The 51,004-nt window shown below is 42.6% G+C and carries 40 protein-coding genes and 1 pseudogene (1 of these 41 running past the window's edge); 25 read left to right on the forward strand and 16 right to left on the reverse strand.

What is annotated here, in order from left to right; translation table 11 throughout:
- The 6 genes from L4D78_RS17125 to L4D78_RS17150 all read left to right on the forward strand — a co-directional run.
- Nucleotides 1-243, forward strand: partial view of a beta strand repeat-containing protein gene (locus L4D78_RS17125; protein WP_428468064.1) — the final stretch only. It extends 5,628 nt beyond the left edge of the window; only the last 243 of its 5,871 coding nucleotides appear in the window; the start codon falls outside the window, past its left edge; the stop codon is at nucleotides 241-243.
- Between the two features lie 79 nt (nucleotides 244-322).
- Entirely contained in the window at nucleotides 323-2,047 is a 1,725-nt protein-coding gene (locus L4D78_RS17130; RefSeq protein ID WP_428468065.1) for a type I secretion system permease/ATPase, read from the forward strand.
- A complete protein-coding gene (locus L4D78_RS17135) occupies nucleotides 2,044-3,348 on the forward strand; it encodes an HlyD family type I secretion periplasmic adaptor subunit (protein WP_428468066.1) in 1,305 nt (434 codons plus the stop codon). Before L4D78_RS17130 ends, L4D78_RS17135 begins: the two co-directional genes overlap by 4 nt.
- Before the next feature lie 187 nt (nucleotides 3,349-3,535).
- Entirely contained in the window at nucleotides 3,536-4,918 is a 1,383-nt protein-coding gene (locus tag L4D78_RS17140) for an alanine/glycine:cation symporter family protein (RefSeq protein ID WP_428468067.1), read from the forward strand.
- A 303-nt stretch (nucleotides 4,919-5,221) separates the two neighbouring features.
- Entirely contained in the window at nucleotides 5,222-6,862 is a 1,641-nt protein-coding gene (locus tag L4D78_RS17145; protein ID WP_428468068.1) for an acetolactate synthase large subunit, read from the forward strand.
- Nucleotides 6,859-8,256: an aldehyde dehydrogenase family protein gene (locus L4D78_RS17150; RefSeq protein ID WP_428468069.1), complete on the forward strand. Its 1,398-nt coding sequence runs from the start codon at nucleotides 6,859-6,861 to the stop codon at nucleotides 8,254-8,256. The genes L4D78_RS17145 and L4D78_RS17150 overlap by 4 nt, the downstream gene beginning before the upstream one ends.
- A gap of 116 nt (nucleotides 8,257-8,372) precedes the next feature.
- Here L4D78_RS17150 and L4D78_RS17155 read toward each other — a convergent pair whose 3' ends face one another.
- Complete coding sequence (locus tag L4D78_RS17155) at nucleotides 8,373-9,212, reverse strand: pirin family protein (RefSeq protein WP_428468070.1); 840 nt, start codon at nucleotides 9,210-9,212, stop codon at nucleotides 8,373-8,375.
- A 107-nt stretch (nucleotides 9,213-9,319) separates the two neighbouring features.
- Here L4D78_RS17155 and L4D78_RS17160 point away from each other — a divergent pair.
- A pseudogene (locus L4D78_RS17160) lies at nucleotides 9,320-9,640 on the forward strand (IS6 family transposase); the annotation flags it as partial.
- Between the two features lie 4 nt (nucleotides 9,641-9,644).
- Here L4D78_RS17160 and L4D78_RS17165 read toward each other — a convergent pair.
- Nucleotides 9,645-10,091 (reverse strand): hypothetical protein, encoded by a 447-nt coding sequence (locus L4D78_RS17165; RefSeq protein ID WP_428468071.1) that lies wholly within the window; start codon nucleotides 10,089-10,091, stop codon nucleotides 9,645-9,647.
- A 428-nt stretch (nucleotides 10,092-10,519) separates the two neighbouring features.
- Here L4D78_RS17165 and L4D78_RS17170 point away from each other — a divergent pair, with 428 nt between their 5' ends.
- Nucleotides 10,520-10,849, forward strand: a complete 330-nt coding sequence (locus L4D78_RS17170) for a hypothetical protein (protein WP_428468072.1) — start codon at nucleotides 10,520-10,522, stop codon at nucleotides 10,847-10,849.
- A 361-nt stretch (nucleotides 10,850-11,210) separates the two neighbouring features.
- Nucleotides 11,211-13,871: an ExeM/NucH family extracellular endonuclease gene (locus tag L4D78_RS17175; RefSeq protein WP_428468073.1), complete on the forward strand. Its 2,661-nt coding sequence runs from the start codon at nucleotides 11,211-11,213 to the stop codon at nucleotides 13,869-13,871.
- 135 nt (nucleotides 13,872-14,006) lie between these two features.
- Here the strand turns inward: L4D78_RS17175 and L4D78_RS17180 are convergent, their stop codons facing one another.
- The 3 genes from L4D78_RS17180 to L4D78_RS17190 form a co-directional block, all read right to left on the reverse strand.
- The gene (locus L4D78_RS17180; protein WP_428468074.1) at nucleotides 14,007-15,299 is read right to left on the reverse strand and encodes an HAAAP family serine/threonine permease; all 1,293 of its coding nucleotides are present in this window, start codon (nucleotides 15,297-15,299) and stop codon (nucleotides 14,007-14,009) included.
- Between the two features lie 728 nt (nucleotides 15,300-16,027).
- Nucleotides 16,028-16,510 (reverse strand): YajQ family cyclic di-GMP-binding protein, encoded by a 483-nt coding sequence (locus L4D78_RS17185; protein WP_428468075.1) that lies wholly within the window; start codon nucleotides 16,508-16,510, stop codon nucleotides 16,028-16,030.
- A 97-nt stretch (nucleotides 16,511-16,607) separates the two neighbouring features.
- Complete coding sequence (locus L4D78_RS17190; RefSeq protein ID WP_428468076.1) at nucleotides 16,608-17,663, reverse strand: 3-deoxy-7-phosphoheptulonate synthase; 1,056 nt, start codon at nucleotides 17,661-17,663, stop codon at nucleotides 16,608-16,610.
- Between the two features lie 363 nt (nucleotides 17,664-18,026).
- On the opposite strand from L4D78_RS17190, the gene L4D78_RS17195 reads away from it, so the two are divergent.
- Both L4D78_RS17195 and cspE read left to right on the forward strand, forming a co-directional pair.
- A complete protein-coding gene (locus L4D78_RS17195) occupies nucleotides 18,027-18,908 on the forward strand; it encodes a putative PEP-binding protein (protein ID WP_428468077.1) in 882 nt (293 codons plus the stop codon).
- 460 nt (nucleotides 18,909-19,368) lie between these two features.
- Entirely contained in the window at nucleotides 19,369-19,581 is a 213-nt protein-coding gene (gene cspE, locus L4D78_RS17200; protein WP_299017417.1) for a transcription antiterminator/RNA stability regulator CspE, read from the forward strand.
- A gap of 159 nt (nucleotides 19,582-19,740) precedes the next feature.
- On the opposite strand, the gene L4D78_RS17205 is transcribed toward cspE, so the two are convergent.
- Nucleotides 19,741-20,001 carry a DNA polymerase III subunit epsilon gene (locus tag L4D78_RS17205; protein WP_428468078.1) on the reverse strand — a complete coding sequence of 87 codons (261 nt, stop codon included), beginning with the start codon at nucleotides 19,999-20,001 and terminating at the stop codon, nucleotides 19,741-19,743.
- Between the two features lie 172 nt (nucleotides 20,002-20,173).
- Nucleotides 20,174-21,127: a nucleoside recognition domain-containing protein gene (locus L4D78_RS17210; RefSeq protein WP_428468079.1), complete on the reverse strand. Its 954-nt coding sequence runs from the start codon at nucleotides 21,125-21,127 to the stop codon at nucleotides 20,174-20,176.
- Nucleotides 21,128-21,492: 365 nt separating this feature from the next.
- Here L4D78_RS17210 and L4D78_RS17215 point away from each other — a divergent pair, with 365 nt between their 5' ends.
- From L4D78_RS17215 to L4D78_RS17240, 6 genes are all read left to right on the forward strand, one after another.
- Nucleotides 21,493-22,050, forward strand: coding sequence for a hypothetical protein (locus L4D78_RS17215; RefSeq protein WP_428468080.1), 558 nt, complete (start codon nucleotides 21,493-21,495; stop codon nucleotides 22,048-22,050).
- A gap of 21 nt (nucleotides 22,051-22,071) precedes the next feature.
- Complete coding sequence (locus L4D78_RS17220; protein ID WP_428468081.1) at nucleotides 22,072-22,962, forward strand: sterol desaturase family protein; 891 nt, start codon at nucleotides 22,072-22,074, stop codon at nucleotides 22,960-22,962.
- A gap of 5 nt (nucleotides 22,963-22,967) precedes the next feature.
- Nucleotides 22,968-23,645 carry a response regulator transcription factor gene (locus L4D78_RS17225; RefSeq protein WP_428468082.1) on the forward strand — a complete coding sequence of 226 codons (678 nt, stop codon included), beginning with the start codon at nucleotides 22,968-22,970 and terminating at the stop codon, nucleotides 23,643-23,645.
- Nucleotides 23,642-24,961 carry a sensor histidine kinase gene (locus L4D78_RS17230; protein WP_428468083.1) on the forward strand — a complete coding sequence of 440 codons (1,320 nt, stop codon included), beginning with the start codon at nucleotides 23,642-23,644 and terminating at the stop codon, nucleotides 24,959-24,961. The genes L4D78_RS17225 and L4D78_RS17230 overlap by 4 nt, the downstream gene beginning before the upstream one ends.
- Before the next feature lie 50 nt (nucleotides 24,962-25,011).
- Nucleotides 25,012-25,164 (forward strand): hypothetical protein, encoded by a 153-nt coding sequence (locus L4D78_RS17235; protein ID WP_428468084.1) that lies wholly within the window; start codon nucleotides 25,012-25,014, stop codon nucleotides 25,162-25,164.
- A gap of 124 nt (nucleotides 25,165-25,288) precedes the next feature.
- On the forward strand, nucleotides 25,289-26,446 hold the full coding sequence (locus tag L4D78_RS17240; RefSeq protein WP_428468085.1) for a B12-binding domain-containing radical SAM protein: 1,158 nt from the start codon (nucleotides 25,289-25,291) through the stop codon (nucleotides 26,444-26,446).
- Nucleotides 26,447-26,617: 171 nt separating this feature from the next.
- On the opposite strand, the gene L4D78_RS17245 is transcribed toward L4D78_RS17240, so the two are convergent.
- From L4D78_RS17245 to L4D78_RS17260, 4 genes are all read right to left on the reverse strand, one after another.
- Nucleotides 26,618-27,643, reverse strand: a complete 1,026-nt coding sequence (locus L4D78_RS17245) for an acyltransferase (protein WP_428468105.1) — start codon at nucleotides 27,641-27,643, stop codon at nucleotides 26,618-26,620.
- A 334-nt stretch (nucleotides 27,644-27,977) separates the two neighbouring features.
- Nucleotides 27,978-30,824 carry an AMP-binding protein gene (locus tag L4D78_RS17250; protein ID WP_428468086.1) on the reverse strand — a complete coding sequence of 949 codons (2,847 nt, stop codon included), beginning with the start codon at nucleotides 30,822-30,824 and terminating at the stop codon, nucleotides 27,978-27,980.
- Between the two features lie 236 nt (nucleotides 30,825-31,060).
- On the reverse strand, nucleotides 31,061-32,539 hold the full coding sequence (locus L4D78_RS17255; protein ID WP_428468087.1) for a protein adenylyltransferase SelO: 1,479 nt from the start codon (nucleotides 32,537-32,539) through the stop codon (nucleotides 31,061-31,063).
- Between the two features lie 98 nt (nucleotides 32,540-32,637).
- On the reverse strand, nucleotides 32,638-33,984 hold the full coding sequence (locus tag L4D78_RS17260) for a hypothetical protein (RefSeq protein ID WP_428468088.1): 1,347 nt from the start codon (nucleotides 33,982-33,984) through the stop codon (nucleotides 32,638-32,640).
- A gap of 294 nt (nucleotides 33,985-34,278) precedes the next feature.
- On the opposite strand from L4D78_RS17260, the gene L4D78_RS17265 reads away from it, so the two are divergent.
- The gene (locus L4D78_RS17265) at nucleotides 34,279-35,118 is read left to right on the forward strand and encodes a CvfB family protein (RefSeq protein ID WP_428468089.1); all 840 of its coding nucleotides are present in this window, start codon (nucleotides 34,279-34,281) and stop codon (nucleotides 35,116-35,118) included.
- A gap of 242 nt (nucleotides 35,119-35,360) precedes the next feature.
- On the opposite strand, the gene L4D78_RS17270 is transcribed toward L4D78_RS17265, so the two are convergent.
- The 3 genes from L4D78_RS17270 to L4D78_RS17280 all read right to left on the reverse strand — a co-directional run bounded on the left by L4D78_RS17270 (nucleotide 35,361) and on the right by L4D78_RS17280 (nucleotide 39,400).
- The gene (locus L4D78_RS17270) at nucleotides 35,361-36,668 is read right to left on the reverse strand and encodes a DUF1501 domain-containing protein (protein ID WP_428468090.1); all 1,308 of its coding nucleotides are present in this window, start codon (nucleotides 36,666-36,668) and stop codon (nucleotides 35,361-35,363) included.
- 5 nt (nucleotides 36,669-36,673) lie between these two features.
- Nucleotides 36,674-38,623, reverse strand: a complete 1,950-nt coding sequence (locus L4D78_RS17275) for a DUF1800 family protein (RefSeq protein WP_428468091.1) — start codon at nucleotides 38,621-38,623, stop codon at nucleotides 36,674-36,676.
- A gap of 126 nt (nucleotides 38,624-38,749) precedes the next feature.
- The gene (locus L4D78_RS17280; protein WP_428468092.1) at nucleotides 38,750-39,400 is read right to left on the reverse strand and encodes a MarC family protein; all 651 of its coding nucleotides are present in this window, start codon (nucleotides 39,398-39,400) and stop codon (nucleotides 38,750-38,752) included.
- A gap of 283 nt (nucleotides 39,401-39,683) precedes the next feature.
- Here L4D78_RS17280 and L4D78_RS17285 point away from each other — a divergent pair, with 283 nt between their 5' ends.
- Nucleotides 39,684-40,229 (forward strand): OmpA family protein, encoded by a 546-nt coding sequence (locus tag L4D78_RS17285; RefSeq protein WP_428468093.1) that lies wholly within the window; start codon nucleotides 39,684-39,686, stop codon nucleotides 40,227-40,229.
- Nucleotides 40,230-40,292: 63 nt separating this feature from the next.
- Here the strand turns inward: L4D78_RS17285 and moeB are convergent, their stop codons facing one another.
- Together moeB and moeA are read right to left on the reverse strand one after the other, a co-directional pair.
- Nucleotides 40,293-41,045 carry a molybdopterin-synthase adenylyltransferase MoeB gene (gene moeB, locus L4D78_RS17290; protein ID WP_428468094.1) on the reverse strand — a complete coding sequence of 251 codons (753 nt, stop codon included), beginning with the start codon at nucleotides 41,043-41,045 and terminating at the stop codon, nucleotides 40,293-40,295.
- Nucleotides 41,046-41,096: 51 nt separating this feature from the next.
- Nucleotides 41,097-42,329 (reverse strand): molybdopterin molybdotransferase MoeA, encoded by a 1,233-nt coding sequence (gene moeA, locus L4D78_RS17295; RefSeq protein WP_428468095.1) that lies wholly within the window; start codon nucleotides 42,327-42,329, stop codon nucleotides 41,097-41,099.
- A gap of 225 nt (nucleotides 42,330-42,554) precedes the next feature.
- Between moeA and folE the strand changes: the two genes are divergently transcribed.
- The 6 genes from folE to L4D78_RS17325 form a co-directional block, all read left to right on the forward strand.
- Nucleotides 42,555-43,208: a GTP cyclohydrolase I FolE gene (folE, locus tag L4D78_RS17300; RefSeq protein WP_428468096.1), complete on the forward strand. Its 654-nt coding sequence runs from the start codon at nucleotides 42,555-42,557 to the stop codon at nucleotides 43,206-43,208.
- A 112-nt stretch (nucleotides 43,209-43,320) separates the two neighbouring features.
- Nucleotides 43,321-44,244, forward strand: a complete 924-nt coding sequence (locus L4D78_RS17305; protein ID WP_428468097.1) for a LysR family transcriptional regulator — start codon at nucleotides 43,321-43,323, stop codon at nucleotides 44,242-44,244.
- Between the two features lie 272 nt (nucleotides 44,245-44,516).
- The gene (locus L4D78_RS17310) at nucleotides 44,517-48,614 is read left to right on the forward strand and encodes a TOMM system kinase/cyclase fusion protein (RefSeq protein ID WP_428468098.1); all 4,098 of its coding nucleotides are present in this window, start codon (nucleotides 44,517-44,519) and stop codon (nucleotides 48,612-48,614) included.
- 19 nt (nucleotides 48,615-48,633) lie between these two features.
- Nucleotides 48,634-49,422: a BMA_0021/BMA_0022 family TOMM bacteriocin gene (locus tag L4D78_RS17315; RefSeq protein ID WP_428468099.1), complete on the forward strand. Its 789-nt coding sequence runs from the start codon at nucleotides 48,634-48,636 to the stop codon at nucleotides 49,420-49,422.
- Nucleotides 49,423-49,455: 33 nt separating this feature from the next.
- Nucleotides 49,456-50,655, forward strand: coding sequence for an amidohydrolase family protein (locus L4D78_RS17320; RefSeq protein WP_428468100.1), 1,200 nt, complete (start codon nucleotides 49,456-49,458; stop codon nucleotides 50,653-50,655).
- 35 nt (nucleotides 50,656-50,690) lie between these two features.
- A partial coding sequence (locus L4D78_RS17325) for a hypothetical protein (protein WP_428468101.1) occupies nucleotides 50,691-51,004 on the forward strand: 314 nt, incomplete at its 3' end.

Here is a 51,004-nt window from a genome sequence, read left to right on the forward strand (position 1 = left end):
GGTGATGTAAGTGGTAACTTTGTACTTCAGGGTGCTGAAGGGGTGGAGTTGGAAGGCGATGGTTGGTCACTAACAGGTACTACCAATGATATGTCTGCGGAACTACTTGAGTCGCTAGAAGGCAGTGACATTGATGCTGAAGCACTCAATGGCTACACCTTTAGCAATGAAGAGGGACAAGAAGTCACGATTTGGAGCGACAGTGATGCTGATAGCATCAGCTTCAATGGTTCAGATTTGTAACGTGATAAAGCCCAGAGCTTAGCTCTGGGCTTTTCTTTACTTCGACATGCTCACAGGATGTGAGTAACGGAGGTATACCTTGCTTCGAAATGAATTGAAAAAAGCATTCGGCTTTTGCCGTCGAGATCTACGTTATGTTGGCTTATTCAGTCTTGCCATTAACTTTCTAGTCTTAACGCTACCTATGTACAGCTTGCAGTTGTTTGACCGAGTTATGGGAAGCAGCAGTATTGACACATTAGTTGCGTTAGTCGTTATTGCCGTTGGCTTGTTAACTGTTCAAGCAGCGCTCGAGCATACTCGAACCGTATTGCTACAAAAATCAGGCCTAAAGCTAGATGAACGTCTTAGTCCATTTATGCTTTCAGAGAGCATTCGGCGCTCATCCACATCCAATCGTATTCAAAAACAGGGATTACAAGATTTAACCGAAGTGAAAAACTTATTGGTTAATCCATCACTAGCCGCGGTTTTTGATATTCCTTGGGTTCCTATCTTTTTGCTCATTTTATTTATGCTTCATCCTGTTATTGGCATGATTGCGCTAATGGGCATGGTGGTGTTTATTGGGTTATCTACTGTTGTGATGCTAGCAGCAAAGAAACCGAACGAGGAATCCCAAAGCCTCACCAATCGAACCAATATGGAGCTAAATGATTACCTACGTAATGCACCTATGTTGCGCGCGATGGGCATGGCAAATGATATTGGCCGAGTCTGGCAGGACAAAAACTCAGAGTTGCTTCAGTTACAGTGGTCGCTGAACTCAAAAATCGGCAAAGTACTCACTTTTAGTCGTTATGCTCGTACCATTTTGCAAATAGCAGTGCTCACGGCTGGGGTGTACTTGGCGATAAACCAAGAGTTGGGTGCTGGGGCAATAATTGCCAGTTCTATTATTATGTCACGAGTTTTAGCTCCCTTTGAGCAGGCCGTCATGGGCTGGAAAAGCTGGTTAAGTGGGTTTAAGGCATACCGACGCTTAAAAGAGATGGATGATGATTACGCTCACGCGAAAACAGCTCTGCCAGAGCCAAAAGGTGAACTCAACTTACAGAATATTTCGGTCCGAATGAAAGGGCATAAAAAGCCTATTTTACAGAATATTAATTTCAAGTTAGGTGGTGGCCACGCATTGGCAATCATGGGGAATTCGGGTTCAGGTAAGTCGACTTTAGCCTCTGTCATTATGGGTATCGTAAAACCCGCAGCGGGCAGTATTAAAATTGATGGGGCAGACATTGAACAATGGCCGGAAGATCAATTTGGTCAGCATATTGGTTTCTTACCGCAGGATGTTGGATTGTTGGCTGGTACCGTTGCGGAAAATATTTGTCGATTTTCCGATGCAAGTGATGAATCAATTGTTCATGCAGCTCAGCTAGCCTGTATTCATGAACTGATTGTCTCACTACCACAAGGGTATGACACATATTTAGGTGAAGGTGGAGCGCAGCTTTCTGGTGGGCAGCGTCAGCGTATTGGCCTCGCGAGGGCTATCTTTTCAAACCCAAGCATCTTGATCCTCGATGAACCCAATTCAAACCTTGACCCAGAGGGTGAAATCGCACTCTCGATCGTGTTGCAATATTGTAAAGAAAATAAAATCACCGTCGTGATGATAAGCCACCGTCCTGGGTTCTTGCGTCAGATGGACTGGGTAATCTTCCTTAATGAAGGGAAAATTGAAAAAGCAGGTACTTGTGACAAATTCTTAGGTGCCATTGGTGGGATTGACGACAAAAAAGCCGTCGAAAAATCAAAATCGAAAGTGGTGATGAGAAAACAAGGAGGTGCAGCATGAAGTCAGTTAGCTTTGATACCAATAAGCCCATTATAGCTGGATGCTTGTTGATCCTCTTCGGTGTGGTTGGCTTCTTTGTATGGTCAATGACCGCGAAACTCAATGCAGCCTCAATTGCTAGCGGTACGATTGTCGTGGAATCTCAGCGCAAGAAAGTTCAGCACTTACAAGGGGGCTGGGTAAAAGCAATTTATGTCACCGAAGGGCAAAAAGTCAATAAAGGGGATGTTTTGCTTGAGCTTGCAAATAGTAAAGCAGAAGCCGATTTTTCGCGCTTATCCATTAAGTACTACACCTTACTCACCCAGCGAGCGGAGATTAAGGCTGAACTTGATAGTAGCCAAGCCGCTGTGGATTGGCCAAAGAGTGTCGGCCATTGGGCGTTAGCGCCAGCAGAAGCAAATAGCATTTTAAATACTCAAATCATCAAACATCAACAAAGCTTGATGAGAGAGCAGCTAAGAAATAGTTATTACCAACAAAAGCGTCAATTGTTAGTTGAACAGCTGCAAGGTAACCGTTTACAGGTCACGGCAGTAAAAACTCAGTTTGAGTTGATTAATGAAGAAATTGATATGACGAAAGGCTTAGCCACCAAAGGTTACGTCTCGAAAACAAAGATGTTGGAGTTAAAACGACATCGTGCAACGGTACAGGCTAAGTTGGCCGAACTCAATTCGGAAACGGAACTAGCTGCGCAGAAAATATCATCACTCGAGTATGACTATAAAACTGAAACAGCAGAAATGCGGTCAGGGTTAATGGGCGAACAAGAGAATGTCGGTCGAGAGTTGCGTGATACCGAAAAAGCCTTAATCGCGGCTAGTGAAGTGAGGGATAGAATAACGATTCGTAGTGAGCATGAAGGAACCGTCGTGGGTATGAATGTTCATAGTATTGGTGGTGTCGTTAATTCAGGCGATGTCATTATGGAAATTGTACCGGATAGCGATGACTTAATTATTGAGGCTGTACTTAAGTCAGAAGATATTGATGTGGTTCACCAAGGGTTAGCGGCAAAGGTGAGATTGAGCGCATACAATGCCCGTAAAACACCGCCAGTAAATGGTGAAGTTATTTATGTCGCAGCAGATAAAATTGAACCGAAAAACGCGCAAGAACAAAGTGGATACCTGATTAAAGTTCGGTTGAATGCAGAGCAGATTGCTTCAATGGAAGATATTGAACTTTATCCTGGAATGCCAACAGAAGTATTTGTTTTGTTGGAAAGCCGGACGCTATGGGATTATCTAACCGCTCCATTAATGAGCTCTTATTATCGGGCGTTTAAAGAAGTATAAGGCGTCAGTGTTGGTACATACATAATAAAAAAGACACAAGGTGTGCTGCCTTGCGTCTTTTTTATTTGGGGTAGTATTTTCAAACCTTTTCTTAATTGAGCAATTGTTGCCGCTTCGTATGTTGAATTTATAGTCAATGCCGCCTATGTTTTTTGCATCTAGATAAAATAAAAAAGCGAGAATACGGATGGATTCAATAGCTAATTTTATTTCTGCAATTAATGGTTTTGTCTGGGGTGTACCAATGTTGGTACTTATCCTTGGGGTCGGCATATACCTAACTCTCGGCTTGAAATTAATGCCGATTGTAAAAATAGGATCAGGTTTTAAGCTTCTTTGGTCTGGCAGGATCCCGGAAAAAGAAGAAAAGGTCAAAGGTGAAATAAGCCCGTTTAATGCGCTCATGACTTCATTGTCAGCCACTATCGGTACGGGGAATATAGCCGGTGTTGCGACGGCAATATTTTTAGGTGGGCCTGGTGCCTTATTTTGGATGTGGTGTACTGCGCTTGTCGGCATGGCAACGAAGTTTGCAGAAGCAGTATGTGCGGTGAAATACCGTGAAACGGATGCTAATGGCAACCATGTCGGTGGCCCTATGTATTACATCAAAAATGGACTTAGTAGCAAGTGGGCATGGCTGGGTACGGCATTTGCTATTTTTGGTGCGTTAGCTGGGTTTGGTATTGGTAACACGGTACAGTCTAATTCTGTCGCTGCTGCTGTTGAATCCAGTTTTGGTGTTTCTCCCATGATATCTGGCCTAGTTATGATGGTTTTGGTCGGGTTAGTTCTTATGGGGGGGATCAAGCGCATTGCCGATGTTGCCGGTAAGTTAGTGCCATTAATGGCCGCTTTTTATATCGCATCAGGAATTATTGTCTTAGCGATGAATGCCTCTGAGCTTCCCGCTGCTTTTAGTTTGATTATCACCAGTGCGTTTACTCCCGTTGCTGCGCAGGGAGGCTTTGCTGGTGCAGCTGTATGGGCTGCGATTAGATTCGGTGTTGCCCGTGGTATTTTCTCGAATGAGGCCGGGTTAGGCAGTGCGCCTATTGCCCACGCCGCCGCACAAACTAAAAATCCTGTGGCGCAAGGGCTGGTGGCAATGCTTGGTACATTTATTGATACCATTGTTGTTTGTAGCATTACAGGTTTAGCCATTGTTGTATCAGGAACGTGGCAAAGCGGTGAAACGGGCGCTGCATTAACATCAGCGGCATTTGCTTCTGCACTGCCCGGAATAGGGAATTACGTGGTTGCAGTAGCCTTATCTATTTTTGCCTTTACCACTATATTAGGCTGGAGTTTTTATAGTGAAAAGTGTGTCCAGTATCTCTTTGGTGTTAAGGCGATCGTTCCTTTTCGGGTGCTGTGGATTGTCGCAGTACCCATTGGGGCAACCAGCTCATTAGAATTTATTTGGTTATTAGCCGATACGCTGAATGCCATGATGGCGATCCCGAATTTGATAGCGTTGCTATTGCTAAGCCCCGTTGTTTTTAAGTTAACGACGGAATACTTTACATTGCTGGCGCAAGAGAAGTTAGAAAAATCGGGTAAAGAATAATGTTCGCTAAATCTTGATAGTCATTTTAAAGCCTGCTCATTGAGCAGGCTTTTGATTATTCGTTACTCCAGCGCATGCTTATATAAGGGGATAAAGCATGCAGCACTAACGGCTAAAAATGCCATCGAAATAGCAGCTCTAACACATCACCACCTTCAACATAAATGCAGTTAAGCCGTTTGGAATTTGGCACTGCAATATCAAATAATGAACTATATTCAAATACAAATTTAGTGGCTAATTATCAAGGCTAATGGTGCTGGTAGTTGTTCGAAAATATCAAGTGGCTAAGAAGGTATTTGCATGAAAGCTTCAGATTTATTAGTTAAGGCGTTAGAAAATGAAGGGGTTGAGTACATTTTTGCCGTTCCTGGTGAAGAAAATCTTGATGTACTGGAATCACTTAAAGATTCTTCTATCGAGTTGGTATTAACGCGCCATGAGCAAGGTGCTGGCTTTATGGCTGCAACTTATGGTCGCCTGACAGGAAAAGCAGGCGTCTGTATGGCAACGCTAGGCCCTGGTGCGACTAACTTTTCGACACCTGCGGCTTATGCTCATCTCGGTGCATTTCCACTGATCATGATTACAGGGCAAAAACCGATTAAAGCATCGAAACAAGGGCAGTTTCAGATCATTGATGTGGTTAAGCTGTATGAACCTATTTGTAAGTTAAGCAAGCAAATTGTTCACGGTAATACTATTCCTTCTCTGGTCAGAGAGGCATTTAGAAGAGCTGAAGAGGAGCGACCTGGTGCTATCCTTCTTGAGCTGCCAGAAGATATTGCCGCTGAAGAGACCAATGCCAAAATCATAAAATCGAGTGTGCGCCATTATGCAGTGGCAGATGAATTTGTGCTTGATGAAGCGGTAAATAAGATCAAAACAGCTAACCAGCCATTGATCCTACTAGGAGCTGGGGCTAATAGAAAAACTGCTTGGAAAGCGTTAGAACATTTTGCCAGTGACACCGGTATTTATTTTTTTAATACCCAAATGGGGAAAGGTGTGGCGGATGAACGTTGTGATTTCTTTCTAGGAACCGCTGCACTTTCTGAAAACGACTATCTACACTGCGCTGTTGCTCGGGCGGATTTAATTATTAATATTGGCCATGATGTGGTCGAAAAACCACCATTCTTCATGTCCGATAATGATAAAACAGTGATTCATTTAAACTACAAATCGGCTCAAGTCGATGAGGTGTATTTCCCTCAGCTTGAATTGGTGGGTGATATTAGCCGAACCGTGGAGCGCCTTAGTGAAAAACTGGCTGGTTGGAAGTGCCCTGAAGTGGCGTACTTTAAGCGAATAAAGGGTGAGATAGACCATCATACGGCACAAGGCAGCCAAGACGATTCATTTCCTATAACGCCGCAAAGGCTTGTTGCTGATACCCGTAAGGTGATGGGCGAAGATGGGATTATCGCCCTAGATAACGGTATATATAAAATTTGGTTTGCCCGAAATTATAAAGCCTATTACCCAAACACCGTATTGCTAGACAACGCATTAGCCACAATGGGCGCAGGATTGCCGTCGGCTATGATGGCAGCGCAGCTAAATCCGGGAAAACGAGTATTAGCAATTTGTGGTGATGGTGGATTCATGATGAATTCACAAGAACTAGAAACCGCAAAGCGAATAGGATTAAACCTAGTCGTTATGGTGCTCAATGATGGTTCCTACGGAATGATTCGATGGAAGCAACAAGTTGCGGGTTTCACCGACTGGGGATTGGAATTTACCAATCCAGATTTTGTGTTATATGCACAAGCTTATGGTGTTATGGGTCACCGGATTACCAGTGCTGCAAGCTTTGAGAGCATAATGAACAATGCTTTTGAGGAGGGTGGCGTACATTTGGTTGATGTACCAGTAGATTATACTGCTAACAAAACGGTGTTGATTGAAGAGTTAGCCTCGAAGGTCTGTTTACTATGACTCAAATTAATGTTGAAAACCCTTATAACCAAGCCGTAATGGATCAGGTTACACTTTCTAGCTGGGATGAGTTAGATACGTTTTTACAACAAGCTCATGAGACGTTTGTTGATAAAGCACAACGCACACCAGCCCATGAGCGTATAGCGATACTAAATCGATGTGCTCAGCTAATGCGAGAGCAAAAAGATGATCTAGCGATGCTTATTGCTAGCGAAGGTGGTAAGCCTTTAACCGATGCTCAGGTAGAGGTCGATAGGGCAATTGATGGTGTAGAGCTTTGTGCCAAAGAGTTACTGAACTTAAAGGGTGAGCAGATCCCGATGGATTTGACTGTCGCGGGTTCGGGCAGATTGGCATTTACTTATCGTGAACCAATTGGTCCTGTTGTCGCGGTATCTGCTTTTAATCATCCGCTGAATTTGATTGTTCATCAAGTGGCACCAGCAGTCGCGGTAAACTGTCCGATCTTAATTAAACCTGCCAATGATACCCCTTTAAGCGCAAAAAAATTTGTAGAATTACTTTATCAAGCAGGGCTGGAGCCTAAATGGTGCCGTTTCTTTCTGGCTAAAAGAGAAGATACAGAACGATTGGTGAGCGACCCAAGAACGGCTTTTTTCTCATTTATAGGTTCACCAAAAGTGGGATGGTATTTACGAAGTCAATTAGCACCAGGTACCCGTTGCGCATTGGAGCATGGTGGTGCAGCGCCAGTTATTATTGATAGTACCGTTGATATCGACTCTATTTTACCTTCTATCGTTAAAGGTGGCTTTTATCACTCAGGGCAAGTTTGCGTCTCGATACAACGTATTTTTGTGGATAACACTATTCTTGAAGAGTTTACTAATAAATTGGTTGAGCTAGTTAAAAGACTAGTCGTTGGTGATGCAAGAAATGCAGATACTGACTGCGGCCCGTTAATTCGCCCAGCGGAGTGCCAGCGCGTATCTGAATGGGTTGAAGAAGCAAGAAGCAGTGGTGCCAAAGTGTTAGTTGGCGGTCGTGTACTGTCAGCGACACTGTATGAACCAACGGTAATACTTAACCCTGCAGAAACCCTTAACGTTTCGTTAAAAGAAATTTTTGGCCCTGTAGTGTGTGTGTATGGTTTTGATCAGATCACAGACGCTTATCAACGAGCGAACGATGTTCCATTTTCCTTCCAAGCAGCTGTGTACAGCAATGCTTTAGCGACTGTTTTGCAGGCTCAGCATGCGTTAGAAGCCTCAGCGGTGATGATTAATGATCACTCAGCCTTTCGGGTTGATTGGATGCCATTTTCGGGACGGAAGCAATCAGGTTATGGCGTTGGGGGAATTCCCTACACAATGCGAGACCTCACTGAAGAGAAAATGGTTGTCATTAAGTTACCTATATTGCCTTTGTGAAAATAGCGCAGCCATTACACCTATATGCGAGTATTAAAAGGGCCTGTTTCGAAAGGCCTTTTTTATTTGGTATTGAAAGCCTGTTTACTGAGCAGGCTTTCTTATATAAGGGGAGGTTATACTAGCTGGCCTTGCTGGTAATCTTGAACGGCTTGTTCAATTTCTTCCATGCTATTCATTACAAATGGACCATAATGAACAACAGGCTCGTCAATAGGGATGCCTGAAAGTAAAAGCATTCCACTGTCTTTAACGCTATTGATGGCCAAACCTTCTCCATGGTCGAGTAGGGCAAGTTCGCCCACTTTTACTTCTTGCCCCTCAATATCAACACTGCCTTTGTAGACGTATATCATCGCTTGGAAATCTGGGTTCAGGCAGCTAGATAGCTTTGCTCCTTCGGCTGCTTGCCAATCGGCAATGGTTGTAGGAACGCCAGTCTTTTGCAGTGGGCCGTTAATGGTCTCCCCCTGAACTGTCAGATCTCCAGAAATTAACCGTAATAGCCCATTTTCACCTAATTGCTTTTCAGTAATTGCTTCTGGCTGGAAGTCAGCATATTGGGCTGGCAGCATCTTTTTGGCTGCTGGCAAGTTAATCCAGATTTGGAAGCCGTGTAGAGAGCCGTCAGTTACCATCGGCATTTCACTGTGGATGACACCTTTACCGGCTGACATCCATTGTGCGCCACCATCCCGTAATTCACCTACGTTGCCCATATGGTCTTTATGCTGGAAATGGCCGTTTAGCATATATGTGAGAGTTTCTATGCCGCGATGCGGGTGAGCTGGAAAGCCACCGATATAGTCATCAGGGCTTACAGATTTCAACTCATCAATCATTAAAAAAGGTGAAAAGAGACTGTTATTAAACCCGTGTACACGCTGGATTTTCACACCGTCACCATCAGACGAAGAGTGTGATTGAATGATTTGCTTAATACGACGAATTGCCATGTTCTTCCCCTAAATTGATTGTCTGTTTGTAGTGTAGAAAGCAATCACGACGACCAACAGAGGGCAAAAACGAACAGCTTGTTTGAAAAACTTGAACGACTATCTTCTTACCTGAAAAGGTGGTGATAGATGAGAATGGTGCGCCCTGCACAATATTCAACTCCAGCTCTAGCTAATGGGGAATATTCTTAACCTAATTGAAGTGCTTCAAATTAAGTATTTGAATAACATCGTCGAGCAAAGTCACCGAAAAGTGAAAGGTAAAATGAATCAGTGTCTAGGCTGGAAATCAGATGAAGGAGCCAGGCCCACACTCGCTGGTGTGGAGCTCTGGCCGATAATTAAGAATGGACAGTTCAACAACCCTCGATCGTTTATCTATTTGAGATGAATTTTACGCGCTTGTTGCTTCAATCTGTCGTGTCTAGGAATCTATTTTAATGCCAGTAAACCCAATAATACAGCGCCCGCTCCGCCAGCTTCAGTTGTGCATCCAGACCCTTCCATTCTACCAATTTCTTCGTAGAAGTTACTGTATTTTTGTTCAATTTGGCCGTTATAAACCCGACCAATTTCTTCGTAGAAATTACTGTATTTCTGTTCAATTTGGTCGTTATAAACCCGGCCAATTTCCTCGTAGAAATTACTGTATTTTTTCTCGATAAGCCCAGATCGTATACGACCTACTTCTTCGTAGAAATTACTATGCTTTTGCATGACTCTGTCATCTTGAATTTTCCCCAGCTCTTCATAGAAGTTGCTGTATTTTTTCATAATTCTACAGTCGCTATAAGCATGCGCCTGACTTGCTCCAGTGGTAAATGCGAATACGCTTAATATAGCCAGTATTACTTTTGTATAACTATGATTCAATTTCATAAGCTATCTCCTTTAGCATCACTTTTATGGGTTCTATTGAAAACTTTGCAACAGACAACACAACTTGTATGACTGGAAGTTTATTGAAAAAGTATTTGGTTGTCTGTGATCTATATGGCACTAGTTGCATATTTGGTGTGGGTTGATATTGATCGGTGCTATTCGCCAAGAATAGACCGCTTACGGTGGAAGCTTGTACTGCGTAAATAAATCATTTATTTCAGCGAGTCGCTCGAATAAACTGAAAAATGAGGCTGTTCTTCTCTTGACCTTACTGCAGCTGGAAGCTTTAAAGTCTATTCACTCCTTAAATAAATAATAAAAGGATATGGCTGATTATAACTAAATCCAAAGAGGGCTATAACTGGTCAGGGAATTAGTTGTTGTTGTGATACATTTATTTAAATATAAGAGAAATTGGTGAAAATATGAAAAAGGTTATTTTTTTAGCTGCAACTATTATTACGCTTCCTGCGTTAGCTGTTGCTGGCATGAATAAAGTAATGACGGATGATTCTGGAATGGAAATGATGAGCAATATGCATTCGAATCCAGGTATGAAGGAGATGATGGTAGAGATGCAATCAAATCCAGAGATGAAGAAAATGATGGGCAAAATGGGTTCGGAGCAAGGCATGAAGGAAATGATGACCAAGATGCACTCGAATCCAGAGATGAAGGAGAAAATGGATAAGATGCATTCGAATCTTGATGCGCAAGAAGCTACTGAATCAACGTCATTAAATACAGGGGCGTAATACCTAACGTTATAATAATAAAACAGTACGATCATTAATATGTAACGCCCATAATCAACCAAGGCATTTTTTTTCTTTAAATTCAACACTATATTACATGGATTGAGAAGTTGAATTATACTTGTATGTAACTATGTGCACCTGAGTCAGAAGTTGAATAAAAACTCCATTTCATTGCCGTTAAAATTGATATTTGTAACATTGCTGTATAACAATAAGCACGCTCATAAAGCGAATTTCGGACGTAAATTTAAAAATTCGACTTATTTAATAATTATTCACTGAGCATTCAAATTAATATCAGTTGGCAATAGCCTGAGCATTAATTGTGCTTAGGTTTTATTTATATTGGAGTTTATACATGACACGCATAAAAACATTATCTGGCGCTATCGCGCTAGCTCTAATGTCTTCTTCTGTATCGGCACAACTATTAATAACGGAATACGTTGAAGGTAAGAGTAATAATAAAGCGATTGAGGTGACAAACTTATCAGAGTCTGGAATTAACCTCTCAGAATATAGCATCAAGTTGGCAATGAACGGGGCTAGCTCTTTTGGTAGTCAGATTGTCTTAAATGATGTCACTTTGCCTAGTGGTGAAAGCTATGTACTTCACCACAGCTCAGCGGCACAAGAAATAAAGGATGTTGGCGATCAAGCTTCAGGTAGCTTGAACTTCAATGGCGATGATGTTGTTGCGCTGTTTGATGGTGAGCAATTAGTCGACAGCTTAGGTCAACTTGGGGTGCGTGAAGATTTTGCTAAGGATGTGACTTTACGTCGTGACCCGTTAATATCCTCAGGAAGAACGGATGTCGAAAACGAGTTTGATACGAATCTAGAGTGGGTCAGCTTCCCAACAGATACCTTTGATGGGCTAGGGTGTAGCGGTCTTGAGGCATGTGATGGTTCAACACCTCCACCGAACCCTTTCGTTTGTGATACCGAAAATCTAGTTCCAATTTATGATGTACAGGGTGACGGTGGTAGCAGTCCGCTGGTGCCAGAAGGTAGTTTTGAAAGCCCAGATAAATACTTTGTGCATGGCGTTGTTACTGCTCGTGGCGAGAGTTTATATAAAGGCTTCTATCTGCAAGACCCGTATGGGGACGGCAATGAAAACACATCAGATGGTGTGTTTGTCTTCTTAGGCGGTGGCACGGTGCCAAATACCATCCAACCGGGTGCGGAAGTGTGCTTAGAAGCAACGGTTAAAGAATATTACGGTAATACTCAGCTAGATGTACGTGATAGCGCATTCAAGATCTTGAGTATTGATAACCCAATTCCAGCTCCGACCCGTTTTAGGGTGAAAGAAGGTGAAGACTTGCATACGGCGCTTGAGCGCCATGAAGGCATGCAGGTTTTGCTGGATGCTGATAGTCCATTGGTGATTACGCGTAATTTCAGTTTTGACTATGCTTCATACCGCAACAATTCAGTTCTAGCACTGAATTCACCACTGTATAACCCAACCCATATCTATGCTGCCGAAACCGATGCCGCCAAAGCACAAGCAGAACAAAATGCAATTAGCCGCGTATATGTGGAATCAGATTATAAAGCAAAGGATGGAGAGCTGCCTTGGTTCGATAACTTTAACCCAGTAGATGGTTATCTCCGTATGGGAGATAAACTCACAGGGCTAACTGCAATGGTGGGATACAGCTATAACGAATACCGCTTAGTCACGACCAACACCATTGGCAGTGGCGACATATTACGTCTTCCAGAAAATGAAAGAGTGGATGAGCCATTAACATCGAATGAAAATGGACTAAAGGTTGCTGGCTTTAATGTCCTGAATTATTTTACGTCATATGCCGAGGATGGGAATCCAAACCATATGTGTTCAGAGGCATCGGTTAGCCCTAATGACAATTGTTACCGTGGTGCGCCTTCTGTTGATGAATTCTCCCTTCAGCGAGAAAAATTGGTGAATGCGATTGTGGCGATGGATGCGGATATTGTCACGCTAATGGAGCTGGAAAATAACGGTTTTGATGAAAACAGTGCGTTGGCGTCATTGGTGAGTGCGTTGAATGACGCACAACCTGATAAGAAAGATCACTACCGCGCTGTGAAGGTACATAAATCGGATCTAACGTTTAAAAACGAGCCGGGCTTTGAGGGGGTCGAATACTTCGGTACTGATGCCATCACCGTCGGCATTATTTATCGTCATGATAAAGTTAAAGCCAAAAATCAGGCTCAGCAAATTGTTCTTCCTGAGCAACACGCCCCACTTGATGGCGGTGGCGTCAAGAGTGCTTACCAGCGTCACGCTATGATGCAGACATTTAATATTCCGGGCGAGAAAGATGATTTAACTGTGTTAGTGAATCACTTTAAGTCGAAAGGCTCTACGTGTTGGGAAGATGATGTAATTTTTGCTGATAAAGACGATGTACAAGGAAGCTGTAATAATTTCCGCGTTTCTGCGGCGAAGGTTCTAGGTGAAGCCGTGCAAGTTATTAGTGGTGATGTGCTTGTGATGGGTGATCTCAATTCCTATGGGATGGAAGATCCAATTCTGACGCTGACTTCATTCAATGATGAAGATAGAGGAGGGAAGATATTTACAGCGTCGTATACCACATTAGACGGTAAAGAGTATGAGGATGAAGGCCAATTAGTAGAAAAAGGGTATGGACTGGTTAACCTCAAACATAAAACCGATTACAGCTATAGCTATGAAGGTGAGTTAGGTAGTTTAGATCATGCGCTTGCTAGCCCGTCATTAATTGACAAAGTTGCTGCTGTGGAAGCTTGGCATATCAATGCCGCAGAGACTAATTTGTTTGAATATGGTCGCGAGCACACGGGTGATTTAGAAAAATCAGACAATATTTACTCGTCTTCAGATCATGATCCGATCATTGTTACTCTGTCGTACAACGATACCGACGATAAACAGGAAGAGAACGACTCCGGTGGTGGTGCTAGTGTGCCTGTGTCAGCACTATTTGGTTTGATGTTAGTAGCAATACTGAGAAGAAGGCCATTACTTAGAAGGTAATCATAAGAGAAGGTAGAACCTTTGAATAAAACAACCGACGAAAGTCGGTTGTTTTGTTTTACGCGTAGTAAGTGGTATCTGACACTCAATAGTCAGAAGGCCATTAACTAATGGCCTTCTGTTAACTATTGGTAATTACTGAGCTAATGAATAGAAAATAGCGGAAATAGAAATCATACCAATCACAACAATGAATACGTTACTAAGCGCACCAGAATATTGACGCATAGCGGGTACTTTATTGATTGCGTACATTGGCATAATGAATAAAAGCATTGCGATAATTGGGCCACCAAGGCTTTCAATCATGCCTAAAATGCTAGGGTTGATGGTTGCGACTGCCCAAGTTGTGAGTAGCATGAATAATGCGGTGAATGTATTAAGGGCTTTAGGCCCAACTTCCTTACCACGACTGCGAGCGGTTTTAATAACAAGGCCATTTAAACCTTCGCTTGCACCAAGGTAATGGCCAAGGAATGATTTTGTGATGGCAATGATTGCAACAACAGGTGCAGCATAAGCAATCATCGGTGTATCAAAGTGGTTTGATAAGTAAGTCAGAATCGAAACATTTTGTGCTTTTGCTTCTGCTAAGTTTGCTGGTGATAAGCTTAGTACACAGCTGAAAACGAAGAACATCACCGTTACAACCATCATAATGTGGCTACGTGCAAGAATGCGCGAACATTGTTGCTCTGCTTTATCGCCATACTCTTTTTGTTTTGCGACAGCAAATGAAGAAATGACTGGCGAGTGGTTAAAAGAGAACACCATAACGGGCAGAATTAGCCAAACTGCCATGAAAACAGATGTCATCCCACCTTCTGCTGGCACTACTTGTTCAAAGATAGTGCTGTTCCAGTGAGGAACAAGGTAAAGCGCCAGCATGAGCAGCACACCGACAAACGGGAAAACCAAAATACTCATTGCTTTAATGATTAGCTGCTCACCTAAACGGACGATAGCCATTAGCGCAATAATAAGTACGAGCGCAAGAATTGCCCTTGGTGGTGGCGTTATATCAAGTTGGTATTGCATGAAGCTTTCAACGGTATTAGTCAGCGCCACACTATAAACCAGCAGGATAGGGTAAATAGCAAAGAAATAAAGTAGCGTGATCACTTTACCCATGCCAGCGCCAAAGTGTTCTTCAACCACTTCAGTGATGTCTGCACCAGGGTTAGCGCTGGAAAGTACAAATCGAGTCATACCACGGTGGGCAAAAAAGGTCATAGGTAACGCCAGTAGCGTCATCACTAATAGTGGGATAAGGCCACCTACACCTGCGTTAATCGGCAGGAATAGCGTACCAGCACCTACAGCGGTACCGTATAAGCCTAAGACCCAAACAGTATCGCTTTTACTCCAACCAGCTTTTGTCTTGCTTGTCGATTGAGCATGAACAGTATTATTTTTCACAGAGTCCATTATGGACATCTCCTTTATAGGTATAGTTTTTTATATAGCCTTAAAAGGGTTCTCGCTGCATATCATCCCTGCTTTGCGTACGCTCTACGTTGGCGAACAACAAAGGGATATGAGCAGAAGTCAGTACAAGAATGTACTGGTGTTCAATAGAACATTGAAGGAAGCAATTGTGACTCGTGAAAATAAAGCTTACAAAAAGTAAGTCTTAATTTTTTGACATCCTGGGTCTTAAGGTACATTTCCGTGTGAGCGTAAAGCAACTTTTTGATATCTGCTCGATATCTCTAATTAATCAAACCTTTAAAAATACATATGGAACCCTAAATCGGACGCAGGGAGTATAGGGGATTATCCGTATTACAACTATGGCTTTTCGCGATATGCATGTCTGATTGCACAAATAATATGCATATGTAGTAAAGGATAAAAGGAGAGTTATGAGTAATTGTTGTCAAAGGTAGAAAGTTGTTAATAGTGGATTGTCTCTGTTACAGGGAAGGTACGGTAAATTGTATCAGACAAAATAGCAGTCTGAGAGGCTGCGCTAACTCTCTATTCTATGGGTGTTTATTCGCTAAAAGGAAATACCACAAAGCCATTTTATTGAGGTCATTTTAGAGGGGGGATGATTTGAGACAATCGAGATGAAGAGAGGTGGTGCAGGGAAAAATTGCGGACAAAGGTCGAACTTTGTCCACAACTTATGAAGATGGAGTAATTAAAGAATATTAGTCACGGAAGTTATCGAACTGGAATGATTGGCCAAGTTCAGCACCACGGACGAGTGCCATAGCTGCCTGGAGATCATCGCGTTTCTTACCAGTAACACGTACTTTTTCGCCTTGAATAGAGGCTTGTACCTTCATTTTTTCTTCTTTAAACAATTTGACGATTTTCTTTGCGACAGATTGCTCAACGCCTTGCTTGAATTCAACGTTACAAGCAAAAGATTTACCTGTACGGGTTGTCTCTTTTTGATCCATTGATTGTGCATCAACAAAACGTTTTGCTAGGTTGCCACGAAGAATTGCAATCAGTTGGTTTAGCTGATAGTCAGATTCTGTTGTGATTTTCACGACTTCTTTTTCAAGCTTAAAGCTCGCTTCAACACCTCGGAAGTCAAAACGCGTTTCAAGTTCGCGAGATGAGTTTTCAATCGCATTTCGGATTTCAACGAAATCGACTTCAGAAATAATATCAAAAGATGGCATGTGCTTAATCCTAGTAAGTATATTTATATGATATAGCAGTTATTTTATCTGGCACTGGCGATATAAGCCAATGCCAGAGTAGAAAATTGAGTGGATATTACTGACGGGTTGAAATTGCTTCAGCCAGCATATCTAACATAGTTACTGTATCGTCCCAGTGAATACAAGGATCAGTAATCGATTTTCCGTAAGTCAGGGCATCAAGATTGTCAGTGTCAACAGGCTGGTTACCTTCAAGGATGAAGCTTTCTGCCATAATGCCTGCAATGTAATTACTGCCGTCTTTAATCTGTTCACAGATGTCTGCCGCAACATCAAGTTGGCGCTTATGCTGTTTTTGACAGTTGCCATGGCTGAAATCAACCACTAAGCGTGTTGGCAAATCGAACGAGTCTAATGTTTCGCAAGATGCAGCGATATCTTCACGGTGGTAGTTTGGCATTTTGCCACCACGAAGAATAACGTGGCCATGCGGGTTACCAGCCGTGCGGTAAATAGTCATTTCGCCGCTTTTTGCTGGTGAGCAGAAGACGTGAGATTCACGAGTTGCACGAATGGCATCAACAGCAATTTTAATATTACCATCTGTGCCGTTTTTGAAACCAACTGGGCACGAAAGGGCAGAGGCCATTTCTCGGTGAATTTGAGATTCAGTCGTACGTGCACCAATTGCACCCCAAGTGATCAAATCGGCAAGGTATTGGCCCGTGATCATGTCAAGGAACTCAGTGGCTGTCGCCATACCAAGACGGTTAATATCAACAAGAAGCTTACGTGCAGTATGTAAGCCTTTGGCAAGGTCAAGGCTACCATCAAGGTTTGGATCAGAGACAAGACCTTTCCAGCCGACAACGGTACGCGGCTTTTCAAAATACGTACGCATCACAATGCAAAGTTGATCGCGGTATTTATCTTGTACATCTAGCAATCGTTTTGCATAGTCGATAGCAGCATCAGGGTCGTGAACCGAGCATGGACCAACGACAACGAGAAGGCGCGAGTCTTGCCCAGTTAGAATCGCTTCAACTTGACGACGAGAGCTTGCAATATGTGCTGCAATTTCATCGGTGATTGGGTAAGCCGTTTCAACCTCTTCGGGTGTTGGCATAAGGCCAAGGCTAACGGTGCGTAGTTCATCTGTTTTCATTGGCATAATCGGTTGCCTATCTCGGTATTACAAAAATTATTGACGCGTAAAGATAGCCCAAATGGCCGCAGGAATAAACCAAACTTGTGATATAGCTTAGTTTTTTATTCTTTTAAATTCATCATGTATGCACAAATTACCAATGTGGATCAATGAAAGGTTGCTTTTTAAGCAAGGCGTCGCGTTAATTGTTGATAAGAAAAGAATAGTTTGACTGTTTATGCTTTCTTAGTGGGTATATTTGCATTTTGTGGTTTTTCTGCTTGCCTCATAAACAGTGAGTGCGTATGTTGAGAATTAGACATGGAAGTTGCGATTAATTTAATTAACTTCTGATTTTGGCTAACTAAAGTTGTAATGGTGCCTTTTATGACAAACAGCACTCAGTCAGGTTTACATTTTACCGAACTGCTTAAATCCTCCTCTCAGCTTGATAAAGCAGGACTAGAAATTGGTCTGGTTTCAATGGACGATTTGATTCAAGAATTAAATATTCACCCTTATGCCGCCGCTTATGCTGCAGATTTAGCTGAAGAGCCACAAAAGCAGCTGCTTGAACGCTGTAATGGGAATCCTGCAGAATATTTTGTATCAGCGCTTACACAGCAATTAATTACAGCTGCAAAGGTGGCGGGTGACGCTCCGTTACGTGTTCGCTTGAGTGGTGCTGATTCTCATCAGCGCCAGTCATTATTTGGTTCTGAGCTTGAAAATGATGAAATTAATCCGTTAATTGGTTTACGCGGCGTATCTCGCTATGCCGATAAATCGGTACGAAAAAGCTTTGAACTTGAATGCGAAGTGATTAAACGCGCACGTGATGCCGAAGGGATGACGAATATTGAATTGGTGATCCCATTCGTACGTACATTTAGCGAAGCGGCAACTATTATTGATCTTTTAGCAGAGCAGGGGTTGTGCCGCGGTGCACATGGATTGAAAGTAAATTTAATGGCAGAGCTGCCTGCAAATGCATTATTGGCTGAAAAGTTCTTGCAGTATTTCGATGGTTTAGTCATTGATATCGACCAGCTAGCTCAGTTTTCCTTAGGTCTTGATCAGACGCACCCTTCATTAGAATACCTACATGATGATCAGAACGAAGCCATTTTATTGCTTGTTCGTCAGGCATTGAAAGCCGTGAGTACGACTGGTAAAACGTGCGCAGTTGTTAGTCACTACATTAATAATGCACCTAAGTTACAGCGTTGGTTACTCGACCATAACGTTGAAACCGTGATCACTCAGTAATGACATGAAGGCCTCATAATAGAGGCGATAAGTGCTCTGCTGTTTTATCAAGCAGATATCGATTAAAAGATCTGATTTAGTCAGATCTTTTTTTATATGTGTTTTGTTTAACATAATAAAAATACGTCTAATTATTAAATCAACTCGAGCAAAGTTACTTAGGTTGTTGTATCAAACTGTCGATGAACGATGGGGTGTTAGGTTCATTATTACGGTATTTTTTTGAGTTAATTTGAAAAAGACCCTATACAAAAAATATGTAGCTGCTATTATTCCTCTCGCTCTGTTGTTCAGAGAGTTATTAAATGCAGCATCAAGTACAAGTTTAACCTTTAGCTACATCTACGTTATCGTATTGTCCCTAAGTGTTTACCTTATATTTACCGTAACATTGAATAATTCAACCACTTAGCACATCGCAATTTGGCGATTTATTTATTAACTTTATAAGGGGCATCATATGTCTAATTCAAGCACTGGTATCGTAAAATGGTTCAACGAAGAGAAAGGTTTCGGTTTTATCACTCAAGATAACGGCGGCGCTGACGTATTCGTTCATTTCCGTGCTATCGCTTCTGAGGGTTTCAAAACTCTAGCTGAAGGTCAAAAAGTTTCTTTTGAAACTGAACAAGGTCAAAAAGGCCTTCAAGCAGCTAACGTAGTTGCTTTATAAGTCGAAGACTTGATTTGAAAAAATGCTGGCTAAGGCCGGCATTTTTTATATCTGTCGTTTGACTATTTGAGAACGAAAAAAGTCACGTATAGATACGCGACTTTGAATTCTGAATCGTATAACAAGTATTGTTAATGTTGATCAATACTTATCTTTGGCTTACTCTGCGTCTTCTTGTTCGATAAAGTTAGCTTCAATCTTCTCGAGTTCTTGCTGTTCTTTGCGTTTTATTTCTTCCTGACGAGCAACTTTTCTTTCGTTAAGATCTTTTCGTTCTGATTTGGTCAGGAATTTGACTGCTTTTTTAGTAGTAAGAGCATACGCCACGACATCTTCACCTTTTTCTCTGCGCTCATTCACTCGCTGTGAAAAACGCTCATCGTCTCGTGCTTTACGTTGTTCGGCATTTAACTTACTCATCGCTCTAATCCTCATTAGTTAATCATGGTAGGGTTTCACTACACTCAGTCAAACAAATGAGATGTATTGCACATTCATGTCGCTGATGGCGATATTCTAGCATATAATTTCTATTATCATATTGTATGGCATTGTTATAAGGTTTTTATCATGGTTATGATGATAAAACGTTCTATTGCTCAGGAGTAGGGTGAATATCTCTCACTGGCATCAATCTTCCCCAAATAGCGATAACAATAATCGCGAAAACTAATCTCGCCCACAGTATCGCCATGATATCGGCACCCAGCAATAGAATGAGTAGCGTATCTTCAATTACACTATGACAAAGGCCAAGAAAACTCATCACTAGTAATGTATCGCGCTTAGATATATGTCCTTGTTTCACTTCATCAATCAGTAGCCCTGCACCAAAAGATAACCCTAAGGTCGCACCTATAACCGTGATGTTAGCGGCTTCTTTCCCAAGCGTTAGGCTGCGAAGCAGAGGGTAGAGCGCTTTATGCATTAAGGCTTCAATACCTACCCAACGTAAAATTCTTAATAGCGTAATTAAGCCACTGAGGATGACAAAAATTGTTAGCAGCATCTGGATTTGATCGATTGACCAAGAGGCTAAACTTGCATCGATTGAAGCGGTAGGTTGCCAAACTAAATTAATAGGCTGCTGTTGCCAGTCGCCCCAGAGGTAAACTTGATTAAGTATAGCGCCTAGTACGATTGCCCCACCAACCCGGACAGCGATTGTTACTCGCCACGAAACGCCGGTCGCTTTTGCCACAGCACCCTCAACAGGCAGGGCGTGGCCGATAAGTATCATGGTACCAAGTACCGAAGCATCAGCGACGGTGATAACTTCATGCCCTGCAATACTATAGAAAACAACCATCGCAGTGTAGATGTTAGTCAGAAGAGCAACAGCCCAAACAAGTCCAAGGCTTTCAGATAGGCCAACCACTGACATAACCGGTGACAATAAACTGGCAAGCCATTGCGTTGCCCCAAACATTTCAAGTACTTTGACAATAATTGTCGCGGGGATAAGTACTTTGAGTAAGGCAAAGTAGACTCGAAAAATATCGCTTATTAGTTGCGATATAACGGTTTTGTGTTTAGTTAAAGGCATTATAATCCCTGTTAATTATTAGCGCACGAGTACATTTTTCAGTGGTATTTTATCAATACCTTTAACGGTATTAGAGTCATCTTATGCATGAAGGCGGACTTGAATTCGATTGCTGTTTTCATCTTGAATACGCCCCAGATATTGTGGGTTTAACCGTACAGGATCAATGACATGAGAGCAACGGATAATGGATTAGGAGGGATGTAAGCGGCGATGTACAGTGCTGCATGTGCGTTGAACTGGCATAGTAGGGCGATAGCCTTAGGCAAGTATTGCAGCTTTAGTTAGTAACCTTTTGTTAACCACCTTACACATAGTCTTTTCTCCAAGTTAGAACGTCAATGCATTTCGACACAGGAGAGAAGATGAAACTATTCGCGTCAATACTAACAACGGGAGCCATCGCAGGTTCAATTTTGGGTTTGGTTGTTTTCCAGCCAGTTATGGCAGAAAACGCTCAACAGGATCAGGCCAAACCCGCCTTAGATGACATATCAATTCACACCAAGTCTTCGAAAGATACTCAGCAATTTTTGCACGGTGTAACCAAAACGATACCACTGCAATCCATTTCTATTTTGTGGCGCGACTTCGAGAACAAGGTCGTTGAGAAAAATAAGCTGCCTGCTGGGAGTGATCGAGTCATCGTTTTATATCAAAACTTCAACAGCGATTTTACTGAGGCTAAAGTGACGATAGGTTACCCAACTCAAAAAAATGTATTGTCCAATGCTATGGTTGAGCTTCCAACCATAGAGAAGGCCGATTTGCTATTGAGTAGAGGAAAGCACAGTGAATCTGAACTTATTGATGCTTGGAGCCGAATCAACTTCCAGAAATCGGTCGAAGCGTTGGTCGAAACTCACTATCTCAGCCCACTGGGGCTGCCGGAATCTAGCCAATTGTCTGTCTACTATAAATAGTGGGCTTGAAGGAGATACATTATGGAATTTATGTCTCAAGTTTTTTCTGAAACGACAATTATCTTCGCCGAAACCTGGGTAGATGATAGCTTTGTTTTTATTGCTATCGCGTTATTCCTGATCGAGCTAGTCCGCTACGGTTTCAAAAAGAAGCTTAGTTGGAACATGGTGGGTGACAGTGCGACTAATTTCGTCACGCTGTTTTTCCTTTTGGTGACAGTATTTTTCGTAGGGCTGGCTTACGTCGCAGCATTCGTATTTGCTTATGATAATTTCAGCCTTACCCAGTTGCCACTCACCGGTTGGACCATTCTTGGATGTTTGATTTTGGCAGATCTAGCCTACTATTGGGAACATCGGTTCCTTCATAGTAATGGTTTTGCATGGGGTACCCATTCGGTTCATCATAGTTCGCCGTACTTTAACATCTCAGTCGCCTATCGATTTGGTCCGCTTGACTGGTTCTTCCCCTTCTTTTTTCATCTGCCCTTGATTCTAATGGGCTTCAATCCATTCGTGGTGCTGATGTGTGAGACTTTTGTCCAGCTATTCCAGACTCTGCTGCATACCGAGACGGTGAAGAAGTTCCCAAGGCCGATTGAAGCCATTTTTAATACCCCGTCACATCACAGGGTTCACCATGCCACTAATAAGCAGTATCTGGATAAAAACTACGCAGGAATACTGATCATCTGGGATCGAATGTTTGGTACCTTCGCCCGTGAGGGTGAAGAGGTGAAATATGGCGTTTACCCACGGATTAACTCCGTCAATCCGTTTAAAGTATACCTTCATGGCTACGCGAAACTGATAGAACAGTTGTGGCATGCGCCAAGTTGGGGCTACCGACTGCAAATTCTGATAAAGCCGCCTATTTGGGTATGGAAACAGGAACAACAAAGGAATAAATGATAACCATGAACATTAGTGCCCTGCTAATCGAAGACGACAGAGATTTGGCTGAAGCTATCAGTGATTATATGGAACTGGACGGTTTTGAGTTTGATTTTGCCTACAATGGAGCTGCAGGGCTTAATCTGGCGTTAACTAATCAGTACGAGGTTATTCTCACTGACATAAACATGCCAAAAATGAACGGTATTGATGTGTGTCAGTCGCTTAGAGATAAAGGCATCAGTACGCCAGTACTGATGTTAACGGCTAGAGATACATTAGATGATAAGGTGACAGGCTTTGCGGCTGGCTCTGACGACTATCTGGTTAAACCGTTTGCCATGGAGGAGCTAAAAGTCCGACTTCAGGCATTAATTCGACGCTCACAAGGTGCTGTTACTTCGTTAAAAGTCAGTGATCTGAGTGTTGATTTGGATAAACATCTGGTCGTTCGCGGAGGGCAAGCTGTAAAGCTTCCCCCTGTATGCTGGAAAATACTGGTATGCCTGATGCGCAGTAGTCCGAATGTGGTCAGCAAAGCCAAGTTGGAAGATGAGGTTTGGGGAGATGAATTGCCAAGTGCAGACAGCCTTAAAGTTCATCTGTTTAAACTCCGTCAGGCCATCGATGCGCCATTTGAAACCAAATTAATTCACACTGTACATGGGGTGGGCATCGCAATAAGAGAGGATGATGCATGACCAGAGTCAGCATAAAGCGCGATATCTATCTCTACCTTTTTGGTATCGTAATCAGCCTAACGGCCGTATACGGGTTGATGATCAATCAGAGCTACCACATCGGGCTGAACGAATCGGCTAAATATGGTTTTCTTTATGAGCTGAAGGCGTCGGAAAGTGAGTATCTCAAATCTGGCCAACTGCCCCAATTTCAGACCAGCACGTTTCAGGTTTATCTCGAACTCAATCAGATCCCGCAAAAATTCCTCACAGCTTTCGACTGGAACACATTCGTTAACGACGCGATTTATGAGCACTACGTGCCTGCGACAGGTAGTGCTACTGGCGAATATCTTTACGCCGCTTCACATCATATCGCCAGTGTGGATAAGACCTTATATGTCGTCTCTCAGTATGACGAAGCTATCTACCTTGAACTGTTCGAACTCAGTCCGCCTGACTCAGTCAGCCAGTTTAACTCTGCTTTTATTATGATTGGTGGATTATTATTACTGGTGTTTCTTATCATTCGCTTGTTGATCTATCGATTAACTAAGCCCATTTTGGCTCTGTCTCAATGGTCAGAAACGTTGGATTTAAATCAGACCGACAAACTGAAATGCTTTCGCTACCGCGAAGTAGATCTTCTTGCCAATCAATTGGTCGAAAGTGTTCGTAGTGAGCGAGATGCCATAGAACGCGAGGCGTTTTTCCTTCGAGCTGCCAGTCACGAACTCAGGACGCCAGTGTCTATTATGTCAGCCAGTAGTGAAATGCTAGAACGATTGTCTGAATCGATGCCACGAGGTGGGCAAAGAGCAGTAGCCCGAATTAAACGCTCCGTTGCAACAATGCAGACGTTGATCACCACGCTTTTGTGGATGAGTCGTAACACTCAAGATGATGTGGAGCCGACCAACATCAATGTCCATAAGTTGGCAACGGAAGTGATCGAAAGCCACCGCTACTTAATCGACCACAAAAAGATACGTATTGAACTGAACATAAAGAAAGAACCTTTGCAGATTAGGGCTCCACTAGCACTGATTGAAATAGTACTCGCCAATATGGTTCGTAATGCTTTCCAACATAGTACGAATGGTATCGTGAGTATCTCTTTATCAACTGATTATATTGGTGTAACGAATCCCATCGAAGACATGACAATTCATGAGTCTCAGTCAATTGAAGCCTCATTTGGCATCGGCTTAGTTCTGATAGAAAAAGTGTGCAGCAACCAAGGTTGGCACTTCTCACATCAACAGGAAAATAGCGTTCATTTTTCCTCTGTTGTTTTCCACCACGATAAAGCTCCTCTTGACGTAACCAAACGTTAACCTCTTATCTATTATCCTTGTTCCCAAGTTAAGCATTAGGAGTTAAAAGCATGGGAACTTGGATTTTAGAAACACTACTTTGGTCGATGGTTACTGTCGTGGTTTGTGTGGCTATATGGGGCTTCACTCTGCCAAATATCTTGATTGCATTGGGCATTTCAGTCGGCGTATCTCTATTGCTTGGCAACAGCTGGCGCAGCTGAACGTAGTTAGACTCGCTATTTGCAGAGGAAGCGGATGATATTCCCTAACTTCCTGCAAAAGAGAATGCATCAAAGATAAAAGCTGTCGCTTTTTCTTATCTTTATCGAGAGTTAGGTGTGATCAATGAAAATATATATTATTAAAGCATCCGCAGGCAGTGATTATTCAAAATACAAGGCATCAACAGGTGGACCTCCGCAGAATATCTTTGCCGCCGCTGCAGCAACGCCGAAATGGTACTCGATAGATATGGTCGACGAAACGATTGGTGTAAAAGCGAACCTAAATACGGATGCGGAATTAATCGTGATTTTTATGTCTACGCCTGATGCCTATCGAGCCTATGAGCTATCACAAACTTATCGGGAAAAAGGAAAAACGATTGTACTTGGCGGCCTGCACCCCACGTTTAATCAGCAAGAGGCATCACAGCACGCAGACAGCCTTATTATTGGTGAAGTGGAAAACTATTGGGTTCAGTTTCTTCGTGATGCCGAATTTGGTTGCTTGAAGGTTAAGTATAAAAGCCAAGAGCCTGTCGATTTAAGTCTACTGAATCCTTACCCAACCAATATCATTGCCCCTTCGGTATATGATTATATTTGGTCTGTTGTGGTGACAAGAGGGTGCCCATTTAAGTGTAATTTCTGTCTGGTGCCTCGATTTTTCAATCAATTTCAACAAAGACCAATTGCTAATATTGTCAAAGAGCTTGAGCACCTAAAAGCCCTTGGCGTGGAGTGGGTTGAGCTTCATTCAGATAACCTTACCCATGACAGAGAATATGCAATGGCACTCTTTAAAGCGATAGAACCGCTTAAGATGAGTTTCTATGGTGAAACCACTGTATTAATAGCACGGGATGAAGCCTTGTTGAGTGCAGCCGCTAAAGCTGGCTTTAAGTCAGTATTGTTAGGGATTGAAACGCCTTCTGAAGAAGCACTGAAAGCGCAGAAAAAAGGCTTTGTTAAGCCTTCGAAAATGAAAGAATACATTGCCACAATCAAGCAGTATGGCATTGAGGTGTGGGGGGATTTTCTATTTGGTTTTGATGAGCATGATACATCCATCTTTGAGCAGACTCAGGCGTTTCTGAATGAGATCAAGGTTGATAAGGTGATTCCACACTATATGATCCCATTCCCTGGCTCAAAGACGTATTCCAACTTAGAGAAAGAAGGGAGAATATTGACTACCGACTGGTCTAAGTACGACGGTAGCCATACAGTTTTTCAGCCCAAAAATATGACACCCAACGAGCTTGCTGATGGTATTTATTGATTTGGAAGAACAACATTAGTATGCGGGATAAACTAAAAGCTTGGTTTAGTTAATTCGACCCATAACATATTGAAAATAAGGTGTATTCAGGACACCTTATACTTTCGAACGACATCGCAATAGTTGTGATATCAGGTTTGTTGGGGGACGTTATCATCCCCCTGTAAATTGTTAGCGCAGTAGTACACTTCTTAGCGGTGTTTTATCTATACCTTTAACGATAACGTAAGACATTAGACAGGTCAGTATCAACACCGAGACATCGGCCAGAAAGCCAGAAAACTCAAGCATACCGAACGTGTTGAATAGGTAGATAATCACTAGTAAGTGAACAAGGTAAATACCTAGAATATCTTTACCAAGCTTAAGGGCTTGAGTCGAGCGGCCAAATTCAGGCCTGCTAGCGAGCATAAAGAAGATACCGGCTGCCCAAAGCGGTGTGCCAAGCAAGAAGTCATTTATATTAAAGGCTACGTCATGTTGCTTTAGTAGGAATAGCGCTTCTAATAGGTGTAGCCCCATGCCACCTACCGCAAGTAGTGCCGCGATAGTGAATGGCAGTTGGTAGTTATGTTTTCGTGCCATAAAGCCAACAGCAACCATTAAAGTACTTAAGAAAGGACCATTACGAGTGAATATTGGAGCCTCTAAGCCAAAAATAGGCTGATAACTTCCCGCCATCAGGCCATAAAGATACAGAGCGATAGCAATAGGAAAAATCAGCTTTTCTTGTTTGAATTCACAGCACAACGCGATGATAGCCAGACCACTTAATAGGCCAGGGATATACCAAAGGTGAACTATTCCGCCTTCAAATAACGTATTTAAAGGGTTTGAAGCAAGAAACCCCCAATAGCCGCTGCGCTCAGCAATATAACCTTCAGCAAAGAATTTCGATAGATTAAAAGGTAAAGCGAGGTAAATCACACTCCACGCCAGCCAAACTTTCAGTAACGGTAAGCTATAGCGCTTTAACGTACTTAAGGCACTTTCGCTCAGCTTAGGCATGATGAAATAACCGGCCAAAATGAAAAAGAATGGAACCGCAAAACGACCTAGTTGATTAAGGAGTAAGCCTACCCATGGTAGTTCATCGATCAGAGGTGCATCCATTAATGGTTTTGCATGGATAACAATGACAGCCAATAGGGCAATTAAACGCCCCCACTCAAAACTTGCAATTCGGTCTTTGTGCATATTCAAAAGTTAATCAATCAAGCGAAAAAAGTGGGGCGAATGTAGCAGCCTTAGTCGCAGAAAAGGAGTTATTTAATCAAAGAAATATCAGCTTTGTGTAAGAAGTGATTAAAGCGTGAGCTGGCTCTCAGTGATCCACTCACTGCTGTGTTCTAGGCAAGTTGAGGTGGTCAAAGTATCGACATCTCACTTTAACAGATAGCGATGTTTTGTAATTCTCACACGGATAGTATCACCTATGTAGGTCTAACTCTTTTTCTGAATTACCGACAAATAAACGCTTCCATTTCGTTTCTGGTTGAATGACAACGTTTCATAAAGGTTGTCTCGAGCCTTAACGCGTGTTTTCTTGTGCCAAATCAGGCTCTTTACTGCATGTTAATATTTCAGATCTCACTTGTGCTCGTAGTGCTAAGGCCGCGTTCCAGTCGTTGCCGTTGGGCATGATGGGTTTGCTGATGATAACGTCTATATGCCCATGACGAGGAAATAATGATTTATCTCTTAATATTGAGCGAGTGCCCCGTAAGGTAACCGGCAGAATGGGCAACGTGTGTTGGGCCGCAATTTGAAATGCCCCCATATGAAAGGCATGGATTCCCGCCATACGATATAACGTGCCCTCAGGGAAAAGTGTCAAAGGGCTGTGACTTTGCGCACTTGCGCTGAGATTTTCGGTATCTTTTAGGCTTTGTTGGGTGTCAAAGCGGTCGACAAAATGGCTGCCGAGTTTGGTTAAAAAAATGCGGGCAAACGGGTTCGCTTTGAGTTCCGCTTTAGCGACAAACTGGTGTTCTAATTCGGTCGCCGCAACCAATACCAGTCCATCGAGGTAACTTGCATGGTTAGCCACAATGATAAAGGGCTCGTCACCCTTGGCAGGAAGGTTATGTTTACCCGTTATGGTTAAGGGGATGCCTGTTAGTCGGATCAGTGTGCGAGCTCCCCAGCGCGTTACTTTCCAACATTGGTGGCGAGTCGGAATGACCGCCACCAAGCACCATACTAGCGGGGCGAGTAGTGCCATTATTAACCACATGTAAGTAGCAAAGAAAAAATCGCGGAGCAGTTGTGTGAAACGATAGAGAGAGGGACGTACCCCCGCGATAGCCATCCGTAACGTCTGTTGCCAAACAGGTCGCTGTGATGCATTCAGGTTATGGTCTTGATATAACGTTTTACAGGCAGAACGGCGTATTTTTCCGCTTGATGTTTTCGGTACGGTATGGGCTGGGCAAATGACGATATCATCAACTGGGATCCCCAATAAGTTGATGGCGAGATCTTGGATTTGTTGACGCAGTTGTTGTTGCTCGTCGGTATTGATGAGCTTTGACTCGGCTAGAACAACCAGCTGTTCGGTGCCCGTTTGATGATTATCTGCTGCAATGGCGGCAATGCAGCCTTTTCTTACGTCAGGCAGTTGGCTGATTGCTGCCTCTAATTCATGGGGGTAAATATTGCGCCCCGCTTTAATGATGATGTCTTTTATTCGCCCAGTTAGAAATAGCTCACCTTCCATGGTCAGCGCTCGGTCTCCTGTTTTTAACCAGCCATCATGATATAGCTCTGTCGTTTTTTTCGGGTCGTGGTAGTAGCCCGATGTTGATGATGGTCCTTTAAATTCAAGCTCGCCTTCTTGACGTTCAGGCAGCTCGTTGCCCAGCGCATCGACAATGCGGATTTGATGACCAGATAGCGGCAACCCAAGCCCTACAAGCTGTAGCGTATCCGCTTCGCCATCTCTAGCGGCTACCGCAGTGCCTGAACGCATCATGACTTGCCGCTGAACGGTTTCAATGCGTGGCGGGCGGGAGTGGGCAGGGAATGTGAGTCCAACAGATGATTCGGCCAAGCCATAGACGGGTGACATTGTTTCTGGGCGAAAACCGTATTGGGAAAAACGGGCTGTAAATCTGGCCATGGTTTGCGGGCTGATAGGTTCTGCACCATTCCATGATAATCGCCAACGACTAAGATCGAGGCCTTCTAGATCACTGTCTGCAATTTTATTCAGGCACAATTCATAGGCAAAATTGGGGGCTGGCGAGAGAGTACCGTTATGGCGATGAATCGCCCATAACCAACGATGTGGCTGTGATAAAAAGGCTAAGGGGGACATAATGACGAGTGGCATGGCGTGGTATAAGCTTCCTAGCCAAGCGCCGATTAACCCCATGTCGTGGTACACGGGTAACCAACTGATAAAGACATCATCAGGACTGGCTCTTACGGCCTTGCCCATCGCACGAATGTTTGCGAGTAGATTAGCATGGGTCAACATAACCCCTTTGGGAACACCAGTACTACCGGAGGTGTATTGCAGAAAAGCGATGTCATTGGTCGTAGCGTTGCCTACATAGACTGGCGTGTTGTGTTGGTGTAACTCATTGCATGTGACGACAGATGACATCGAGGGCACTTGAAGTCGAAGCAGGTGTGACAGCGGTTTCGCTTCTGTAACGGTAATTAACAACTTGGCTTCCGCATTTTTCAGTATTTTGGCATGTCGTTGGAGGTGATCTTCCAGTTGTGAGAGCCTCGCGGGGGGATAGATAGGAACAGGGATTGCGCGCGCATATAAGATGCCAAAAAAACAGTAGAAGTAATCGTTACTGGTGGGCAGCATGATAGCAACGGTGTCACCGGGTTCGATGCCATGCGCAATTAACCCTTTTGCGACATCTTGCGCTTTGTCGCGTAGACGCTGATAACTGATTGTCTGCGTTTCGTTGGCATTTTGGTAAACATAAAGGTGAGGCCGAGTAGGGTGATGGTCAACGTGCCAATCTAGTAGTTCTTGAAGGGTCATGACATGATCAGGGTTTGCATCGACTGTATCGAGGCTGATTTCTCCAACGGTATCTTGTAGGGCTATGGGGACTTGTTGTGCAGCCAATACTTCATTGAGTAAGTCTCTTGGGGTATCAATGCGGGCGAGTGATTGATCGGAAAGGTTCAGCGTAAAACACTGCGCTGTGCGTTGAAGCAATTCGGCTCTTGTTAGGCTATCAAACCCTAATTCATGATCAAGTTTGCTATCGAGATGGATCACATTTGTGGTGTGTTGCGAGGGTTGAAGCTCTTTGGCTAATTGAGTGACAAGGCCAAGTATTCTCTGGGCGGTGTGTTTGGGATCCTGAACTGATTGCGTTGAGCTGTGCGCTGGGCTATCCGACATACTTGCCACCTTATCGCTATGGTCTTGAACAATACCAACATGGGCGCTTTCGCTAACTGAAGTTATTGTACAAAAGTGTAGCTAACATCGGTGAAAAGGTGTTGATATGACGTCAGATGTTAATAAAGAAATGTTGGCACAGATCCATTCGGCTGTAATGTAGAATAGGTATCGAGGCTTATTCAGGCTCTCACCAGCACCCTTATAGTGCTGGTGAATAGTCGAAATGATGATGTTTATGATGAGCAGCTAATTTCGAGTTCTTTGCCCCAGTCGGGAGGTGATTGGGCAAAATGTGTAAACCGGGTATGTTCTGCGTATGGGGTTGCGAGTACTTCGAGTAGTTGTTCAACTAGGCTATTATCACCTTGCTCTGCAGCATCAATGGCTTGTTGGGCAAGGTAGTTACGAAGAATGAATTTAGGGTTGATGCTTTGCATCATCACCAGTCGCTCGCCATCAGGTTGCGGCTCTTTTTCCAACCGCTTAGCGTATTCCGATAGCCATTGTTCAAGTGGTGCGGTGTTGTGGAATAATTCAGTCATCGCATGGCTTGGATTAGGCAGTTCAGAATGTGGGATAGAAGACAGCGTCCTGAAGAATAAAGTGTAATCAACGGCTTGCTGAGACAGAAGATCAAACAGGTGGTTAAATAAGTCGGTATCTTCTTTTTCTTTCGCGATTAACCCAAGTTTGCTACGCATATTTTGGCTATATTCACGCTGTAATTGGGTTTGATAAAGCGTGAGTCCTGCATCAATTTTGTCTTTGTGTAATAGAGGGGTTAGTGCATAGCCTAGAGCTGACAGATTCCATAGGGCAATACTCGGTTGCTGGTTAAATGCGTATCGGCCTGAATAGTCGGAATGGTTACAAATATACCCTGGATTATAATCGTCTAAAAAACCATATGGCCCGTAGTCGAAGGTCAGGCCAAGTACCGACATATTATCAGTGTTCATTACACCGTGAGCAAACCCGACCGCTTGCCAATCAGCAATTAGCTTGGCTGTAAGTGCAACAATGCGCTGAAACATGAGTGCGTAGCGTTGTTCATCATCTGGCTCTTCGCTAATTTCGGGGAAGTGATGCTGTATAACGTAGTTAGCAAGCTGCTGTAATTCAGCATGTTGATTGGTGTAAAACAGGTATTCAAAGTGACCAAAGCGAAGGTGACTTTCTGCTATACGGATGAGCGTGGCACCACGTTCTATTTTTTCTCGATAAACAGCCGTTGAGCTGGATAATACTGCCAGTGCGTGGGTGGTTTTAATACCGAGTCCTGCCATTGCTGCACTAGCAAGGTATTCACGAATACTCGATCGTAATACGGCGCGACCATCGCCTTGACGAGAATAAGGGGTTAAGCCAGACCCTTTTAAATGGATATCCCATTTACAGCCTGTAGACGTTAATACTTCACCAAGAAGTAGCCCGCGTCCATCACCCAAATCAGGATTATATTGCCCAAACTGATGCCCTGTGTATTTCATTGCTATTGGGTCAAAATGAGGGTGTTCATCGTTGCCTGTAAACAAGTCGATAAAATACGGTGTATTCGCCTCTGTAGGGTCCAGCTCAAGTAATTGACACACTTCACTGTTCACACTAATAAGAAATGGGTCACCAAGAGGTTGAGGTGTAATGCGGGTGCCAAAAGTGGAAGGCAATGCACTATAGGTGTTATTGAACGTTAACTGTGACAGAGTTTTCATTGGCTGCTCATTGATACGCTTATCTCTTCTTTAAGCGTATCAACTTATCATCAGGTTACAACGGAGAGAAAGTAGGGGTAATAATAAGGCGCTGGTGGCTAAGGCTCAATAGCTTCTATATCAACAATCTTTGAACGATTCATAATGACTTTCCAACGGCGTACACGAACCGTATTGTCTTCATCGGTTTCACGCGTAATCAAATTAATTAAATGACGTTTTTCTACCGTTTCCTTCGATACTTGCCCATCTTTGAGCAAATAGATTTTTTGCGAACCTTTCTCCATCAGCTTTGTAATGATACGTAGATCAAGCATGATAGATTCACGTGTTTGTTCGTAACCAGTTAAAAACTTAGTTGGAGACATACGTGTAGTACTTTTATAGTGCAGTATGGTTTCTTCACGTTGCGAAACCTTGTGTTTGCGAATTTTCCTAATTTCTTCATCGAGCTTCTTAAAGCTTGTATATTCCATCCACTCTAGTTGGCGGCCAGTAAGGTGATTAGAATTGATATCGAAAAATTGTTTTCGCCACTTAGGTTTTCCTTTTCTAACCCAGCGCCACAACATTGTTTTTAAATCGTCTTTGAAGATTTCACGAGCGGCATAAATAAATGACATGGCTAGCACAAACGATGCCGTAATGTCGCCTAACACCCCACGTGCTTTTATCAGCATGAGCGTGACAAAAATCATCACAAAACCTGCAGCAAACCCTGTAACGACTTTTCGAGTATTGTTGCCCAGCTCAACGGTCTTTTCTTTCATCGTGACGGGGTATTCGATGAGTCTGCGTAACAGGCGCATTTTATTCGACATTCGAGTGGGATCGAGGGTTGCACGAGAAGAGTTGTAATTGTTCTTCATACGGTGTTCGGATTCGTTTGTGCAGGTTTCCAGTAGTCGTGCCTTTATTTCGCTGTAATCACTGTTACGCGGTAGATGAGCAATTAACTCAAGCAAGCGTTGTTCAGTAAACCATGACAAGTAGTTATCAACATTTTCATAGTATTTATAAAGCTTTTTATCGGTTGGGGCACTACGACGTAGTCGTTTAAGAATACGCTTCGTAAGTTGAGCGACTTCTTCAACTTCTTCAAGTGAACGCTCTTGCTTATCATCAAGTAATTGCTGCGTGGTTTTTTCTAGCGCAATAGCATATTGGTAGGCATATAAACTCAAACTTAGGCGGTATTGCTCAGTTGACAGTTTTCCACGGCTAGCGAGACGGCTGTGAACAAGGGGAAGATGGTTCACATCACTATAATAAGTGCGTTTACCTTGAATCGCATTATGGAAGAAGTCTTCTTCTGAAATAATGTTGCTGTTTAGGCCGAGTTCACCGGGGATGAAAAGATAGAGATCGAGCTGCCTGTTGGTTGTTTCTTGAATGACGTGGGATATTTTGAGTTTATGTCCGTCTTTTTTTTCAACAGTGATCACTATATTTATTTACCTCGGAGATTTAGGAGCGCTATTGGCAGGGTAGTGCCAATACTTTGAAGTTGAGTTAATTTTAGATGAATTAGCCACTTAATAGCAGTGTTAATTCAGTATTGTTACGCTGTTAGCGTGTAAAGTAGGCAAATAATTGAAGATAGGTCAGGCGCACGGAAGTAACATCACGTATAATGCGCGGCCTAACGTATACGGTGATCGCAAGCGCGTTCATCAATAATGCAACTGAGTGATTATTAAAGTTCAGTCGTTTTATTTACCCAGAGAGTGTCGAAACAAATGATTAAAATTGGACAATACAACACATTAGAGGTCGTCAAGCAGGTAGATTTTGGCGTATTCCTTGACGGTGGTGAAGACTTTGGCAATATTCTACTGCCGAAATCCTCTGTTCCGGCAGGCACTGAGCTGGGAGATAACATCGAAGTCTTCATCTATTTTGATTCTGAAGATGAAATTATTGCGACGACTGAGCAACCTTTTGCGCAGGTAGGTGACTTTGCATTGCTACGCGTTGTTGGTGTTTGTGAAATTGGTGCTTTCGTCGATTGGGGCCTGAGAAAAGACTTACTTGTTCCATTTAGCGAACAACGCCGTCGCCTTGAAGAAGGCCAAGATGTCATGGTGCGTATCTATACAGACAAAGCGTCGGGCCGTATTGTTGGTTCAACTAAATTCAACCGTTTCCTTGATAAAACCCCAGCAAACTATACAGTGGGTCAGGAAGTACAGGCATTGATCGCAGAAACGTCTGAACTTGGCTATAAAGCGGTTATTGAAGGCGAGCATTGGGGCCTATTATTCAAAACTGAATCGTTCGGTAAATTGTTCCCAGGCAAAAAGCTAAAAGCATACATCAAAGAAATTCGCCCAGATGGTAAAATTAACCTGTCTTTACAGAAGGCTGGTCGTGCTAAAGTTGACGATCTTGCGGATAAAATTCTAACCACGCTAGGGCGTAAAGGTGGCTCGTTGCCATTGAATGATAAGTCAACGCCAGAAGCTATTTTTAAAGAATTCCGCACCAGTAAAGCGACCTTCAAGAAAACCATTGGTGGTCTATACAAAAAAGGCCTCATTGTCATTGACCGTGAAGGTATTCGATTAAACGATAACTAATCGTTACCGCTGAAACTGGCGGTTAAAAATTCGATAATCAATATCAAGGCCACTTGCTTAAAGCGAGTGGCTTTTTTATTTGTCGATGTCTAGTCCTGAAATGTGTTTACTTACAATCTAAATGGCTGGCAGGATAACTCAACATTGTATTGATGCGTAAACCAAAGAAGGTGTTTATAAATTCAGCGGGTAGTTGAGAGTAGACCGCCTCAATGTATTTAGAGGCGGTAATATGAAAATAATTAGCTCAAAAATCCGAGGTTTTTTTGTTCGAAATTCACCAAGTTAGGGAATAATGTATCCAGTGATTCCGTAGGAGTACCAAACCACTGAGCCAGTGTCGCGGCTACTTGATCGGCTGAGGTTGTTGGGATCATCCGGCCATTATTGTTGATTGACCAGTTACCATCATGGGTTAGATCTAGGATGTTTCCGTAGTACTGGCCTCCGAGAACTGCATCTCCCATCACTAATTCATGTCCAGCCCAGCCATGAGCTGTCCCTGTTCCGTTAGTTAATTGGGACCGACCGAAGTCTGACATGGTGAAGGTAGTAACATTTGGTCCAAGACCCGAGACATCCAGTTCAGCTTGAAATGCGGATAACGCTTCTGCTAATTCTTTGTATAAACGTTCGTGAGCCGCTAGTTGATTATTGTGTGTATCATAACCGCCTTGTATCACATAAAAAACTTGCCGCTGCTGGTTCAGTACCGCATTACCCTTGATCACCTTGGCAACCAATGACAAGTTATCAGCCAGAGATGACTTAGGGAATTTTGTCGTTAGGTCAGCTTCTAGTAGCGGGTCGAGTTGTGCGCCTGACGATAACATCTGTTGCTTAATGAGGTTAATTTGTTGACGAAAGATATTCACGCGCTCAACAGCCATGTCATCTTTGAAAGCTTGTTCTAGGCCTCCCGCTAACCCAAATGCTTTAATATTGGCACTTTCCGATAACAGCACTTGCTGGTAACTGCTAGACAGCAAAAAGTTGGTTTCTTCTCCGGTACTATATGCGGGGCTAAACTCATAAACCGGTGAGGCGAGGGTATCCAGTAACCTTCCTGCCCAGCCTGTTGCTATATCTCCCCCAACAAACCCGCTTCGTTTTGCTGCTTGCATATCTGCATGTGAACCGAGCCGTGAAATAGAGGGGACGGTTTTGGCTTCAAATGCTGCTCTATCACCCGCTGCGATTAAATTACCCGTGTTTATGATTGCACTCATCTTTCCTTGTGCGAAGAGGTCGGATAATGGCGATAGTGCAGGATGCCCACCCAGAGCTAAGTCGCCGTCCATCGCGAGGTTAATTAAGTTATTTTTATCGATAGCGAGTGCACCTTTGGCACTAGCATACTCATCATAACGTTGAGATTGCGTTGGGATCAGCATGTTATGTGAATCGTTACCGCCGGCAAGGAATACGCAAACAAGTGCTTTATAATCACCACCTGCAGCCATGGCTAAATTCCGCATGCCAATACCTGTCGATAATGAAAGTACACCAGCCGTTGCGAGGGATTTTTTTAGGAAATCACGTCTTTTCATTATCGTTACTCCTGAACCAAGTATTCTGGGGAAGTGACCGTTAGCCAAATCATGCCTTTACAGCGAATTCTGCCATTATTCGCGCCAATTGAATCGGTGAACTGACGATAAGTAGCTAGCATCGTGCCGCTGATAGGACGGTGGTAGAAGGCCTGTTGTAAGTAATCCATCTGTTGCTCAAATTTAGATACATTACTATTGGAGTAACATGTTGATATATCAACTTTATTTGATTCGTTGATTTCAGGGGCATCATAATTTTTATTCTGCCCAATGACGCTATGGAAAATATTACTGAAGGCTTTAAATGATGAAGCGTTAAGAACCGTAAATTCAGGCGCGGTTAACTTGGCTTCAGAAATGGCACCATCAGGTGCGTCTGTTGGGCGGTAGTAGCTAAAGACTGAGGGTGCGCCGAGTGGAATTTGTCCGTATGAATCTGCGGTGTCTATATCACGGTAATATCCATCAAGGTTACCACGCATTGCCATTGCTCTGGCAAGGTTGGTCATGACGATAAGGGGCTCTTTAAGTTTGTAAGCTTGACTATTTCTCGCTTCTTCATCGCTGAGGATTGCTTTAGCGACCATGGCAAGATCACCTCGAACACCTTCGCCGTTGTTCCTGAAAGCACTTGCCACACGTGCAATGTATGCTGGTGACGGGTTCGACATAACTAGACGCTGGATCAATATTCTACTGACAAAAACAGGGGTGTTGGGATGGTTAAAGAGCATATCGATAGCAAGTTCTAAATCTTGCTGTGCCGATTTGCCACCTTCAAAACTAATGCCCATAACATGCTTACTACCACTGTCGTGACGACTATCATTCGGTTGCATCGGCATGAATAATTCACCGTCTGATAGATTAGACCAATCGGTATTACCCGCGAGATGCCAACCAGTTAATACTCGAGAGAACTCACCCACATCTGCTTCTGTATAGGTTGCAATAGGGCTACCATCTGAATCGAGGAAAGGTGAACCGTCAGGTTTTAGCTCATCTAAGCCGATGGTAAAAAGCTGCATTAACTCTCTTGGATAGTTTTCATTGGGACGGATCCCTTCGAAGGGGTTTTCTAACTGGCTACCGACCGATGTTAAGTAGTAACCCATCGCTGGGTGACGTGATATATCGACAAGTAAATCACGATAATTTCCTAATCCATGACGAATCAATAGATCATAATAATCGGTAAGCAGACGGGGCTGCTGGCTTAGTGTGGCGTCTTTTTCTGATACAACGACAATTTCGCTTAGGGCAAAAGCCATACGCTGGCGGAGTTGATCCGGTGCATTAATGCTTCTGTCCCACCATACTTTGTAGCGTGTTTCTGCGCTTGCTCCCGTGCCATAGGCAACATATTCATCAAACCGTGGGAGGTGATAACTTGGATCAGTGGCCAATTGTTCATTAAACCATTGCTCAAACCCTTGGGCGCTAACTTGTGAAGGCTCGTTAATTTTGGGGCCAAAGCTCGCTTGAAATAATAAGGAGGCTGCTTGCTCGTCAGTTAACATGACTTCTGGTAGTACTGGCGCTGGAGCTTGCGGGTCGATTCGAGGGTAGGTTAAAGCACCTGATGCATTTTCATTAGGTTCCACTATCCAAGTGAAAGGGCCATAAGTACTTGTTTCTGTACCATCTGTCACGGTGAACGTTACATCAGGGTAGTAACCTTCAGAGCCTGCAGGTGGCATTCGATTAGCCCATGGTTTTGCCCAGAAAACGCCGTTGCTGTTTACCCAAATAAAGCTGGGTAAGTTCTCTGTCGACCAGCTTAGTTCGCCAGTCCCGTCATATTCAACGGGGATATTCCAGCGATACTTTTCACCAACAACACCTCTTGGCGGCTCGGTGTTGGGGGATATTTCTAACTTGGCATAACTCATTGAGGATATGGTGATGGGGATCGACACCAATAGCCCTTTGCACATGCTTGATAATTGCATCCTTGCCTCCTTTTTTGGCTTTTGATGTAATTATAAGCAGGCATTTAAACGTTGGAGTGAAGATATATTGATGCTGTGAATGTATGGGCTCAAAGTCACAGTCAGATCAGAAGGAAAACACTCGCATTAACTTGGCTTATCAAACAAGAATATTGCATCGTGTACACCTTGAATAAGCATTTGCATGGCAATAACCGTTAAAATTAATCCCATTAAACGGGTAACAATACTAATGCCATTTTCTCCGATGACACTGACGATTTTTTGACTGTAAATAAAGCAAACGAGTGTAATGATACAAAGCACGGCAAAAGCACCAATTGTGATCAAGATATTAATAATGCCACCTGCCGCCGAGTAGTTCATCGCCGTCGCTATAGTACCGGGGCCGGCGAGGATTGGTAACGCAAGGGGGGAAATAGCAATATCTTGATCGGGCTGGGTACTTGGTTCACTCGTCTCATCAGATTTGTTTGAGTGTAATTTTGAGCTGCTGCCTTGTAGCATGTGGTAACCCACAAGAAACACCAAAATACCCCCCGATAATCTGAGTGCTGGTAGAGTAATACCAAATAACTCAAATATTCCTTTCCCGAGTAAGCTAAATGACGCAATGATTAAAAATGCTGATAAAACAGCTTTCATGGCTGTTGCACGCTGCTGCTGGTCGTTTTGGCTACTGGTTAATCCAAGAAACACTGCGGTGTTGGCTATTGGGTTCATAATGGCAAAAAAACCCATAAATACAGTAAAGCTGACAGTCATTAGATCATGCATAAATAAAAATCCTACGCTGAAGAGTCGTTGTGAGTCTCTAGTTCGATTTTAGATAACAAACGATAAAGATTATTCCTGAAATTGATTTTTAAATGTTCCTGCATCTTGCAAGTTTAAAGTGATGAAGAAGCCTGCCGCAGTAATTTTGGACCGAATTGCGCATTACAAGCTTATTTGTGACGTCGTTCCATAGTTGGTTTTTTGAGATAAAAAGGTCGCTCTACTTTTGATAGAGTCGGTGAATACTTGGAGCGTAATAGTCAGGAAGGCGTTGGTATTAAAGATGAAAATAGTATTTTATTTAGTGTTGTCTTTGTTAATCGTTGGGTGTCAGTCAACTGGAAATAGAACGGCAACGAGCCCTGTTTCTCAGGAGAAAGTTGATGCTTTTTTGACGGAGAATATAAGAATAGCCAAAGCATTAATACCAGACAATGTGGGCACTGTTCAGAGAAAAGGTGATCAAGTGATTATTACCTTAAAAGGTGATCGTAGCTTTACTCACGACAGCGCAGATATTCGTTATGAAGCACAGGATGTATTAAAGCAGCTATCGACATTAATTAACCGTTTACCGGAATCTCGTGTTTTCATTGCAGGGCATACTGATAGCATCGGTTCGGAAGAGTATAATCGTATTCTTTCTACCAAGCGTGCGCAGTCAGTGTCAGACCTTTTAGTTGATAATGGTGTTGATGAGGATCGTTTGGGTATTTTCGGCTTTGGTGAAAACTCCCCAATAGCCGACAATCAATTGAATTCAGGGCGACAGGCAAACCGCCGAATAGAAGTTAGGGTGACACCTAAATTTGATATGTTTGCAGATTAAACAAAAGGAAGCATTGCTTCCTTTTGTTATTAATACGCTATTGGCATAAAGCCGTAGCTAAGATTACTTTCCCCCACAGACGACACAGTTAGCTTGTTTCGCTAGTTTCATTTCACGCCAGCTCATCGTCATCGCGTCAAGCATTAGGATCTTCCCTGTTAAAGCTTGCCCCATGTTGGCAACAACTTTAATGGCTTCCATCGCTTGCACTGCACCAACAATACCGACAACGGGTGACATGATGCCAGCCTCTACACATGTTAGAGTTTGTTGGCCGAATAGGGCACTGAGGCATTGATAACACGGCTCGTTGCCTTGATAGGTATAAACACTGATCTGGCCTTCCATTCGAATGGCAGCACCAGAAATCAACGGTGTTTTATGCTGGTGGCATAACCGGTTTAGCTGGTTGCGAGTTTCAACATTATCGCTGCAATCAATCACTATTGTGTGTTGTTCAATGAAAGTACTTAGCGCCGTGTCTGAAAGACGCTGCGCAATCGTCTCAACTTGCGTATTTGGATTGATTGTTTGTAGTGCTTGCTTTGCTGAATCGACTTTCAGTTGGCCAACGGTATTGTCGTTGTGCAAAACCTGTCGTTGAAGGTTTGATACTTCAACAATGTCGTCATCAATAAGCGTTAGTTTACCCGCGCCAGCAGCTGCGAGGTACTGAGTTGAAGCACAACCAAGGCCGCCAGCACCAAGGATTAACATTGAAGCGGCTTTTAAAGCTTCCTGACCGTCAAAATCAAACTGTTTGAGAATTATCTGGCGGTTATAGCGCAGCATTTCTGCATCGGTAAGTTCTACCACGGGTGTTTCCTGTGAGGTAAAGGAGGTGAGAGCGGCTCTCACCTCATTCGGTTAGTACATAGTATGATTAAACAGCTCGATAGTAACATCTTCATTAGGCATCACACGTCCGCGGTCTTGTTCTAGCACCACAAAGCAGTTTGCTTGGTGCATAGAACTAAACGCACCGGAACCTTGGTTACCAGTTGTCGTCACTTCAACCTGACCGTCAGTATTTATGCTATAGATACCACGTTGGTAATCAGCTCGACCAGGACGTTTCTTAAACACTGACGTTGCTTTTGCTGTTAGGCGCTGTGGTGGCTGATATTGAGTATGCCCTGCAAGTTGCGCCAGCATTGGTTGCACAAGTTGATACAGCGTAACCATGGCTGACACTGGGTTGCCCGGTAGGCCACAGAACCATGTGTTTTTAATGGTACCGAATGCGAAAGGTTTACCCGGTTTCATTGCGATTTTCCAGAAACCGATTTCACCTTGCTCATCTAGTATGTCTTTGGTGTAGTCAGCTTCACCCACACTAACGCCACCTGACGTTACGAGTACATCTGCTGTTGTTGCGGTATCGAATGCTTCACGTAATTTTTCTGGGCTATCAGGGATGATGCCTAAATCCATTACGTCGCAGCCAAATTTTTCAAGTAGCGCACGAATACCATAACGATTGCTGTCGTAGATTTGACCAGCTTCAAGTGGTTCGCCTACTGGACGGAGTTCGTCACCGGTTGAGAAAAAAGCAACCGTTGGACGTTTATAGACAGAAAGCGTTGCAATACCTAAAGAGGCGAGCAGGGGCATCTCGCGAGCAGTGATGCGTGTTCCTTTAGCTACGACCACATCACCTTGATGGACATCGTCGCCTATCGGGCGCACGTTATCACCTTCTGGTGGTTTTACCGTAAAGCGAATGGCATCACCATCGACTTCGGTTTCTTCTTGCATGATAACAGTGTCAGTGCCTTCTGGCATTTGAGCACCTGTCATAATACGAATACATTGACCTTGTTGGCACACCCCGTCGAAAGGCGTGCCGGCAAAAGATTTTCCCGCTAGGGTTAATGTATCGCTTACTTGCAAATCAGCGCTACGAAGAGCATAGCCATCCATTGCAGAGTTAGCGAAAGGGGGTACGTTTATTGGTGAGCAAATATCGTCAGCGATGACAAAACCCATCGCATCGGAAAGCGAAACTGTGTTTACAACTTCTAATGGCTTAACTTGATCCAAGATCTTTGTTAGTGCCAATTCAACTGGCATTAAGCCCGGAGTATCACAACATCCCATAATTGGTATCCGTTTATCATTTTATTATATTTTGCATAGTAAGTAATTATGACAAAAAAAGCTTCCCATAACTAATGCCGCATTAAATACGTGGTGTAATTATTGTCATTTACAGGTATCCTGCGTCCAGAAATATTGCTGGTATGCGTATTTGGATAATTTATCATCATCTAAGTCTCTAATCTTACTTAGAATTTATCCAAGCCAGTAAGTTGGAGGAATAAAATGACAGCATTTAGCGAATCTGCGTTGAAAGTGCGCCAAGCACTGGTTGATCGTGGCCTTGAAACGCCAATGACGGATAAAGTCGTTAGCCGCGWAGAGAAGAAAGAGAAGATTGAGTATCACATGCGTGAGATCCTCGAGCTTCTATCATTAGATCTTACTGATGATAGCTTGGTTGAAACCCCACATCGCATTGCCAAAATGTATGTTGATGAAGTGTTCTCTGGCCTTGATTACACCAATTTCCCTAAAATCACAGTTATTGAAAATAAGATGAACTGTGATGAAATGGTGCGAGTTAAAGACATTACATTAACTAGTACTTGTGAACATCACTTGGTCACAATTGATGGCAAGGCAACGGTTGCTTATATTCCTCGTGGAAAAATCATCGGTCTGTCCAAAATTAACCGAATTGTTCGTTTCTTTGCTCAGCGCCCACAAGTGCAAGAGCGCATGACACAACAGATTTTGGTTGCATTGCAAACCTTACTGGAAAGCGATGATGTGGCAGTCACTATGGATGCAACACATTATTGTGTAAAAGCGCGTGGTGTAATGGATGCGACCAGTGTGACCACCACCACAGCACTTGGTGGTATCTTCAAGCGCAACCCAGCAACGCGTGCGGAATTCTTGCACGGTCTTCGCTGAGGCATCTTGGTTGTATACCATACAAGTTTAAATTTCATAAAATGCCAGCGTATAATTCGCTGGCATTTTTGTTTGCCTTTGTTGGCAGCTAACTAATCCAAACAAGGATCTCATGGATTTAATTAAACTATCGCGCATTAGCATGAAGCACCTTATTACCCTTCATGTCATGCTTGATACGCTGAGCGTAACAGCGAGTGCTGAGCGCTTATGTTTAAGCCCATCGTCAGTTAGTAAAACGTTGACCCAGTTGCGAGATAACTTGAACGATGAGTTATTTTATCGTCATGGTAACCAGCTTGTGGCAACACCGCTGGCAAGGCGGTTAGGGCCAACAGTCCATCAAATGATCAACGAGATGAATCAGATGCTAACGCAAGAAGCATTTGATCCTGCTTCTTATCAAGGTCGATTCTCTTTAGCAATGCGTGAAAGTACGTTTGAACTTATTGCGGCTAAATTAACAGCCAGAGTGTTAGCGCAGTCACCGGGTATGCGGTTGGAGATATGGTCACGCGATAGTATGGGGTTTGAAAGCTTATCAAAAGGTCGATTAGACTTTATTATTTTACCCCATGATAAAAGCCAGCCACCTAGCTCTCACAATAACCTTGTTTGGGAAAGCCTAATTGAAGACGAGATGGTTTGTTTAATGAATGCCGACCATCCATTAGCTGATCAGCCTTTAACCATTGAAAATTATTTGAGCTATGGGCATGTTGGAATAATGGACAATGATTTGAATGTTCCATTTTTTGAAATGCAATTGGCGCAGCAGCATCAAAAACGTAAAATTGCAGTAAATGTCGCTGACTTTGGCGGGGCGGCGCTGATGTGTAGGCACAGCGATTTACTGTTTACTTGTTCACAGAAGTGGGCTGAAGTAGCACTTCAAGCAAAAGGTTTAATAACCAAACCCTTGCCATTTAATTACGGTGAGGTGTCTTACAGTTTGGTATGGCACCAGCCGAGTATGAATGATCCTGCTCAACGTTGGCTGTATGAACAAATCGTCGAAGTATCAAAATCGACTTAACGTGTTGAGATATTACCGTAAATACAAAAGGTAATTAGTTCTAGAGTGTGCGTTGTGACAGCAAAAGCTACCCGTTACATGCTGATGGTTAGTTTGATGCGTGTCAATTCACATTAAGGAAATTACCTGAGTTATTCTTATTTGATAATTCAATAAAGAGCATCTATCGTTAGGTGAAGTTCGGTATTGATAATATGCAGTTCCATCTAGGATTGTTATTAATGGTGACCAATTTAAAGATTTGATCATTAACATAATAACGAGAATATGTAATGGGAATGGATTTCCAGAGTCAATACTCTGTAGAAACGACTTTTAACTCGCCTGATTATGAATTAATTGAAAAAATTGGCGAAGGTGGTTTTGGGCATGTTTATAAAGCACTTCAACACAGCACCCAAAAGCTAGTTGCTATAAAATTTTTAATACTCAGTCCTGACTTTGACCAAGAAAAGAAACGGCGCTATATCGAGCGGTTTCATCGTGAATCTGATTTAATTCGTCGTCTTAATCATCCTAATATTGTTCATCTTATTGATAAAGGTCAGCAAAATGATTTTCTGATCTATGCTGTCTATGAGTATATCGATGGATGTACATTAAAAGAGCATTTAGATACTCAGGGTGCATTGAGTGCTGTTGATACAGCGGAAATTATGGCATGCGTATTAGATGCATTATCGCATGCACATGAAAAGGGAGTGATACATAGAGATATAAAACCAGCCAATATTATGCTCTATCAAGTAGGAGCGAAAACGCACGTTAAAGTGCTGGACTTTGGAATTGGCACATTAAAGAATGAAGTTCGACAGCTAGATTATAAAAGTATTACCTTAACGCAAGAAACCTTAGGAACGCCGACATATAGCTCGCCCGAGCAGTTACGGGGAGAGCCTCCTGTTGCTCAAACGGATATATATGTTTGGGGCTTGGTTTTTTTAGAGTGTTTAACCGGTGTACCAACAATTACAGGTCGTAGTCTCGCATCGATCTTCCATCAGCAGTTAAGCCCAACGAATGTGCCCTTAGGTGTTTTGGCTGGGCATAATTCAGCGCCTTTCTTTCGCCGCGTATTAAACAAAAAGTCACATGAGAGGCCTGTTGATACTGCTGAGTTATACCATGAATTTCAAAAGCTTAATTTTACCAATTTAACGGGTACTTCTTCCCCTATATCAAATCACCACACAGCTGTTGAACTCAGTGATATTACACAGGTTAACCAGCATGACGAAACCCTACTTAATGACGGACATTTTTCGTATTCTCGGCTAACTGAGCGTAAACAGATATCGGTACTGAGTGTTATTTTAACAACAGGGGTTTTGCCATCTGAAGGGCAAGCTGTGCAGCTTATTGAACAGGATGTGATTGACACTTTTCATAGTGATCAGATGCAGCAATGTATTGATCTTGCCGTTCGTTACGGTGCCACTCATGTGGGGTCTTTAGGCGATACTTTATTGTTCTATTTCGGTTATCCCAAGGTAAGCGATAACGATAGCCGGCTATGTAGCCGTGCCGCGTTAGATATTGTGAGTAACTTTAATCGGAAAAATGCGTTATTAAAAAATAGCCATGGGATTGTTAGTCATATTCAGATGGGTATGCAGGCAGGATTAATGCAAAGTCTCGTCGGTAATATACCCGAAGGGAAGGCTGCCCATGATGCTATGAATTTATGTCGACAAGCAAAGCCTGGGCAAATAGTGTGTTCAGAAAGCGTCAAACTCATTCTAGAAAGTTATCTCAATTTTGAGCGTCTAATCATACCAGCATCTGTTAATAGACTGGCAAGTTGCGTTGAAGATAGACCTTATTTATTACGCTCAGAGCGCTTATCAGAAGCGTTTGGTTTTTTACGCAGTACACAAAAAAACAGGGCTTTTATTGGCAGAGAGCAAGAAATAGCAACGCTAGTAAATTTGCTTGCTAGTGATAGTGATGAACATGCGGCGTTAAATAAGAGTCAAAGTGAAGAGACTCAATATAGAATTGCTCATATTCAGGGTGAAGCCGGAATTGGTAAGTCACGTTTAGTCTTCGAATTAAGAGAGCGTGTCGAAGATTGGCGTCATTTGGTTGCCCAGTGTTTACCTGAGCATCAAAATAATGCGCTTTATCCTATTCTCACATTATTGAAAGTTAAATATGCCCTTGAGCCTTTATCTGATACTCAAAAGCTAGCTCGATTAACACAAGCGATTGAACAAAGCCCTTTGCTACGGCAGCACCAAGAGCAAGGGTTGCTAGTTTTGGCTGCATGGCTAAACCTACTTACTGGCGAACAGAACGTAGATGGTAACAACGCGCTAAGTAATTTGTCTCCTGCATTACAAAAACAGCGGTTGTTTGACGTAGTTAGTGAATTACTGTGTCAGACACATTTAAGTTCAGGGGAGAAGGCAAACCATAAAAAACAGCATCTGTTCATTTTTGAGGATTTACACTGGGCAGATCCAACAAGCAAAGAGTTTATCCATTTCATTGTCCAAACTGACGCATTTAAAGATGGAAAGCACAGCTGGCTAAATACGTCTCGGGAGGCGATCCCCACTATAATGGAAGACCTCTCTTTCACGTTAGTTCAAATTGATAAACTCAGTGATGCGAACGTTAATGACTATATTGCCTTTCTGTTTAATCAGCAGCCTCTGTCGCAACGTTTAACGGCGCTATTGCTTGAGCGTACCGATGGCATTCCGCTGTTCATTGAAGAGCTTGCGTCAACATTACAAAATCAAAAATTAGTGCATAAGGTTAATGGTATCGTTGATTTTGTCGACAACGAAAAACAGAGCCAAGTACCTGTCAGTTTAAGAGAGTCATTACAGCAAAGGTTAGATTGGCTTGAATTTTCAAAAGATACCGCTCAACTTGCCGCAACAATAGGGCGCACTTTTAACTACGATTTACTCGTAGCAGCATCAAGTAAAGATGAAGCACAAGTGCAAATAGATTTGGACGAGTTAATTAAGGCTGAATTAATCTACCAACAACGACAAGTAGAAGGCGATAGTTATATCTTCAAGCATGCTTTGGTTAGGGATGCTGCTTATGAAAGTATGGATGGCAAGACTCATAAAATATCACATCTAAAAGTAGCAGAGGTGTTAGTAAAATACTTCCCTATGCGTGTCGAAGAACACCCTAATGAGGTGGCTATTCATTTCTCTAGTGCATCTCGATATGATTTGGCTATTAATTATGGAATTATCTCAGCTAACTCCTCACTTGAAAATTTTTCTATAGAAGAGACTATTTATCAGGGGTATAGGGTTTGTACTTGGATTGAAAATATACCAGAAAATGTGATGGTAGCTGATAAAATTGAAATCAATCGGATCTTGATGCAAGCCTTAATGCTCAAATATGGTTGGGGTCATAATAAAATTTATAACCATATTGACAGTACAAGGCATCTTTTTGTTGGGTTGAAAACATCAGAATATAGTCGAAGCGTAGTTTGGAGCTTGGTTTCGACCTTTGTGTACTATTTTGTTGTTGGTCAAAAAGATGGGATGGTTGGCTTACATAAGCATGTTCAAGAAATATTAAATAGTAAAAACGAATCAGGTATGGTGTTGGCTGCACATATCATGCAAGGGTTCATTAATTTTAATGACGCAAACCTGGAAGAATCTATATCATCTTTTTCTAAGGTTGTAAGCTTGTATGATGAGAAAGAACACAAAGATTTGGTGTTTTTATTTGGTGTTGATATGTTTACATGGGCCAAATCTATGCTTGGCATTATATTTAGCTATCAAGGGAAACTAAACTTAGCAAACAGCCTAGGGGAAGAGGCAATTAGTAGTGCGAGAGCGTTAGAGCATGTGCCTTCAATATGTATCGCATTACTATATCGTGCTATTGTCGCTCAGTTTCATGGTAATAATAGACATGTCAAAAAAATCACAAATGAGATTATTGAATTTTCAGATGCTTATAGCCTGCCTGCCTACAAAGGGTATGCTTCTTTATTAAATATGTGGGCAACACGAAAAAATAATGTAGATAGTGCAATTAGTATTGTTAGTATTCTAAAGGAAATGAACTGTAATGCTTTTATACCGTACTATGCCTCATTGCATGCCGACACATTAGCTCAACAAGGTAGTCATTTATCTGCAGTTGAACTTATCGATGATTGCTTACTTGATTGTAAGCGTTATAGTGACTTTAGCTATGAAGCTGAACTCTATTTGAGGAGGGCATGTTATTTATTGGGAGAAAAAGAACCTAATTTTACACTTGCAAAAAGTGATTTACATAAAGCTATTTATTTATCAGAGAGTAGAGGGAATAAACAAACAAAATTACATGCAAAGAAACACCTGTCAAATTTATTACAAAAAACTTATTAAATACAGAGAGGGTGATATCATGGGAACAACTATTGCTGGATATAAATCGTCATTTAAGTCAATTGTCAGTTTTAGATCTGCATATTTAAAAGCAATAGCTAAATCATGGACTGATGAGGAGTTTAAAAATGGCCTTTTAGAGGATAATATTTTAGAGTGGAAAGGATTTACTGACTTATTACCAAATAAAGAGCCGCTTCCTTGGACTGCAAAAATTTATGTGTATATTCCAAAACCTTTAGAAGACGGGTTTCCACTTAATACTCGTTGGATGCCTGGTCCAACAGCTGGTTGGTTTGGTATAAATGATGAATTTATTATTAATTTACCACCAGCTCCGGAAGACACTGAAGAATACTCTAATGCAATTGCTGCTTACAATCAGATGTTTCCCACATTAATGGGGACAACAGATGATAGTGATAGTGAAGGACTATCTGAAGATTTTGTTAACTTTAGTTGTGCATTATTACAAGCGATTAGCCTTTGCTGGGCGACTCAAGAAAAAGATGGCAGTGATACGACGCCTAATTTTGCCGAACAGCTAGAACAAAATGGATTAGAAGCATTAACCAGTCTTATTGGTTTTGTTAATCCATGGGGCTTCAATATTAAATTTAAARAAGCACCTGAAGGAGCAAGATGGGATAGGTCCAATCAGTGTTGGAGTGGTTTATATAACGAGGTAAAACTTAATTACCCAGCGCCACCAAGCCAATCAGGATCTTTTTCAGACGATGCTGTTAAAGCTATTGCACTCGCTCAATACAACGCAGATGGAATGCAGTATCCGTTTACATGTCCTTAAATTAGCGATTATTTTTAATATAGGACTATTTCCATGAATAATATAGAACTATTTGACTCTGATAGACATGTAATGGAGCCACTATATTTGTGGCAGACATATGTTGAAGAAACAGTGTTTGCTGAATATCCAATAACACTGAGACATGATACTGAAGAAGCGATGCAAGAAAGAGTTGAAAGGCTCGGGTTTGGGGCCGCGAAGAAGCTACCTCCCATTTACATGATTGGCGACAATGAAGTGTTATTACGATGGGGGGAAGAATTACAACTTGCATGCCTTGAGGGTAAGAGTAGTGAGCTTGAACGCCGAAATGCCATGGCTCCTGAAACACAGTTGGAAAGTATGGATGAAGCAGGAGTAGCATGGGCGAGTATATTACCCACATTCGCAGGGCTACTAATTAATCATGAATCTCTGCCAGCTCATATATCACTAGCATATGCTGATGGTTATAATCGGTGGTTAAAAGAATATTGTGATTTTGAGCCAATGCGTTTGAATGCTGTTGGCGTGCTCAGTCGCCATGATCCAAATACAATGCTAGCTCAGCTTGATCGTATTATTACTAATGGTTGGAAAAGTATTACTTTACGACCTGAAGTAATAGCAGGTAGGGGATTGGGTCATGCTGACTATGAGGAATTTTGGGGTGCTTGCGAAACCAACGGTATAAGCGTAGCCATCCATGGCGGTACTCATGCTTGTTTAGCGACGGCCGGCACAGATAGATTTAATTCTCACTTTGCCATGCATGCATGCTCGCATTCCATGGAAATTCAAATGGCTTTTTTGTCTTTATTAGAGTCTGGTGTACTAGAAAGGCACCCTAAGTTAAAGTTTGCTTTTTTAGAAGCTGGGGCGTCTTGGATACCACACTGGCTATGGCGACTAGATAATATTTGTTATCCAGAGTTTCCTTCCTTAACTAAAGACAATATTAAAATGTTACCCTCTGAATACTTTAAGCGGCAATGCTGGGTAACCATCGAGTTAGGAGAGCCATGTTTGCGACAAGTCATTGAAATTATAGGGTATGATAAGCTTTTATATGGAAGTGATTACCCTCACCCAGATCATTTGCAGTTTTCTACTGATGATATAGCGTCACAACTTAGTGAATTATCCGATGTTGAATTATTTAGTTTGATGGAAGGTAATGCGAAAACTTTTTTTGGAATACAAAATGTTAATGATAGCGATGTTTATGAAGTGAAAGCATCTGCTAATTAATGTGTTACACATTTAGTTGTAGTGAGATCAAGGGAATGAAAACTACATTAGAATTGAAATGGCACCCGAGCTTAAATGTTTATGTGTTTGATAATAAAGATGTATTATTATTATCAAACACCCAACAATGGCTATTACCAGCTGCTAAGTTTCCTCTTGTAGGAGCTATTGACGGTATTAAGTCAGCAGAGCTAATCTTGGAGTTAGGTGGTATAAAAGACCCGCAAGTTTCGGCTTTATTTTACTATCAGATAAACCAGTTAATTGATGAGAATTTGTTATTGGAAGGAGGTACTACCGAAAGATATCTACGACCGGTGTTTGATGATAAGAGCGAGTATAATAATAT

The sequence above is a fragment of the Photobacterium minamisatsumaniensis genome, assembly GCF_050336695.1.
Lineage (GTDB): Bacteria > Pseudomonadota > Gammaproteobacteria > Enterobacterales > Vibrionaceae > Photobacterium > Photobacterium minamisatsumaniensis.

Bases quoted from the DNA above. Each gene is read 5' to 3' on its own strand.
- L4D78_RS17135 (WP_428468066.1), top strand. From the start codon at position 2,044: ATGAAGTCAGTTAGCTTTGATACCAATAAGCCCATTATAGCTGGATGC.
- L4D78_RS17140 (WP_428468067.1), top strand. From the start codon at position 3,536: ATGGATTCAATAGCTAATTTTATTTCTGCAATTAATGGTTTTGTCTGG.
- L4D78_RS17145 (WP_428468068.1), top strand. From the start codon at position 5,222: ATGAAAGCTTCAGATTTATTAGTTAAGGCGTTAGAAAATGAAGGGGTT.
- L4D78_RS17150 (WP_428468069.1), top strand. From the start codon at position 6,859: ATGACTCAAATTAATGTTGAAAACCCTTATAACCAAGCCGTAATGGAT.
- L4D78_RS17155 (WP_428468070.1), bottom strand. From the start codon at position 9,212: ATGGCAATTCGTCGTATTAAGCAAATCATTCAATCACACTCTTCGTCT.
- L4D78_RS17165 (WP_428468071.1), bottom strand. From the start codon at position 10,091: ATGAAATTGAATCATAGTTATACAAAAGTAATACTGGCTATATTAAGC.
- L4D78_RS17170 (WP_428468072.1), top strand. From the start codon at position 10,520: ATGAAAAAGGTTATTTTTTTAGCTGCAACTATTATTACGCTTCCTGCG.
- L4D78_RS17175 (WP_428468073.1), top strand. From the start codon at position 11,211: ATGACACGCATAAAAACATTATCTGGCGCTATCGCGCTAGCTCTAATG.
- L4D78_RS17180 (WP_428468074.1), bottom strand. From the start codon at position 15,299: ATGGACTCTGTGAAAAATAATACTGTTCATGCTCAATCGACAAGCAAG.
- L4D78_RS17185 (WP_428468075.1), bottom strand. From the start codon at position 16,510: ATGCCATCTTTTGATATTATTTCTGAAGTCGATTTCGTTGAAATCCGA.
- L4D78_RS17190 (WP_428468076.1), bottom strand. From the start codon at position 17,663: ATGCCAATGAAAACAGATGAACTACGCACCGTTAGCCTTGGCCTTATG.
- L4D78_RS17195 (WP_428468077.1), top strand. From the start codon at position 18,027: ATGACAAACAGCACTCAGTCAGGTTTACATTTTACCGAACTGCTTAAA.
- cspE (WP_299017417.1), top strand. From the start codon at position 19,369: ATGTCTAATTCAAGCACTGGTATCGTAAAATGGTTCAACGAAGAGAAA.
- L4D78_RS17205 (WP_428468078.1), bottom strand. From the start codon at position 20,001: ATGAGTAAGTTAAATGCCGAACAACGTAAAGCACGAGACGATGAGCGT.
- L4D78_RS17210 (WP_428468079.1), bottom strand. From the start codon at position 21,127: ATGCCTTTAACTAAACACAAAACCGTTATATCGCAACTAATAAGCGAT.
- L4D78_RS17215 (WP_428468080.1), top strand. From the start codon at position 21,493: ATGAAACTATTCGCGTCAATACTAACAACGGGAGCCATCGCAGGTTCA.
- L4D78_RS17220 (WP_428468081.1), top strand. From the start codon at position 22,072: ATGGAATTTATGTCTCAAGTTTTTTCTGAAACGACAATTATCTTCGCC.
- L4D78_RS17225 (WP_428468082.1), top strand. From the start codon at position 22,968: ATGAACATTAGTGCCCTGCTAATCGAAGACGACAGAGATTTGGCTGAA.
- L4D78_RS17230 (WP_428468083.1), top strand. From the start codon at position 23,642: ATGACCAGAGTCAGCATAAAGCGCGATATCTATCTCTACCTTTTTGGT.
- L4D78_RS17235 (WP_428468084.1), top strand. From the start codon at position 25,012: ATGGGAACTTGGATTTTAGAAACACTACTTTGGTCGATGGTTACTGTC.
- L4D78_RS17240 (WP_428468085.1), top strand. From the start codon at position 25,289: ATGAAAATATATATTATTAAAGCATCCGCAGGCAGTGATTATTCAAAA.
- L4D78_RS17245 (WP_428468105.1), bottom strand. From the start codon at position 27,643: ATGCACAAAGACCGAATTGCAAGTTTTGAGTGGGGGCGTTTAATTGCC.
- L4D78_RS17250 (WP_428468086.1), bottom strand. From the start codon at position 30,824: ATGTCGGATAGCCCAGCGCACAGCTCAACGCAATCAGTTCAGGATCCC.
- L4D78_RS17255 (WP_428468087.1), bottom strand. From the start codon at position 32,539: ATGAAAACTCTGTCACAGTTAACGTTCAATAACACCTATAGTGCATTG.
- L4D78_RS17265 (WP_428468089.1), top strand. From the start codon at position 34,279: ATGATTAAAATTGGACAATACAACACATTAGAGGTCGTCAAGCAGGTA.
- L4D78_RS17270 (WP_428468090.1), bottom strand. From the start codon at position 36,668: ATGAAAAGACGTGATTTCCTAAAAAAATCCCTCGCAACGGCTGGTGTA.
- L4D78_RS17275 (WP_428468091.1), bottom strand. From the start codon at position 38,623: ATGCAATTATCAAGCATGTGCAAAGGGCTATTGGTGTCGATCCCCATC.
- L4D78_RS17280 (WP_428468092.1), bottom strand. From the start codon at position 39,400: ATGCATGATCTAATGACTGTCAGCTTTACTGTATTTATGGGTTTTTTT.
- L4D78_RS17285 (WP_428468093.1), top strand. From the start codon at position 39,684: ATGAAAATAGTATTTTATTTAGTGTTGTCTTTGTTAATCGTTGGGTGT.
- moeA (WP_428468095.1), bottom strand. From the start codon at position 42,329: ATGGGATGTTGTGATACTCCGGGCTTAATGCCAGTTGAATTGGCACTA.
- L4D78_RS17305 (WP_428468097.1), top strand. From the start codon at position 43,321: ATGGATTTAATTAAACTATCGCGCATTAGCATGAAGCACCTTATTACC.
- L4D78_RS17310 (WP_428468098.1), top strand. From the start codon at position 44,517: ATGGGAATGGATTTCCAGAGTCAATACTCTGTAGAAACGACTTTTAAC.
- L4D78_RS17320 (WP_428468100.1), top strand. From the start codon at position 49,456: ATGAATAATATAGAACTATTTGACTCTGATAGACATGTAATGGAGCCA.